The organism is Francisella halioticida (genome assembly GCF_002211785.1).
GTDB lineage: Bacteria > Pseudomonadota > Gammaproteobacteria > Francisellales > Francisellaceae > Francisella > Francisella halioticida.
Genome location: NZ_CP022132.1, coordinates 230,687 through 288,357, shown reverse-complemented (window position 1 = coordinate 288,357; position 57,671 = coordinate 230,687). Strand labels below are relative to the sequence as shown.

Here is a 57,671-nt window from a genome sequence, read left to right as displayed (position 1 = left end):
CTGGATAATCAGTAATAAATGTTGGCTGAATAAGCTTATGCTCCACAGTCTCTTCAAATATCTCATTTATTAAATGGCCAAGCTCATAAAAAGCTTCTACTTTAATTTTCAACCTATTTGCAACTTTCATAGCTGACTCAAAATCACCTAAGTCTTGGTTTGAAATATCATCACTATATTTGACGATTGAATCAACCATTGATATACGTTCATACTTGCCACCAAAGTTGATTTTATATTCGCCGTACTCAAGCTCTTGCGTACCTATAACATCTTGCACAAGCTTAGAGAACATATCTTCTGTCAAATCCATAAGATCGTTATAGTCAGAATACGCCATATAAAACTCAAGCATAGTAAATTCTGGATTATGGCGAGATGATACTCCTTCATTTCTAAAATTACGATTTATTTCATAAACACGCTCAAAACCACCAACAACTAGCCTTTTCAAATAAAGCTCTGGAGCTATACGCAAGTATAAAGTCATATCTAAAGCATTATGATGTGTTTTAAATGGCTTAGCCGCTGCCCCACCTTGTAGAACATGCATCATAGGAGTCTCTACTTCCATAAAGTTCATACTATCAAAGTAATTACGAATAAAACTCACTACTTTTGAGCGAACTTTAAAAACTTCTCGAGCATTATCATTTGTAATAAGATCAACATATCTCTGGCGATATCTAGTTTCTTGATCTGATAAACCATGGAACTTATCAGGAAGAGGTCGAACTGCTTTAGTTAGAATCTCAAAATGATCTGCATGAATAGATAGCTCACCTGTATTTGTTTTAAACATAATTCCAGAAACACCAACTATATCACCTAAATCACATAAGTTTTTAAAAGTATTATATTGACCTTCCGGCAGATCACTTTTCTTCAAATAAATCTGTATTCTACCTGATAAATCTTGAAGAGTAATAAAAGAAGCTTTACCCATCACTCTTCTCAAAACAGCTCTACCAGTTACTTTATAAAACTCTTTTGGCTCTAATTCTTCTAACTCCTGCTTTGTCTTATCCGAATATTTTACTTGTAAGTCTGCAGCAACGATATTTCTTCTAAAGCTGTTTGGATGGCTAATCCCATTATTTTGTTCTGCTAGTGTTTGTAATTTTTCTTTTCTTAAGGCCATTTGTGAGCTTTCTTGCATATCTGTAATATATTTTTTAACAAGATCTGCTACCTTTGTTTTAACTTGATCATTTATCTCACTTATATTTTCAAGAGAGCTACTAATTTGCTCTCTTATTTTTCCCCTAACAGCATCTTTAACTGTTATATCATTAATATCTAAATATTCTTTTATCGACGTTTTTATTAAATCTTTTAATTTGCTACTCATTTTAAATCCTATTATTATATTTATTTGCACTTTAGCGGTTAGCTTTTGCTAATGAAAAGTATCTACAACTGTTTGAACTTAAGCAAGTTTTGTAGATACCATTATCATGCAAATGAGCGATAGTAAGTACTAAGCAGTTTTGCTTACTTTTTCAGCCATGAAAAAAGTGTGTTGCTAAACTTAGGCAGTAAGTAGCAAAACTTTCTTTTTATAAAACTATTTATTATAACCCACTTTTAAGGCTAGCCTCAATAAACTTATCCAAATCACCATCTAATACTGTTTGGGTATTGGTACTTTCCACACCAGTTCTTAAATCTTTGATGCGCGACTGATCAAGAACATATGAACGAATTTGACTACCCCAACCAATATCTGACTTTGAATCTTCTAAAGCATCTTTTGCAGTATTACGTTTCTGAAGTTCTAATTCATATAGTTTTGATTTAAGTTGTTTCATCGCACCATCTTTATTTTTATGTTGTGACCTATCACTTTGACTTTGTACAACAGTGTTAGTCGGTACATGAGTTATACGCACTGCTGAATCCGTTTTATTTACATGTTGCCCACCTGCTCCGCTTGCGCGATAAGTATCTATACGTAAATCTGCTGGATTAATTTCAATGTCAATATTATCATCTACTTCTGGTGATATAAAAACTGATGCAAAAGAAGTATGGCGCTTACTATTTGAATCAAATGGTGATTTTCTTACAAGCCTGTGGATACCTGTTTCTGTACGCAGCCAACCATAAGCATATTCACCTTCTATATTCATTGTACAACCTTTAATACCTGCCACATCACCATCTGATATATTATCAATAGTTACTTTAAACCCATGACTATCTGCCCAACGCATGTACATACGCATTAGCATTTCTGCCCAATCCTGTGCTTCTGTACCACCTGAACCTGATTGAATATCAAGATAGGCATTGTTAGTATCCATCTCCCCAGAGAACATACGACTAAATTCAAGTTTTTCTATTTCACTAGTCACATCTTGAGTATCTCTAGCAATCTCTTGCATAAGCGACTCCTCTTCTTCTGCTAGCTCTAGTAGCTCTGATAAGGTTTCTAATGTTTCTGAAATATGCTCGCAATTATACACTACATTTTCAAGCTCAACTTTTTGTCTGCCTAAATTTTGTGCATATTCGGGATTATCCCATATAGAACCATCTTCAAGTTCCATTAAAATCTCTGTTAATTTTTCTTTTTTAACATCATAGTCAAAGATAGTCCCGTAAAGATTCAATACGGGCTGTTAGATTTTTCAATAAAACTCTATAACTTATAGATTCCATTTGATATTTTTTTGTTAGTTAAATTTTGTATATAAATTTTATATTTTTAGAATAAATATTACAAACAAAGACTGACTAAAGTTATCAAAATAATACCTTATTCTTTTGAAGCAACTCTGCTATCATTTAGTATAAGAATTTTTAAATAAAAATTTGTAAATGTCATATCAAGCATTAGCGAGAAAATATAGACCTCAATCATTTTCAGAGGTTGCTGGTCAACAGCATGCCCTTAATAGTTTAGTGCATGCACTAGAAGCGCAAAAAGTTCACCATGCATACCTTTTTACCGGCACAAGAGGAGTTGGTAAAACAACCTTAGGTAGACTATTGGCAAAATGTTTAAACTGTAAAACAGGTGTAACTGCAGAGCCATGTAATGAATGTGAAAACTGTGTTGCTATTAACAATAATAACTTTATCGATCTAATAGAGATTGATGCTGCATCTCGCACAGGCGTTGAAGAAACAAAAGAGATTCTAGACAACATACAATACATGCCATCACAAGGCCGTTACAAAGTTTATCTAATAGATGAAGTGCATATGCTATCTAAGCAGAGCTTTAACGCATTGCTAAAAACTCTAGAAGAACCTCCTGAATATGTAAAATTTATCTTAGCTACTACAGATTATCATAAAATACCTGTTACTATATTATCCAGATGTATACAACTTCATCTAAAGCACATATCTCAAGCTGATATAAAAGACCAGTTGAAGATGGTTCTTTCTAAGGAAAATATTGAAGTGGATGAGCAATCTCTTGATTATATGGCCTATCATGCAAAAGGTAGCCTTCGGGATGCTCTAAGTCTGCTTGATCAAGCAATTAGCTTTTGTGGTGGCAAGCTTGAGCAATCTCAAATTAAACAAATGCTTGGTATCGTAGATAGTGAAGAAATTTACATCTTAATAGATGCCATTATAAATGATACTCCTAATAAAATATTATCGGCGGTTAAAAACCTAACTCTATCTGAAGATAATGCTGAGGCTGTACTAGATCGAATAGCAGAAGTTTGGTTTAGCTGCTGCCTATATGGTATCACTCAGAGTTTAGATTCTACAAATCAAATAAATGTGGATCTAATAAATACTATTCTAGAAAAGATAGATATTGAGCAAGCTCATTTGCTTTATCAGCTTACTATTTCAGCAAAAAAAGATCTCTCATTAGCTCCAAACTTTGAGACTGGACTAGCAATGGCTATTCTTAGACTAATAGCTTTCAAAAAAAAAAGTTTAAGTAATAACAACAATTTTTCTCAATCTAATACTAACAATATAACTAAACCTAAAAATAAAGATCTATCCAACCTTAAAGAACAATTTATTAAACCTACTACTGATCCTATTAAACCACAAAAAATAGATACTCAGAAGCAAGAAGAGTATAGTGATCTTGATAAACACTGGTTTACTACACTTAATAAAATAAAGCTTAAAGGTTTTACAAAAACACTAGCATTCAACAGCCATCTAATCAAAAATAATATTGATACTTATCAGATCCAACTAAATGATGACGCTAAAAAAATTCTAGAACTTGATCCACAAAGTATTACAAAGCTACAATCTGCTATTTGTGAATTATTAAACAATCCCAGTTTTAGGCTCGATATTAAAAATTTACCTAATAATGCCACGAACAATAACAAATCTCCTGCTGAAATAAAACGTGATAATGCTGTGCAAAAAATCCATGGTGATAAAAGCGTAAAGCTAATAAAAGATAGTTTGGAGTTAGATATCAAAGATGAAAATATAGTTCTAACAGATTGAAGAAACTTGACTTAAATTTTAAATATATTCCCATGCACTTTTATCAGCAAAAATAGCATGTAAAAGCTTGTTATTAAGAGTATGTCCAGATTTAAAACAGTTAAAATGGCCTAGAATATAACCTCCAACATAGAAGTCACCAATAGCATCTAAAAGCTTATGCCTAACAAACTCATCATCATAACGTAAACCATCTTCATTAAGAACACCTTCATTACTAATACCCACGGCATTATCTAAAGATGCTCCCTTGGCAAGATTGTTTTGATGTAAGTAAGCAAGTTGTTCATAAAAGCCAAATGTTCTAGCTTTTGATACCATTTCAATATATTCATCGAGATTATACTCAAATATAATATGATCATTTGTCGCAGCTATTATTGGATGATCCCACTGTATTTTAAATTCATATTTAAGAGTATCACTTGGTAAAGCTTCAGCAAATTTGTCTTCATGCTCAACTCTTACAGGCTTTAAAAGCTTAATTCCTTTTCTGTCAGAAATTTGATCTACTACTCCAACATTTTTTAAAAGCTGAGTAAACTCGTAAGAACTTCCATCCATCACAGGAAGTTCAGGAGCATTAACTTCAACGAGCACATTATCCACTTCAAACATAGCAAATGCTGACATTAAATGTTCTATTGTTGATACTGCTAAATTTTGATCACCTTCTTTTGTTAAAAGAGTACACATAACAGCCTCTTTAATGTTAAAAGGAGTTACTTTAATATCAACTACAGGATTCAAGTCTGCTCTGCTAAATACTATTCCTGTATTAATATCAGCAGGCTTAATTATCATAGAAACATCTACACCAGAATGTAAGCCTATGCCTGTTACAGAAAACTGATTTGCTATTGTTTTTTGTTTCATCATGCTCTCTTAAAGTTTAGTTTTATTATCTTCTTCTCAAGAAACTAGGTATATCTGATTTGTCTGTTGAATCTAAATCAAGCTTCAAGCTATCACTAGAACCGGCAACCTCAACCTCCTTTCTTACAAAAGGGGTGCTTGGCTTACTTGAAAAGCTGGACCCTTGACTAGGAGCAGTTTTTTTCTCAACACCAAAACCTTTTTTCATAGCAACTTTTTCTATACCAGTAACAACAACTGTTACATTCATAGAATCAGACATATCCGGATCAATAACAGTACCAGCTATTACTATCGCTTCATCAGAAATGAAAGATCTAATAACTTCACCAACTTCTTCAAACTCGCCGATAGACATGTCCATGCCTGCTGTAATATTTACGATTACACCTTTAGCACCATCTAAATTGATATCTTCTAAAAGAGGGCTTGAAATAGCAGCTTCTGCAGCTTCTCTTGCTCTGTTTTCACCAGTCGCTTGACCCATACCCATCATCGCTAGACCCATATCAGTCATTACTGCTCTGACATCAGCAAAGTCGACGTTAATTAAACCTGGCTTAGTAATTAGTTCAGAAACACCTTTTACAGCATTTCCTAACACATCATTTGCAGCATTAAAAGCATCTAAAAGAGATGCTCCTTTACCAAGTACACTTAGAAGTTTTTCATTAGGTACTGTAATTATAGAATCAACATGTTGAGTAAGCTCATCAATACCGTATTCAGCAGCTTTCATTCTTCTAGGCCCTTCAAATGGGAAAGGTTTTGTAACTACTGCTACTGTAAGAATCCCCATCTCTTTTGCAACTTCTGCAACAACAGGAGCTCCACCAGTACCTGTACCACCACCCATGCCGGCAGTGATGAAAACCATATCAGCACCTTCTAACAACTGCTCAATCTTAGCTCTATCTTCTGTAGCAGCTCTTTTACCAACGTCAGGGTTTGCGCCAGCACCTAGACCTTTAGTAAGGTTAGTACCAATTTGTAGCACATTTTGAACTTTTGACTTTGATAATGCTTGACCATCAGTATTTAAAGCAAAAAATTCAACGTCAGTAACCTCTTCACACATATGTTGTACAGCATTACCGCCCCCGCCACCAACACCAACAACTTTAATTATGGCACTTGAAACCATTGAATCATTAAAATCAAACATATTGTACACTCCTTTATTTTATTATTTCTAACCCATTTATATCTTAAAAATTATTCGAAAACCATCCTTTTACTGATGATATTATCTTTTTCTTAGATTTATCTGTATCTCCATCAATTTCTATCATATCTTCATCGACACTTTGTTCAGATCCTTCTTGAGCATTCTCTGAAGCATACTTTAATAATCCAACAACGGTTGAGTAAGAAGGATTATGCACTACTTCATTTGCTCCACTAACCTCTATTGGGCCACCAACTCTTACAGGTAACTTAAACATATCTTCAGCTAGCCTTGCAAGACCTTTTAATTTCGCTCCACCACCAGTAAATACTATCCCTGAGGAAATCACCTCAAGTAATCGATTTTGATCTAGCTCTCTATACAAAGACTCAAATATTTCCTCAACTCTAGCTTCTATAACCAACGACAAATCTTGTAGCGATATTCTTTTCTTAGCATTGCCCAAAGAGTTTGGAATATCTATTTTCTCATCTGGATTTTTAAGATATTTGCTTGCGGCATAACCATATTGTAATTTCAGGCTTTCTGCTGCTTCTATAGGAAGCCTAAATACTTTTGATATATCTGAAGAGATACTATTACCGCCTGTTGTAATACTAGATGTGTAGCAAATTCCTCCATCTGAGAATACAGAAAAACTTGTAGAATCAGCTCCAAGATTGACTAAGCAAACTCCCATCTCTTTCTCATTCTCTGTAAGAGTGGCACTACTTGCTGCTAAATGTTCAACTACCAAGCTACTTATTTTATAACCACAATTTGAAATACATTTCCTAACATTTTGTAACAAGCGCGAAGAAGCTACTATGATATGCACATTAGATTCCAATCTCACAGCAAACATACCTATTGGTTCTGTAACACCAGATTGGCCATCAACAATATAATCTCTTTGCAAAACATGGAGCATTTCAGTATCAGCAGACATTGGTACAGCTTTTGCTGTTTTTATTGCCATTGCAAGATCTTCCATGCTAACTTCACCATTATCCACAGCTGCTAATCCATATGAGTTAAAGCCTGCTATACTTGGAGCACTTATACCTAAGGTTACCTCTCTAACATCAACCCCGGCTATACTTTTAGCTTCATCTAATGCCGCATTTAGTGTTTCCATCGCCATCTCAAGGTTAATTACTGAACCTTGCTTTATACCTTTAGATTTTTTCTGGCTGACCCCTAGTATTTTTATACTATTATTTTCCGCAAGCTGGCCAATCGCAACAGCCACCTTGTGAGAACCTAGATCGACCGCACAAAAATTATTATTCCCAAAACTCATTTAATTTAGCCCCAATTTTAAAGACAGATATTTTTTATTCGCATATATACTTATATTACATTATATGCATATAATCATAGAAAACCAATAGAAATAAATATCTTTTCTACCTATACTTCACAGCGAACCCATCACTGTAGCGCATATCAAAATATTCTACTGAATGATAATCTTTTACTTTTTGATATGATTTAAAAAATAATTCTAGTCTTAGACGTAACTTTTTTGAACCAAGAATGACTTTCATATCATTTGCAAACAGTAAACTAAACTGATTACCACTATAGTAGATCTTTATTATCTCTGTACCATTTTGTTTAGCAATACTGTTTAGTTCTTGATAAGTCTCGTAAATATAGTCCTTATTATCATTATCACTACTTTCTATATAAGGTAGCTTCCCATCATAACTGAAAACTTGTGGTGTAATGATATTCATATTATCTAATAAAATTTTATTGTTATTCCAATAAGCAACGGGTTTGTGATCATATAAATATATAACAAGTGTAGATGGCCATACTTTTTTTACTAAAGTGTAATCAACCCCTTTAAATGAGCGAAGGTATTTCTCTATAACCTCTGTATTAACATTGAACCACTCTTTGCTACCAAGCTTATCAACTTTATTTATTAAATCTTGCTTTGATATATAGACTAAACCATCATTAGAAACAACATCAACTTTTGAGATTACCTTATCAGTTTTACTAACAATATATACAACAATACTAAGCAATATAAGTAATATAAGTAATATAAAACCTAATATCAAAGGTTTGCGTGTAGCACTAATCATCTTGCCTGTTCTATTATTAGCTTAACAAAATCATCAAAATCAATACCTTCTACTGCTGCAGATTTTGGTGAAAGGCTATTTGATGTCATTCCTGGAGAGGAGTTTATTTCCATAATATAAAACTCTCCTTGATCATAAATAAAATCAACTCTAGCATGTCCTTTACAGTCGAGCAAGTCATATGCTTTTTTAGCTAGTTGGCGTACTTCTATCTCCTTTTCCTCACATAATCCACTTGGACAGTGGTAGATAGACTCGCCACAGTACTTCGATTCATAATCATAAAATTCATTTTTAGGCTCAATCCAAACTGATGAATAAACATTATTACCAACTATTGCCACGGTAATTTCTTTACCTGAGATCCATTCTTCGACCATTACTTCACCATATTTAGAAGCTTCATCATAAGCAGTTTGTAACTGATCTACTGATTTTACTTTGGATATTGCTATACTTGAACCTCCGCAAATTGGTTTAACAGCAACAGGAAAACTTAAATCTTTTGCTTCTATTAACTTATTCGAAAGAGTTCTCGCTTTTGGTGTAGAAATACCATAACTTTCAAATATTCTCTTACTGAGCATTTTATCCATAGCTATGACACAAGCTTTCATATCACTGCTAGTATTCTTAATATTTAGAATTTCAAGTACTGCAGAAACCCTACCATTCTCACCATCTTCACCATGTAAGGCAATAAAGCATTTAGCGGGATTTAATTCCAAAAGTTTTGATACCAACTCTTTTGAGCTGACATCTAGACCAACAACATCATAGTCTTGACGCACCAATGAGTCTAAGACAGCTTTTCCAGAATTCAAAGATACCTCTCTTTCAGGAGACTCCCCACCATATAAAACAACTATTTTTTCTTTGCTCATAAATTCACTTTCTTCTTTCTTTGAAAAACTTTCTTAAAAGCTCCCCACATTGTTGACTCATCACACCATTAATTATTTGAAATTTATGGTTAAAACTTCTGCTTTGATGAAGCATTCGTATCGATGTAACACCAACACGAGTATCATCACAAGCATAAATCAATTCAGAAACTCTCGCCTGAACTAAAGCACCAAAGCACATTATACATGGCTCTAAAGTAACATACAATTTTGTATCGATTAATCTATAATTATTCAACCGTTTAGCAGCTTTTCTTAAAGAAAGTATCTCAGCATGAGCGGTTGGATCATTTAATGTTATAGTCTGGTTATATGATTGTGCTAAAATTTGATCATTCTGATCAACAACTACAGATCCAATAGGTACCTCTCCCGCATCATAGGCAAGAAGAGCTTGCTCATAAGCCTTTTGCATAAAAAAAACGTGTTTTTCAAAGTTATTTAACATAAAATATTTTATTTTTCTCTTGAAGAAAAGACATCTCTTAGATAATATTACACATTACAAAATTGTTTGCTAGCGCTTTTTAATAAAGCCGGTGGGTGCTTGCAGACCATGTATAACCAACCACACTGGAAATGGAAATAAATAAAATGTCAGAAAATTTCAAAGAACTATTTGAACAATCTCTAAAACAAACTGAGATGAGAATAGGTAAAATCATCGAAGCAACTGTTGTTAGTATAGATAAAGAATTTGCAATGATTGACGCTGGCCTTAAGTCAGAATCTTTCATCCCTGTAGTCTCTTTAAAAAATAACGATGGTGAACTAGAAGTAGCTGTTGGTGATAAAATCAACGTTGTTCTAGAAGCTTTAGATAATAGCTGCGGTGAAACTAGACTATCAAGAGACAAAGCTAAGAAAATTGAGCTTTGGGATAGAATCGAAAATGCTTTTGAGAACAATGAAACTGTTCTTGGTAAAATCACCAATCACGTACGTGGCGGTTACACTATGGATGTAGAAGGTCTTAGAGCTTTCTTACCTGGTTCATTAGTTGATACAAGACCTATCAAAGATGTAGCACACTTAGAAGACAAAGACATCGAATTAAAAGTTGTTAAGATAGATACTAAAAGAAATAACATCGTTGTTTCTAGAAAAGCTGTTATTGAAGAGAACAACTCTGGTGATAGAGATGCTATGCTAGAAAAAATCTCCGAAGGTACTGTTCTTAAAGGTATCGTTAAGAACATCACAGACTTCGGTGCATTTATTGATCTTGGCGGTGTTGATGGCCTACTACATATTACAGATATTTCTTGGAGTAGAATCAGCCACCCTACAGATGTACTATCTATAGGTCAAGAAATAGATGTTAAAATAATTAAGTTTGACAAAGACAAGCAAAGAATATCTCTAGGTATTAAGCAACTTGGTGAAGATCCTTGGCTAAATATTGCTAACGAACTTCCTGTAGGTGCTAAGCTAATGGGTACAGTAACTAACATCACAGACTATGGTTGTTTTGTTAAGCTTAAAGAAGGTATCGAAGGCCTAGTTCATACTTCAGAAATGGATTGGACTAACAAAAATGTTAACCCTCATAAAGCTGTATCAATTGGCCAAGAAGTTGAGGTTATTGTACTTGAACTAGATGCTGGTAAGCATAGAATATCTCTAGGTATCAAGCAATGTAGACCTAACCCTTGGAGCGAATTTGACAAGAACTACAAAACTGGCGATAAAGTTACTGGTAAAATCAGATCAATCACTGAATTTGGTGTATTTATTGGGCTTGAAGGTGGCATAGATGGTCTTGTACACATTTCAGATGTTGCTTGGGACAACCCAGCTAAAGCTATCAAAGAGCTTAAAAAAGGTGATGAAGTAGAAGCTGTATTAGTTTCTGTTAATACAGACCTTGAAAGAATAGCTCTTAGTATGAAGCAACTTTCTGAAGATCCATTCAAGAACTTCATCAACATCCATCCAAAAGGTTCTCTAGTGAAAGGTAAAGTAGCTAAAGTACAAGAAAATGGTGCTGTTGTTATGCTTGATGAAGACAATAATATTGATGGTTTCATTAGAATTGCTGAAGTATCTGTTGATCATACAAAAGATGTTCGTGATGAGCTAAGTGAAGATCAAGAAGTAGAAGTTAGAATAATCAATATTGATGCTAAGAAGAGAAGCATAGCTCTTTCTATCAAAGCTGTTGATGAAGATAACACTTCTGCTGACAAATCTAACTACAAAGTAGAACAAATGACTCCAACTACTCTTGGTGACCTTATTAAAGAACAACTAAGCAAGAAGTAAGTCTAAATACTTTAATACTAAATCTACTCAACCTATAAGTTATTTTAGCTTATAGGTTTTTTTATTTCTAAAATAAATTAAAATTAAACTCACCAAAATATTTTACTACTAAGAATATGCTTACAGATAATATACAAATTATTAATGCCGAGCTAAAAAATAATAAAGTTGTTAGCATACCAACTGACACAGTATATGGTCTTAGCTGCATACTATCTAAAAATGCTATCAATAGAGTTATAAATCTAAAAAAAAGAGACTCTAGTAAAGGGTTTATTATAATATCTCACAATTATAAACACCTATTAAAATATGTTGATACATCAAAACTAACTAAAGAACAAATTGAAAAAATATCCACAAAACAAGATACTCCAACCACATGGATTATTCCTAGTAGAGGCAGCATTCAATGGCTAACGGGAGGTAAACCCACTATTGCTATACGCCTAGTCGATACAGCAATAGTAAAAGAAATATGTTCAAATCTTGATGATGCCATTATATCAACAAGTGCAAATATCTCTAACTATGGCTTTATTAATAGTGCTGCAAATATAAGTAAAACATTTCCTAACATTTATGTCTTAAAAACTCATGCAAAAACATCGCAACCATCTAAAATTATTGATATAATTACGAATCAAAGAGTAAGATAATTACTAATAATTTATAGTTTGATAAATTACTTAAAATGTAATAGCATTACTTTGTTAATCTATTTGAGTTAGAAGTTAAAGGAAAAAAATGAAAAAGATAAGCCACAAAGAAATCCAAGATAAGTTGTGGAACAACGAAGATGAAAACAACTTGTCTAATGAACAATATAATGCTCTTTTAATTGAACAATACAGAATTTACGTTGAGCTAACTGATAGAACTGGTTATAGAAGAATTGTTATTAATCTATTTTTTTTGGTTTTCAACCTTATATTAGTTGGTATCGTTGCTTTAGCTATTAGCAATAATATCAATGTCGAGAACCCTCCATCTTCAATATTAATTACTATTCCTTACTTTGCTGGTTTGGTTTTCTGCTATGCATGGTGGAAAATTATTAGATTTTTCAGACATCATATACAAATTAAAAGTAGTATTGTCCCTTCTTTAGAAAGACGCCTACCTTCAAGAGTATGGTTAACAGAAGAGCATATCGCTGAAGAGAAAGGCTCATTTAAACCTATTAGGGTTTTAGAAATATATATGCCTTTTATTTTTATGGGTATATATTCTGCTTTATTCTTATTCATTCAAATAACTTGGCTGAATCACTAATCTATCTAATAATGCCATCTTCAATAGTTAAAAATTTGACTCATTAAACGATCTCAGGCAGTTATTGATGCTCTGATTTAAATCAATCAAATATACTCCTAACAATGTTAGAAACCTAAACTTTCAATAAATGGACATATACTACCTAAGTCACATAAGTAACACTTGATTATTTATATGACTAAAATAAGAGTCTTTTTATATTTATAATGTCCCCAGAAAAAGCTACTGATTTTAGAAAGATTTTTATTCCTAGATGTTAAACTTAACTAGATAAATTAGGAAATAGATAAATGAGTAAAAAAAGAGTAACGTATACAGCTGATTTTAAAGCTAAAGTAATTATAGAATTGCTAGAAGGCGATATGACAGTTAATGAGATAGCAAGTAAGTATGATTTACTTCCTAAAAACGTGCACAATTGGAAGCAGCAATTTTTATCTAATGCTTGCTTAGCATTTGATAAAAGCTCTGTTGTTAAGGAGTATAAGCAGGAAATAGATGAGCTTAGAAAAGATAAAGATGCAACAAGTAAAAAACTAGTCGAGGTAATAGTAGAGAGGGATTTTTTAATGGGAAAGCTAAAAAGCTTGGTATCATCAAATGATAGAGTAAACTCTGTAGATACTAAGCTAGAATTATCTTTAAATAATCAGCTTAAACTATTATCTGTATCTAAGAGTGTGTACTATTATACACCAATATCAAAATTTAGTAGTAATGATGATATTAAACTATTAAATGCAATAGATTTGATACATACTAAACATCCATATTATGGTACGAGAAGGCTAGTAAAGTTGCTAAATAGATTAGGATTTCTAGTTGGAAGGAAGCTAATCAAAAGTGCTATGGAATTCATGGGTATTAAGGCATTGTATCCTAAAAAAAAGACAACTGTCATTAATAAGCAACACAAGAAATATCCATACTTACTTAATGTATTTAAAAATGAGACGAATCAGGTTGTTATAGATAAAGCTAATAAGGTATGGAGTGCTGATATCACGTATATTAGACTAGAATGTGGGTATGCATATTTAGCAGCCATAATAGATTGGCATAGCAAGAAAATACTAGCTTGGAAGATTTCTAATACTATGGATACACATCTAACAACTAGTGTGTTAAAAGAAGCGTTATTTAAATATGGTAAACCTGATATCTTTAACTCTGATCAAGGAACTCAATATACAGCAAAAGAGCATATTAAAATATTATCTGATAATAAAATAAATATATCTATGGATGCTAAAGGAAGATCTATAGATAATATTGCAATTGAGAGATTTTGGAGAACACTGAAATATGAAAATGTTTATCCGGCATCATATATAACTATGAAAGAGGCTAAAGTAGGTATCAAAGAATATATTGATATTTACAACAATGAAAGACTACATTCTAGTATTGGATATATGACTCCTGATGAAGTATATTCTAGTATTTTAGATGCTGCATAAAAGCAAGGAATAAAAATATTTTATAAAGTGGTATTGAATAACAGGGACAGTTTAGTATATCTAACTAAATATAATGATTTAATTATAACAATGGCGGTATTTATTTTACACAATATCTTTTTATATATCCGTAAGGTTATTAGAACTAATTTAAGTCTCTAGCTGTTGTTTAGAAATGTATTTATCATTTTTTTGCCAGACGTCATTTAACCAGTCTTGAAAACTTTTTTTATCTTTCTCACTATTAAAATAGTCTCCTAACGGAACTTCTGAAATTGGTATAAAATCTACTTTTACCTTTATTTTCTTTGTCTTTCTAACCATAAAATCCCATAAGGTTTGCTCAGGATTATCATAAACAATGGTGGTATTAAGTATCCCAACTATCCTTTCTGATAAACTTTTTAGTATCACCGCTATACCACCAGCTTTAGAGTTAAGCAAATTCTTATAATTACTTTTCTTTGCTTTCTCAAGTGTAAACCTAGTTCCCTCTACAAAATTAATTATCGCTGTAGGTCTTAAAGACAGATTTTTACAATAATCAAAAGTTTTGTTTAGATCTTCTCCTTTTTTCTCAGGATTAGATGCTAAATACTCCTTTGAGTACCTTTTCATTGCTGGAAACTCCAAAGCCCATGCAATCAACCCTAATATAGGAATAAAGAACACCTGAAATTTCATAAAAAATTTAGGAAATGCTATTTTTTTATGAAAAGCTAACATCAGTATAAAAGTATCAAGCCAACTTTTATGATTACATATAATCAAATAAGAGCTATTTCTATCTAAGCTAGCACTTTGTTCAAGCTTAATCTCTGTTGGAGAAAAAATTTTTGTAATTAGAATAGCATAACTAACCCATATACTTACAAAATATTCAACTGCTGAAGTACAGAAATATCTTATACTTTTTACAGGTATAATTAGCTTAACTAATGAAAAGAAGAAAACAGGCAAAAATGCAACTACAGCACTCGATAATAAACAAGTAACCGAGAATAAAGCATAGTAAGTATACTTTAGAATTTTAATCATAATATTTTAATAACTTATTCTTTAGTATATATAGTACCACTTATAAGCACTCTTTTAAAAGATCTTAAATAAATATATCTATTAATAATTTTTTATTAATATTTTTTAAGTTGAGAAGTAACTCTAATTTACTATTTTGATCAACTCTAATTGTTATAGCTCTATTTGCATACGTATCAAAAATTTTTAATTTATCCTTATTTAATCTCTGTAATTCATCTAACCTATCTGAAATATAAATAATATAATCAAGACTATTATTAATAAACTTTGAATACAGCTTTGTCGATGTAACTATAATAGTTGGCGAAACTACTTTATTGTACAAATTAAAAATTCTTTCTTGAGATTTTACAGTTGCATTATCAAATAATAAAAATTCCCTATCTAAATACTTTATATCAACTAAACAAGCAGTTTTATTTGATATAAATTTAATGCGCAAATTACTAAGCGATAAATTATTTTTATAATTGCATTTGATTGCTTCTAATTTATCAATACTTATGTTTGAAATAGTTTTTTCTACAGGAACAATTTGTTTAATACTCTCTCAAGGTAACCAACTGCGTTGGTAACTTAAATCTTAACCAAACTAGGGTTTTTTGATACAATATAAATCAACTTCGTTTGATTTATATTTGACCAATTAGAACACCAACTAAAATCCAAGAGCTACTGCAGTATAAAAATGCTTGGTGGGATTATTATCAAACATATAAAGATATCATCAGAACTGAGGTAGTTGAGACAATAGTTAAGATGCTTAGCTGTGGCATCCGTGCCAGAGGTTTTCATCACTACAGCTGCTCTAACCCCAAATGCTTACACTCCAAGAATGTCACTCATAGTTGCTCATGTAGATATTGTCAAACATGTGGAGTTAAACCAACCAACGATTGGATTAATGAGCAATTAGAAACTTTGCCTAATTGTGACTGGCAACATATAACTCTAACAATGCCTGATACTTTATGGCCATTATTCAAAGATTGGAAACTTCTTAACAAACTTCCAAAGATAGCTGGCGATATTTTCAATGAAATTGCCAAGAAACAAAAAGGTATTCGTATTGGGATGTTTATGGCTATCCATACTTTTGGTAGAGCTCTTAATTGGAATACTCATCTACACATGTCAGTAACTATGGGCGGTATTAATGATAAAAATGTTTGGAAGAAAATTAGGTTTGTAAAAAAGGTGATTATGCCTATGTGGCGATATAGAGTTTTAAACTTACTCAGAGAGCATCTTACACAAACTGAAATTGACGAACAGTTTAATAAACAGTGGGTTATACATTTTGCAGAGCCTACAAATAATCCAAAAAACACAATAGCATATCTTGGTAGATATATCCGAAGACCACCTATATCAATGTCTCGCTTAAAGCATTATGATGGTAAAGAAGTTACATTTAGATATTTAGATCACAAAATATCTAAATTCAAAAATGAAACTCTAGATATGAATGATTTCTTAGATAGATTTACTCAGCATATACCTCCCAAAGGATTTAGACTCATCAGATACTTCGGCTTTCTCGCAAACTGTGTTAGAGGTAAATTGTTGCCGAAGATATATCAGATATTTAAGCAAGATCCTAAAGCTACCACTAAAACCAAATGGGCTGAGCTGTACAAAAAATCTTTTACTGTTGATCCTTTAGAATGCATATTGTGTGGTTCGCAACTACTACTCACAGGTACTGTAATTGGATTGAGCTCAAAAGATTTTATGAATCACCATGAACATCTGGCAAAAAGAAAACGAATTATTTAGCACTACAGGGATTAATTCGTCTGGAATATGGAATTGGTTAAGAATAACTTTATTTTAGTATCAAATAACTATGATAAGTGTATTTTTGTGAGCATATGAGTTTTGTCATTTTTTGATTATCTGAAATTTGGATTTTTCAGCATTTTTTACGCAATATCGAAATCGCTATTCATCAATATCGAAATCGCTATTCATCAAGAAATATTACCTTAACTATATTGATGATATCACTCGCCTCTTTTAGAAGAAAAGTTATCTTTTATAAAAAAGAGATATTTTTACTAAAAGATGCTTATAGTTTTAGCCATATAGAAATTAAAAACTATAAGAGTTAATAATGAAAAAGCTGAGCAATTACACTTTGTAAGAATATCTGTATACAAAATAATACTATTAGAACTATAATTGGTGAAAAATCAAAGCCTGACCTTGGCTTTATAATATTTCTAGCTTTCGCCAATAATGGCTCTGTAATTTGAAATATTATAATAAATATAGGATTTAACCCACCTTGTATAAACCAACTAGCTATAGCTCTTATGACTATCAAATAAACATACATGTTTATGATAGCAAAGATGATATCTACAAAAGGTTTCATGAATATAAACATCAAGTTAAAGCCTAAACCATTCAGTAACCCTAGAAGTAAGTCCTGAATTACAAAAACTATATACACAGCAACAATACACGACCAATCTAAACTTAAGAAGCCTGGCACAATCTTCCTAAATGGAAGAATAATTGCATTAGTAATACGCATAATCATTTGACAAACAGGGTTATAAAAATCTGCTTTTACCCACTGCAAGAAAAATCTAAACAATAATATAAAAGCATACAATCCAAAGACTATACTAACCAAAAAATCAGCAACATTAATTAAACCGTTAAACATTGTTTTACCTATTTATTATTTCTTATATATTCTATACCCGCCACTACTGCCTCTACTTGGGCTAAGATACATTCTTGAGGATTAGTTTTTGGACTATCTGGATATACTTCTGTAGTAGTTGTATACTTAGCATCAGATAAAGACATACAAAGCTTTTCCTTATCTGAATCGCAAACCATAATTCCATCTTTTATAGTGTCATCACCTAAGATATTTATATCTGGATCTGTCGGTGCTAAATGAGTAACTTTAGCCACCGCATCAATTATATATTTTTGAAACTTATAGTGAGGTCTATTATCATTAGCAACTAAGTAAAAACCATCTGGGATACCCCATTTATCTATAAATATACCTTCACGTGCTGCTAATGCTGGTCTAAACTCACTATCATCAGTATCTGTAGTTTCATGTAGATCTATATGCATTATAAAATTTTGATTTAAAGAATATATATATTTCATTGCAGCAACAGACTCTTGGCAACCACTCTCCAAATAAAAAGATCTATTTGTATCTACAGCACTAGGGTTCCAACGATTTATCGTTTCATAACCCCAAGGACTTATACAAGGTAATATAACTATGTTAAAATCTTTGATAAATTCTAAAGCTCTTGTTTGAGCGAAACTAATGGCTCCCTGAACACCGCTTGTCTCATATCCATGAACTCCACCTGTAACTAATATAGATGGCTTAGAAGAATCCCAGTTTTTAGTTTTAATCGCATATAATTTATAACTACCAACGGAGTACTCTAACTCATGATATATCTCAATATCAAAGTTTGTAGCCAAAGCTAATATTTTCTGCTCAGCCTCTTCACTATAAAACCTTTTCTTATTTTGTTGACTAAGCCATTGTTGTTTCTCATGTAACCCCCATTTTTTACCAGGTGTTCCAATATGATAATTTTCAGACATATTTTAAGTTTTGTTAATACAACGTTAGCTAACCATTATATATATTTTTAAACTAAAAGTCAGCGGATGAAATAGTTTTAAATCTTAGGGAATTTTAGTGGCTGGGCTAGCAGGATTCGAACCTGCGCATGACGGGATCAAAACCCGTTGCCTTACCGCTTGGCGATAGCCCAACTAAAAGAACTAACCTCAAAAGTTAGTAGGCATATTCTAATGTCTTGACTACCCATTTGTCAAGAGATTTATCAATTTTTCTTGCAAGTTGTTGTAGTTTATCCTCATCTTGAGAAAGTAAGTAAAAACAGGATCCTGTTCCAGTCATTCTAAAATTAGAATCTAAATTTTTAAGATATTGACTAAATTCAGGATATTTTGTAAAAAAGACACTTTCAAAATCATTATGCATAAGCTTTTTATCAAAACCTAAATCTTTCGACAAGTAGTTTACTGTTTTAACTAGATTATCACTCTCAAAAAATTCTTTTGTACTTATATGAATATTTGGCTTAACTAATAACACATATTGCTCTTCAAAATTCTTATGATATAACTTATCACCTATTCCTTCTGCCCATGCTGATTTACCATATAAAAATATTGCTACATCAGCACCAAGTTTAGTAGCCAATGGCATCATATCCTGATTAGATAACTCTGGCATATAAAAATCTCTCATAGCCATAAGAGTTGTTGCAGCATTGGAACTTCCTCCTCCAAGACCTGCTCCCATAGGTATTTTTTTTGACAACTCAACATCAACACCTACATCAGCAACATTAAAAGCTCTCTGAAATTCCCTTATAGCTTTATATATTAAGTTATCAGTTTTTGATGAAATAGCTATATTACTTGAGATATTAATTTGTGAAGAATTATTAAAACCAAATTTCAAATCATCTTTTAAGTCTAAAAATGTAAACCATGTCTGTAGATTATGGTAACCATCATCTCGCTTATTTAATATATGTAAAAAAAGATTAATCTTTGCAAAACTCTTATATGCTTTATATTTTAGATCTGCCATGATTTTATAACTATTTTTATTATTAAATTATTTCTAGACATTCTTATTCTTGATGGCAAAGGGTATTTAAAATCAACAAGCTTATAATTCTTATAAGATATATCCCAATTATTTTGCTCCAAGGTTTTTATAAGGTTATTTTGATTTAGCTTAGACTTATATTTAATATTAGGAATAGCTACTGCTTTTACCCAGTATTTTAAACCATTTACAGGCACATACCAGCCTAATTGCTCTATCATCAGCGATTTAGCATTTTTTGCCTCAATTTTCTGACCTTTACTATTCTCTAATGTTACTTTATCAGAATCACCTTTTATCTGAATACTACCTATACCTAAAGGGCCATATAGCTTAATACTGAACTTATCACCATCTTGAGAATATATATAGTTCGCAGTCTCTGCTTTATCATTATAAATGATACCTAAAACACCTTTTATCTTCCAACTATCCAATTTAAGAAGCTGTGGTTTAATTTTAGCTTGCTCAAAATTTCTTTGTGAAGATATTGGAGCCATTTTTGCTTCCATAGAGGTACAAGAAGCAATTACACAAGCAAATAAAAAAACTAATAGAAGTTTAGATGTTTGCTTTATACCTATTTTTAACTTTAACATAATGTTTAGCATTCTCTTCTATAATTTCTCTTTCTTTATCATTTATTGGTCTAATTTTTTTTACTGGTGATCCTAAATACATATGTCCAGATTCAAGAATTTTTCCTGGGGGTACTAAACTACCAGCCCCCAAAAAAACCCAAGGTTCAATAATTGCCCCATCTAAAATTATAGACCCCATACCTATTAGGCAATTATTTTTGATTTCACAGCCATGCAATATAGCACCATGACCAACTGTAACATCATCTCCAATAGTTAAAGCAAAACCTTTACCTGTATCTTTAGGATATTCTGTAGTATGCAAGGTACTGCAATCTTGAATATTAGTGCCTTGTCCAATAGTTATTGTTAGTAGATCTCCCCTAACACTAACTTGAGGCCAAATAGATGCATCATCTTTAAGAATAACATCACCTATTACAGCTGCTGATTCATCGATATATACAGATTCAGCAATATCTGGACTCTTACCATTAAAGCTTCTTATACATCTAGACATAATTTATCCTTATTTTTTTTATTAATGTTATCTCTTAAAGATATCAGACTAAAGTTTTCAAGTTTAACTCTCTTATTTTTACTAAAAGGTTGTGCGTATCCATAACTATCAATTATAAACAACGGTATAGCACCCGAATTATCCATAAAAAAGTTATCCAAAGTATAGTTTGGTGTAATATTTGTACTTCTTATACTTGCTCCTTGATTTAGCCTATCTATTAAAATATTAAAGTCAACGCTTTCATCAAAAAGTAACGTTGCAAGATTTGTCTCTATGGCTCCAATACCCTTATAACTTTCTTTCTGAGATGTCCTTAGAACATAAGTATTCTTAGATCCAAATTCATGCTTATATTTAATAGCTGATACTGCATTTATATATTCACTAGTTGACAAGCCTAACATCGAACCAATACCAACTAAACTTATACTCCAATCAGCATGGATAGAAACTGGGCTTCCGTAATATGTATTTAAGCCAAGTTGACGACACTTTTGAACATTTGCCCAAGATGAGTCTGTAATAATAACCTCAATATCATTTTTAACAAAAATTTCTGCTAGCTCACGAGCAAATCTATTACCTCCGGTAATTAAAAAGCCTTTACCCTCTGGCTCCGTAACACCTAATATCTTTGATATAGATGGCGCGAAAATACTTTGAAAAACAACCGTAAACACAATTATCATAAACACAAAAAATACTAAAATATTTGCTTGAGAAGTAAATTCTGGATGTGATTTTATAATTTTAACGGCAACTAATGCAGCAACAGAAGCTGCAACAATACCTCGTGGATAAATCATACCCATAATAACCTTCTCTGCTAAAGTTATTTTTGAGCCTATTGAACATAAAAAAACTACTGCAGGTCGCAAGATAAATTGTAAAAATAGAAATATTTCAATTAAGGCTATCCAGTAATCTTTAAATAAACTAAAATCGATATCTGCGCCTAACACTATAAAAACAATTGAGATAATTACAATACTAAGGTTTTCCTTAAATGAAATAATATCTGACATCCGAATATCTTTCATATTTGCCATAACAAGACCAGCAACTGTAACCATTAACAATCCTGATCCATGCATTAGAGCATCTGTAATTATAAAACCAACAACAATAACAGCTAATACAAAAAAGCTTTTAAGATATTCTGGAATATAGTGATTTCTAAAACTTAAACCAATTAAATATCCAAAAATAAATCCAATAGTAATACCTAAAATGCAAACAAATATTATATAAGCAATGAATATACTGACCCCATTTTGTTCACCAACAAAAGAGCTTTCTAAAACAAACCAAGAAAGCATAAATACAACAACAAGAGCTCCAATAGGATCAACCAATATAGACTCCCATTTTAGAATATTTGCAACATGTCTTTTGGGTCGTACTGTTTGCATTAATGGTGGTACAACAGTTGGCCCACTAACACAAGTTATCCCTCCTATTAGCATCGATAAACGAAGATTTAAGCCAATAACATAATGACAAAAAATTGCAGTAAATATTACAGTTAAAGCTAATCCAATCGTTGTAAGTAATATAACAACAACACTTACATTCTTAATTTTACTAAAATTTAAGGATAATCCACCTTCAAAAAGAATTATGGCAACACATATTGATATAAAGGGCGACAGTGCTTCACCAAATATAATATTACCATCAACTAGTTTAACCCCTCCATCCAAAAACTGTGCAGAAATTGGTCCTAATATAATACCACTTAAGATTAAAAATAATATCGATGGTAGCTTTAATCGCCAAGATAAAAACTGCGAGACAATTGCTGAGAATAATATCAATCCAGAGGCTAATAGAATATAGTTTGAAGAATGTAAAAATTGTTCCATACTATTACTCAAAATTAATGCCTCGAAAAATGTTTTTTAACATGAAATTAAAATATTATCTTATATTTATTTTTTTATCAATCTACAGCCAAAATACTAATAGGTCTATATCCAGCTTAACATCTTAAATATATACAGATAAATCTAAAGTCAATGTATTCATATATTGATTATTATACAAACGCTGATAAGAGTACTCAGGGCCCAGTAATACATTATTATCAAAATATGCTCTCTGTGCTGAAATAATCCATTGTTTTTTTATCCCTGAACTAGAAAGTCCAAAACCTGGATCTGCTATTGATAAGGGCATGGGAATATTTCCAGCATTGTATGATTGACCATAACTAAAGTTGACGTTTGCACTTCTACCATACAACTTAATCCCATAAGCTAAGCTAATATACCAGGCTCCTACATTAACATTAGTCCCATCCTCATTAAAATCTTCTTTATTTATTGTCGTAGCCCAGCCACTTTGAATTTGTAAAGTACCTTTTAGTACGGAATATGCTAATGTTCCATCAATATTTATTACCCCAAGATTATCATTACTCTTTTCAACACTATCAAGAAAATCTCTCATACTGTTATCTCCAGCCCCTGCAATATTAAATATATACCCAAAATTAAAACCGTATGATAAGTACGTAGTTAATTTATTAGCATAAAATACAGCCGCAGAGAAGTCAGGATGATTTTTTCGTGTGCCAAAAACCGCTATATTAGCATTTATAATATTAGTTTTATAGTTAAATGATACATCTGACACTGAATCCGGAGCTAAGAAATCAGCAGTGATCCCATTACTCCAAGGACCTCCTCCTCCATATGTTCCAAAAGATAACCTTCTATGATGTCCAATGGTCACAAAGAAAGGAGAAACATCTAAATTCCCTAAAATAACAAAATCATTTCTAAGCCCAAAATCATTATTATCATCAGTAACAAAATCAAATACTGCAGTTACATACCTCCCTACATTAGCTAGAAAATATAAGTCTAACGTTGTCAGATGGATATTTTGTCCAGTCGATGGAAAGTCAGGCATTCCTCCTATCCTACTTAATTTGGCTACCAAACCATGTTTGAGCATCAGCCTCAAGATATCCCCCGAAAAACATAGAATATTCACCAAACTTATCTTTTTGTCCAATTATTGTTGAGGAGAATAGGTTCCTTGATATCTGTCCAATAGGTATAGTATTATTTCCAGAATACAATCCTAAATATGTTATCTGCCCTTGTGTTGTAACAGCTGGTTCTCCACCAACATCAATAGAGCCATTAGAAAAAAAGGCTCCTTCTTTTTTTTGTGGCTCATGTAAATCTTTATCTAGATAATCATTACTACTAACTTTTGTTACTATATATTTAGTTTCATAATCAACAGATACGGGCTTTAGAATTGGAGTTGGAGTACTAAGAATCTTTGAGCTATAAGTAGCAAAGTCTGATTTTGAGGTAATATTCTCTGCTGTACTTTGAGACTTCTTAACCTGATTTATTTGTTGCTTTAATGAAAAAATCTCTTGTTGTAAAACTAATATATTATTAATATTAGATTCTCCTTTATGAACTTGCTTATTAGTAGAGTCTCCAACTGTAAATAAAGAACAAAATAATAGGAAATTTATCAAAATTTTTAAGATAAATCTCATGGCGCTGTTGCAACAGAACCTAGATATTAATAGATGAGACCCTATCTTCCATAATTCTTTTTTTAAGGCAGCTAGTTTTCATATTTTGTTTAAATGTGAAAGTTACATTATTCATACTCATAATACGTTGAGTAGCTGTTGCATATGTAAAAGATAAAACCAACATTACTGAAATTATTAATATACTTTTCATTACATATATCTCCCTATTAATTTATTATAAATATTTCTATTAGAACTATTTCTTCTCCATCAGTATTGATAAGATCTATATATAGAAGAACAGTTTTTCTTATTTTTATATACTACCCCAATAAATTAAACAATATTTTCAATTGAGTTTTCACCAATATATAAATTTCTAGGTAGTACAATAGGCTTCATCGAATTTTATTCCCTTTTAAAAAAACTTTAAGAGTCAGTTATATCATAATAATAAATAATACTATCGTTCAAAAATTAACAAATATAATTAAAATTTAATATAAGAATAAAGCAATTTAAGATAAGTAATTATACTTAGCCTAGGACATCAAACAAAAAAATTTTATAGATCCATTAACTTCTCTATTTTCTAATTTAGCAAAGAGAAAGATCCTAAAAAGGACATTACTATATAGTCATTATTTATAGCAACTTGTATGCCTACCATTCCATTACTGCCTAACACTGTAATACTCTTTACATTTTTAGTAATATTTCCAGATACATACACTTCTACTTTATCAATAACATTTTTCAATATTTGCACTACTTTAGCCACACGATATGCTAAATCTATCAGTTCAGTACACCTCTGGGCTGACAGTATTTCTCTTTGAAGTAGATCAAATAATTAATTTTCTACTCATAATATTTGTTCACTTTATATAAATCTACCACTCTACTCCATTCAAAGTACTTACCAGGATCTGTCTTTCTACCAGGAGCTATATTTTCATGTCCAGAAATATTCTTAAATGTTGGATATGCTTTTTTAAAATCAGTTAATAAAATATTTAACTGCTTATATTGTTTATCCGTATAAAAATCTTTATCAGACCCTTGCATTTCTATGCCAATAGAAAAATCATTACAATTTTGTCTTCCTTGAAAATTACTCAATCCTGCATGCCATGCTCTATTATCTACAGATACAAACTGAATAATTTCACCATTTCTTTTAATATAAAAATGAGCTGAAACTTTTACTCCTTTTAAATCATGAAAACTCTTATGAATCTTACAATCTAAGCTATTAGTAAACAGCTTCTCAACATTATAGTTATCATATTTACCTTCTGGTAAACTTACACAATGAATCACTACTAAACTAACATCAACATTATCAGGTCTCTGATTAAAATTTTCACTTACTATATGGTTTGCTTTTCTATACCAACCTTGTTTGAACATTTTTGTTTTCAAAAGTAGTTATGATAATATTATACTGTATCAACTAACTTAATGGTTTTAAATAATTTAATTATGAAGTGTTATACTACCCCAATAAATTAAACAATATTTTCAATTATTTAGTTCCCATCTAAGCCGCCCGTTTTTCCAATAAGTTATCGTAATAAAATTCCATAGGTTTTTTATAATTGATAGACTCATGAAATCTTCTATTATTATAAAAATCTATATAATCATCCACATCGTTTCTTAGTTCAACAATGCCAGGATATTGATTTAAATAAAATCTCTCACATTTAGCACTTCTCCAAAATCTTTCGATGCAAATGTTATCAGTTGCTCTACCTTTACCATCCATAGATATAGTAATTTTTTTATCCAATAATGTTTGGATATGAATGTTAGATGTGTACTGGCTACCTTGATCAGTGTTAAATATTTCTGGTACTCCATATTTATACAGAGCTTCATTTAAAACTTTCATAACTAAACTACTATCCATAGTGTTGGATATCTCCCAACTTAGTACAGCCTTAGAGTACCAATCAATAATAGCTGCCATATAAACTGTGCCAGCATCAGTCTTAATATATGTAATATCTGTAGACCAAACTTGATTAGGTCTCAATATGCTTAAACCTTTTAGTTTGTAACTATAAATAGCATGCTCTTTGTTAGGTTCAGATAAGTTTAAGTTTGGTTTTTTCACCGCCAATATAGCTTTGATGCCTAACTCTTTACGATACTTTTGTACTGTGTTCTCACAGATGCTAAACCCATCTTCTATTAATTGCTTATGAGCTTTTATATAGCCGTAGCAGGGAATCTCCTCATGTATCTGTATAAGCTTTGCTTTTACTTCTTCTTTATGTTCGTTAACCACAGGCTTGTAATATAAACCAGCTCTAGAAACTTCTAATAAGAAACTTTGTTTTACAACAGATAATTTATGCTTAGGATCAATCATCGCTTTTCTATCAGATAATCCCAAGCTTACGAGCTTTCCCTCAAGAAATTCCTTCTCAATTGTTAGTTGTCCAACCTTCTTAGAATACTGATCTATCTTGGTTTGAAGCTTTGCATTGTCTTTTTTATATTGTGATACTGATTTGGATGGATCCATTGCCAACTCAGCATTTTCTAAAAAGGCTGTTTTTCAATTATTTATGTTTTTGGGCGTAATATTATATTTTACTGATAACTGTGTGATTGTTTGATCTTTCCCCAATACTTCCAAGACAACTTTAGTCTTAAATTCAACGGTATATATTTTTCTCTTATTACTCATTTACATTTATCCTAAATTGCTCATTTATAGTTTAGCTACTTTAGGATCAAAATTGTTGTTAAAATTTCATGGGGTATTATAATCTTATGACCAAAGTCAACAACCTGAACTCCGTTTAAAGGAAGCTTATTTAAATATGGTAAACCTGATATCTTTAACTCTGATCAAGGAACTCAATATACAGCAAAAGAGCATATTAAAATATTATCTGATAATAAAATAAATATATCTATGGATGCTAAAGGAAGATCTATAGATAATATTGCAATTGAGAGATTTTGGAGAACACTGAAATATGAAAATGTTTATCCGGCATCATATATAACTATGAAAGAGGCTAAAGTAGGTATCAAAGAATATATTGATATTTACAACAATGAAAGACTACATTCTAGTATTGGATATATGACTCCTGATGAAGTATATTCTGGTATTTTAGATGCTGCATAAAAGCAAGGAATAAAAATATTTTATAAAGTGGTATTGAATAACAGGGACAGTTTAATGGAATGTATTCATAGAGTTTACTCAGAACATAATAATACATTATTGTTAAGCAGGCTTAACTCTGTTAGAAATTTATCTTTTCAAGATCATAGTGATAATAAGCTCAAAAAATATGGTGAGTCTTTTAAATTAAATGATGAATCAACATGGACTACAGCTCCATCTGATTCTGAACAATGTGAAATAGTTACCACACGAGGAAAAGTATATACTGTAAAATTGACTCGTTGGAATAATTTAATTATTCATGGAAAAAGGAACATGCCAATGCATGAGAATTGTTTTGATATTGTTAAAGTTCAAGTTTTTAAAGACAATGGAGATCCAGTATACTACAAAAATATGTGGTTGATGTTAGCTGGCAAAGATAGAGGAAAGCTGACTAGTTTTGAAATATTTTCTAGATATTCAAGTAGATTTAATATTGAGCATTTCTTTAGGTTTTCTAAGCAACATTTACTTTTAGGTAAATATGAAACTCCAGATACTCCAACACTAGATATTTGGAATCAAGTTAGTGTACTTGCCTACATAAATTCACTTGCATGTGCAAGTTTATTGGATACGGATTTATTACATCCTTGGCAAAAACAAATGCGTAAAAACAATAGTATTTCCACGCCTTATCAAGTGCAAAGGAATCTATCAACCATATTACAAGAGATTGGTTCACCAGCAAAGCATTGTGTATATAAATCTCATGGATATGGACGAGCTCCAGGTACTGTTTTAAATAAAAGAGCTTCTTATCAGCCTTATAAAAAATCAGAAAATAGTGAGTATGGTAAAAAACAAAAAATACCAGACTCTAAGATAGTTTTGAAAAAGTCTAAAAATGAAATAATTGGTGTTCTAGAACTAACAAATCATCAAACTAATTTGTTAAATTCCTATATAAATTAGGCAGATTTTAGAAAATTATATAGTATTTGAGATTCCGCTGATAGGTGGAAGAGATTACTACACATCAAAAGTCCTATATAAAGCACTACCAAAAAAAAAAGATGTGTGGTATCATTCATCCGTAATTTAAAAGGTTTCAAACTATCCGCATAACGCGGATTCAATTTAAAAAGAGATAAAAGGTTTTAAATGAATAATAAGAAAGAGGTCTATAAAATAGATCAAGTAATAGAAAAAGAAGGTAGTATTGTCTGGAAAAGTGTTTTTGGATTGCTAGTTATACCTTTGTTTGCTGCGATAGTGATACCATGGTATGGTATGACGTACGGCTTTGTAACATCAGATTATGTTTGTCTAGCTATATTTTATGCTTTTACTGGTATTAGTATTACGATGGGTTACCATAGACTTTGGTCACATAAAACATATAAAGCTAATAAGTTTGTAAGTTATTTCTTACTAGTTTTTGGTACAGCTGCGCTACAAAATAGTGTAATTCAATGGTCTTCAGATCATAGAAAACACCATAAAGATGTTGATGATCCTGTAAAAGATCCATATGCTGCTACAAGAGGCTTTTGGTTTTCTCATTTTGGATGGTTACTTAAACATAGTAGTCCTGACGTGCAAGAAATCCGTGGTGTAAATGATCTTTTGAAAGACAAAGCGATAGTATTCCAACACAAACACTATACTATTTTAGCAATATTATCATGTTTCGGTTTACCAGCTTTATTTGGCGTGTTTACTGGTCATATAATAGGTTGTTTACTTTTAGGTGGTTTCTTAAGAGTGGTGCTCGTACATCATGCTACTTTCTGTATTAACTCTTTAGCTCATACTATTGGTAAGAGACCTTATTCAAGAAAAAATACAGCTAGAGATAGTTGGATTACTGCAATTGTGACAGGTGGGGAAGGTTATCATAACTATCATCATGCTTTTGCTGGTGACTATAGAAATGGTATTAGATGGTTTGATTTAGATCCTTCTAAATGGTTGATTGCTGGCTGTGCTAAGATTGGTTGGTGTTATGATCTTAAAACGACGCCTAAGCATTTGGTAGAGATTGCAAAAGCTAAAGTTAAGTTAGACGAAGCTTTAACTAAAAGAAATAAAACTTTCCATCTTGGTATAGAAGAAAAATATACTAAGCTAGTTGCTAATGTTAAGAATATGTATAATGCCAAGCAAGAATATCTTAAAGCTAAGAAAGAGAATGTACTATCTAAAGCAGATATTAAAGCTATTAAATCAAAATATAAAGATTTAAAAATAGAGTTTGTTGAGGCTAAGAAAAATTATAAAGCAATCACTCTGGCCTAATTAAAATATCTTATTTAGTTCTTCTGTTTTTCTGAGCTATTGCTCTAAGGTCTATATATCAATAGCCTTAAATATCTCTCCTTCTTTAATAATTAATAGGTATGCTATTTGGTTTGTTAAAACAACTTTCTAACAGATTTGATCTAACGGGAATAATATCTGCATAAAAAATTTCTTTAATTTTACCTATTTTATTTTCCATATTTAATAATTCAGCATTTACTGATGTAACAGAGCATATAAGTTCAAATGTTCGTATTGCTATTTCAGTAGAGCATATTATTACTAAGGATATTTATATATGAGATTTATTCAGCTTTTGGATTTACAAAAAATGATACACCCATATATTTGAAATATATTGCTAAAACTTTTTTTAATCAAAATAGGAAAATAAAAAATTGAATCTATGTCTTATCCTATTACTGGAGATATAGCACAAATAAATATATTAACAAACCTATAGTTGAGTCTATACTAAACGTTTGTTTATAATATGCCTTAAAAATATTCATGAACCTAGGGCCATAACTCCAATGTCACACTAGATTTTATGGTAAAAGAGAAGGCAGGTTAGCAATAGTATTTCTCTATGATGCTATAGGAAAAAAAGTTCTATTCTGAGGTATGTAGATTCATAAAAGTTTAGATATTAGTTAAAGACTTAAGCGTATCTGCTTTGTCAATTTTTTCCCAACTAAATTCAGGAAGCTCACGTCCAAAATGACCATAGTTAGAAGTTTTTCTATAAATTGGATTTAGTAGATCTAGATTCTCAATAATCTTACCAACTCTAAGGTCAAAAACTTCTGTAACAAGCTTTTCAATAGTGCTATCTGCTATTTTACTTGTTCCAAAAGTATTTACCATTAGAGATACAGGTTTTGCTACACCAATAGCGTATGCAACTTGAACTTCACATTTGTCTGCTAAACCAGCTGCGACTATGTTTTTAGCTATGTACCTTCCCATATATGCACCAGAGCGGTCTACTTTTGATGGATCTTTACCTGAGAAAGCACCTCCACCGTGATGGGCAGCGCCACCATAAGTATCAACGATAATTTTTCTACCTGTTAGGCCACAGTCACCTTGAGGGCCACCGATTAGAAATACACCCGTTGGATTAATGTGATATTTTGTATTTTTTGTGAATAGATTAGAGGGTATAACCTCTTTGACAATTTCTTCGATTACAGCATCGTGAAGTTCTTTTTGAGATATTGATTCGTCATGTTGAGTTGATAAAACAATTGTATCAATAAACTTAGGTTTGTTGTTTTCATAAGCAAGTGTAACTTGAGCCTTTGCATCTGGTCTTAACCAACTAAGCTTACCTGATTTTCTAAGTTCTGCTTGTTTTCTCATTAGCAAATGAGAGTAATAAATAGCTGAAGGCATGAGTGTAGGGGTCTCATTAGTTGCAAAGCCAAACATTAGGCCTTGGTCACCAGCGCCAAGATCTTCTAAAGATCCACGATCTACACCTTGAGCAATATCACCAGATTGCTTGCCGATGGCATTGATAACAGAGCATGTTCTACCATCAATACCTTTGTTAGCATTATCATATCCTGTTTCTGTGATAACATTTCTAACTAACTCTTCAATATCTACCCATGCAAAAGTTGAAATCTCACCAGCAACTAGTGCCATACCTGTTTTGACAAGGGTTTCGCATGCTACTCGGGCATTTTTATCTTGTTTTAGAATTTCATCTAATATCGCGTCTGATATTTGATCGGCTAGTTTATCTGGATGTCCTTCAGATACTGACTCAGAAGTAAATAAATAATTTTTTGACATATTGATTATTCCCTTTTAGCTTATTATTTAATGTCGCAAGCAAGTTGTTTGTTAAATACAGCGACTTCGTGTATTATATATTTATGTTTATATCAAGTCAACTATTGACTTTTTAGTTAATAGACTTTAAAGTATTGCTATTAAATTTTTGCATAATTTTGCTAAGTTTATGGTTGCTAGGCTTAGCTAGTAAAATTAAATATTTGAAAAAATTAAAAATATAAAACCGGAGAATAATTAAATGGTAGTAATTCGTATGGCTCGTGGTGGAGCTAAAAAGCGTCCTTTTTATAGAATCGTAGTTGCTGATAAAAGAAGTCCAAGAGATGGTAAATTTATTGAAAGACTAGGTTTCTTTAATCCATTAGCAAAAGGTGGCGAAGAAAGATTGAAGCTTGATTTAGCTAAAGCTGAAGCATGGCTTGAAAAGGGTGCTCAACCTTCAGATAGAGTGGCTAGCTTAATTAAAGAAGCTAAAAAAGCTGCTTAATAAACTCTCACGATAAAATTTATCTTTTATGTCACAGGATTTTGTAGAAATAGCTAAAATTGGCTCTACTTATAAGCTTGATGGTGAGCTTAACCTATATCCTTTGGCAAATTCAATAGAAACTCTTCTAAGTTATGGTGATTGGTATATCCAGTTGCCAGCTAATGATATTTGGCAATTACTTAAAGATGAGAATGTCTTAAGAAGGGCTGGTAAGCTTTATATTAGGCTAGCTAATATTGACGACGCAGAAATAGCAAAAAAATATGTTAACGCTTTGATTGGAATACCTAAAGAAGCACTACCAGAGCTAAGTAATGGTGAAACATATTTTAAAGATCTCATAGGTTGTAGTGTTGTAAATACTAATAATGACTCATTTGGTGAGATTATAGATATCATTGAAACTGGTGCTAATGAGGTATTGGTTTGCAAAAAAGAATCTTCCGAATACCTAATTCCTTATGTTAATCAATATATAATAAATGAAGATCTTAGCTCTAAAAAAATAGTCGTTGATTGGCAATACGATTATTAAACCTTCACTCAAACTAAATGAGATCTCAAAAGATGATATACTCTTCTCAAGAGTAGATGATGATTTACAGATTAACTTCCAAGATCAACTATCATAAATAATTGTAGATGATTACTTTGAATCTCAGTATAATAATGATTCTCTTATTATAGATGCTAATGATGAATTTCAGATATTATTAGCAGCTAATGCAAATAAGATGGCTGAGATCATAAGCAGCAAATACATTAAGTGAAGATACTGATGGTGGTAGTGTAGATGGTAGTAACCAAATTACTACACAAGTAGATGCATCACAATTAGCTGACCTATGGATACCTAAGGATAAAACAGGTAGTTAGAATGAAATTTGGAATAATATCTATATTTCCAGAAATGTTTAGAGCAATAAATAATTTTGGGATTACAGCTAGGGCTGTAAAAGATGCGAAAGTATCTATGAATTGTTTTAACCCTCGTGATTATACAACAGATAGGCATGCCACAGTAGATGATACTAGTTTTGGTGGAGCTGCTGGTATGGTTATGAAATATGAGCCCTTGTCACAAGCAATTAAAGATGCAAAAAGTACTTTAGGTTGTGATACAAAAGTAGTATACTTGTCACCTCAAGGTGGTGTGTTTGATCATGGTAAGGCTTTAGAGCTTTTACAAAATGATTCATTAATACTGCTTTGTGGTAGATATGAAGGGGTTGATGAGCGCTTGATACAAGATCATGTTGATGAGGAAATCTCTGTAGGTGATTATGTCTTAAGTGGTGGTGAGCTCCCTGCTATGCTTGTTATGGATAGTCTGATTAGATTATTACCAGAGGTGTTGAGCAATAAAGACTCTGCTATTGAAGATTCTTTTTACGATGGTCTGTTGGACTACCCACATTATACAAAACCGGCTATTTTACTAGATGGTAATGCAGTACCTAGTGTCTTGTTATCTGGTAATCATAAGGAAATAGCAAAATGGAGACGTAAACAGAAGTTAATAAGAACTTATGAGCGTCGTAAAGATTTAATACAGTGCCTATGCCTATCTGAAGAAGATAAGCAAATTATAAATGATTATAAAAGAGATAAGGTAAGCACAAAAGGAGAATAATAATGAAAAATAAATTTGTTGAATTAGTAGAAAAATCACAAATCAGAACCGATCTTCCAGAATTTAATCCAGGTGATTCAATCACCGTTAACTTATGGATTAGAGAAGGTGATAAGCAAAGAGTCCAGGCTTTCAAAGGTTTTGTTCTTAGAAAAAGAAACAGAGGTCTTCACTCTGCTTTTACAGTAAGAAAGATGTCTTCAGGTATGGGTGTTGAGAGAACTTTCCAAACTCATTCTCCATTGATCGATAGCATCAAAGTAGAAAAGAAAGCAGATGTACGTAGAGCTAAGCTATACTACATGAGAGGTCTTACTGGTAAAGCTGCTAGAATTAAAGAAAAAGTATAATTATAGGAAGGTCAAAAAGTGTCTACAGTCGTTGATGCTTTTCTTGATAATCTTTGGCTTGAACACGGTTTGAGTCAAAATACGATTTCGTCGTATCGTACAGATCTTAAATTTCTTCAAAATTATTTTTCGAAAGTTGATTTAGTCAGCTTAGATTTTGAACAGTTGTATGCGTTTATTTCATATCGTTCTAAAAATGGCTATAGTAGTCGTTCTAATGCTAGAATGATATCTACTTTGCGTAAGTTTTACGCCTGGTTAGTTAGAACAGGCCATACTCAGAATAACCCTACGGCTAAGCTAATTATGCCAAAGTTAGCAAAGAGCTTACCCAAAGATATGACAGAGTCAGATATTGAAACACTATTACAAGCACCTGATTTGACTCAAGATATTGGTATTCGTGATAGAGCGATGCTTGAGCTAATGTATGCAACAGGGTTACGTGTTAGTGAATTAGTGGGACTAGATGTTGAAAGTGTTGATGTTAATATTGGAGTGATTCAAGTATTAGGTAAAGGTTCAAAGGAAAGAATTGTTCCTATGGGCGAATATGCGTTAGAATTTTTGCAAAAATATCTTACTGAATCCCGATCTAATTTAGCTAAAAGCTTCAAAGAAAAAGCTATCTTTATTAGTCAACACTCTAAAAGGATGACACGACAATCATTTTGGCATCGCATAAAAAATTATGCTCTTACTGCTGGCATAAGTACTGAGATATCTCCGCATACTTTAAGGCATGCTTTTGCAACTCATCTACTTAATCATGGCGCTGACTTACGGTCTGTACAGTTACTTCTTGGTCATAGTAGTGTTTCAACAACAACTATATATACGCATATATCACAAAATCGTTTACAAGAGATATATCAAAAGCACCACCCTCGCGGATAAAGTATATTTAATATCGGCTTAGCGATTTTAAGTCAGTGGTACTTCAATAAGAAATTACTGTGTATAAGTAGTTATATGATTTGATTTACATAATGAATATTATATTCTATAATTTTTCTTAGAAAATTAACAAAATGTTTTGTATGCTTTATGTTAATATTGAGGCTTAGTAAAGATTTAATGCTATGTTGAATCGATATTTTTGAGTAAAGTATAGGTAGAAGCTTTAGATGAGTTATTTAAAGTAAATCCAATTTATAAAAACTAGAAAATAGTAAGGGATAGTTTATGAAAAATAAAATAGCATCAATAATTCTTGCAACATCACTATTAGCTCCAGTGAGTATATTTGCAGCGACTACACTTACCGTTAAGAATGAAGTTAAAGGGACATCGATAGGTACAGTAAGTAGTGTTGATGGTAATTGCGCACTAAATAGTAATAATGGCCAAAGTGCTGTAGTGACTTGTGATACCAACTTCTTTTCAAATAACATAACATTTCCATTAAAAGATAATAGAGGTGATCATGTTGCATTTATTAGTGCTTCAAATCCTCTATTTGGATCTGCTAGACTAGATTTAAGAGATCCAAAGAACAATCAAGTTCTTTCTACTTGTTACTCTGATGGCGAGTGTAAAATAACTAAAGCTATCGATGCCCAACATACTTCGGGAGATTATTTGATAAGTAAGAAAATTGGCAGTAACAAGATTATATTAATAAAAAACATAGATCACTAGATAAAAAATATAAATAGCGTATAAAGACTATTTTTTTTAACTCATCTTGATTTGTTAAGTTGCTCAAAATACTTTAATAGACCTTAGAGAATAGGCTGAGTATTCTTAATGTTTTATTTACCTTAGAGATATTTATATAACAAAGGAACTATAAAGTTCACAGCCTCATTTTTTACTAATGTAACTGTTTCTTTACTTGCAAATTAATGCAACATAAAGTAATTATTGATATAATAAAGGATGTATTTTAATGTCTTTTCCCTAAAATATCAGGAGCAGAAAATGAATATCCGTAGTGTTGACTATTATGCAGATAATGCATCTGAAGAATTTACAAAATCTTTAAAAGAAACTGGCTTTGCAGTCCTTAAAACTCATCCGATTGATTGGAGTCTTATTCAAACAGTTTATAAAGAGTGGCAAAAATTTTTGAAATCAGGTGATGCTGATAAATATATTTTTGATGTTGAGAATCAAGATGGTTATTTTCCAAAAGATGTTTCTGAGGTTGCAAAAGGTGAAACTGTAAAAGATATTAAACATTTTTATCATTTATATTTCCCTAATGGTCGATATCCAACAGAAGTAAGTAGTGCTGCAAAAGAGATGTTTGAGAAAATGATGAAACTTGGAGAAACGCTGTTACAGTGGATAGATGATCACATGGATCCTAAAGTAGCAAATAAGTTACCACAAAGATTAAGAGATACTGCTTCTTACGAAAACACATTGCTTAGAATCTTGCATTATCCAGCAATGCAAGGGGATGAAGAGCCTGGAGCTGTTAGAGCTGCTGCACATGAGGATATTAATCTAATTACTTTATTACCTATTGCTTCTTCTCCAGGATTACAAGTTTTATCACCTGTGACTGATGAGTGGTTTGATGTGCCATGTGATAGTGAATCACTAGTTATAAATATTGGTGATATGCTTCAAGAAATGACACATGGCGAATATATTGCAACTAAGCATAGAGTTGTGAAGCCAGAAGGAGAAGTAGAAAACTTAGATAGAATCTCAACCCCTTGCTTTATCCATCCAAAATCAGAAGTCTATTTGTCAGATAAATATCCACAGGCTGGAATATTTTTAGATGAAAGGTTAAAAGAGTTAGGTCTAAAATAGATTATCTAAAATGACGAAACAAAATATTATTTCTTATTATGAAAGTGTTGCCCATGAAAATGAAGTAAGAAAGATTCTTGATGAGGCAAAAAAAGTAATTGACGCACAAGAAACTTTACAAAATCAAGCAATAGTATTAGATATTGATGAGACATCGCTAAATCATTATCTGTCACTAAAAGAAGCTGGCTTTCCTCAAGAAGAAAATCATAAAATTTGGGATGAATTAATTGCAAAAACGGATGCTAAACCAATAAGATCCACTTTAGATTTTTATCTATACTGTATTAATGGAATTAAAGTATTTTTTATTAGTGCAAGATTTGCAAGCTATTTAGATGCTACAAAACAAGCATTACAAGATGCTGGATATATTGGTTTTGAAGATGTTTTTGTTCTTCCTGAAGATATTTCACTATACTCTTCTGAGGATTTTAAAAAATTTAAGGCTGAAAGACGAGCATATATTGAGTCTTTAGGTTATAAGATACTTATTTCAATAGGAGATCAGTCTTCTGATTTAATAGGAGGTTATGCTTTAAATACTTTCCAACTGCCAAACTATCTATATGGTGAAAATTCTGTATTTTAATAAACAGATTTTGATTTGAAAATTAAAATAGCACAAATTATCATGATAACTATATTAATATTCTGATCAAATAGTAAAAATGCAAATAGTGGACCCCAAATAATATAAGTAATATTTAGTGACATTGCTAATGTAACATTAGAATGTTTAAAAGCTTGCATATATGATAAATCAGCAATATAACCGATAATTCCAATAGCAAGTATTAGAAGTAAGATGTAGATATTGACAGTATCTATTATTAACCATGTGAAAGGTAAAAATATAAAAATTGTTGAAATCTTGCGTAAGAAAAGTAGGGTATTAACCTCAACATTAGCATTAAGAACTAATTTATAGATAACACCTTCTAATCCCAAAAATATTGCAGATAAGATTGCAAATAATAGACCTGTTAAGCCATTGATCTACCCCGTCAATTTGGGACAGTTTACTACTTCATTTTCCATTATATATTCAAATTGATATGGAGTCATATAATTTATTGTAGAATGTCTCCTTTTTGTATTATAGTAAGCTTCAATATATTCAAATATTGATAGTTTAGCTTCTTCTCTAGTTTTATAGCTTTCATCATGTACTAACTCTACTTTTAAAGTTCCAAAGAAACTTTCACAAGCAGCATTATCGTAACAGCATCCTTTAGAGCTCATACTTGATAGTAGCCAGTGTTCTTTAATAATGTCTTGATATTGTTTGCTACAAGTACTGTGACCCTTTATCAGAGTGTATAATCACACCACTAGGAAAATTTCTTCTAAAGAATGCCATATTTAAAGCATTACAAACTAAATCCGCTTTCATCCTAGAATCCATTGCCCAACCAATAACTGATCTTGAGAATAAATCTATAATCACACAAAGATACAGCCACCCCTCTTGTGTAGGTACATAAGTTATATCTGTAACCCACCTATGATTTACAGATAAAGCAGTGAAGTTTTGTTCTAATAAATTATCAGAAACATGTTTGTTGTGGTTAGAATCTGTAGTTTTCTTATGCTTACGAGCCGCTTTAGCATGTAAACCAAGTAATTTCATACGTTTAGATACTCTAGGTTGAGTAACTTTCCAACCCATATCTTTAAGCTCTTTGTATATCCTAACACTTCCATATCTAGATTTATGTTCATTAAAATAGCATCATCTAGTTCAGCATTGCCTTTTACCTATAGGTTTATGAATCCATCTGTAATATGAAGATGTGCTCACATTCAAAGATTTACATAGTGTTGTTACTGGCATAACTTTATAATGCTCCTTAATAAAGGCGTACCTTACAGATTTTGCTTTGCAAAGTACGCTGTGCCTTTTTTAGTATTTTACGCTCTGTTTCTGCCTGTTTGAGTTTTTTCTTCAAATCAGTATTTTCAAAAGATAGTTGCTGGTACTGCGTTTTATAATCTATCTTTATTTCTTTCTGAGGGTTTGACATGGCTTTGGATATCCAACTGCAAATGGTTTTATATTTAACCCCTAAATTATCTGCTATTTCTCGTCTATTTGCATCTGGTTGTAAACATAATTTAACAGCTTCATCTTTAAACTCTTTTGTATATCTCATCTTGTCTCCTTTTCTTAACACCTAAGTGTCCCAAATAGGAGGGTATGATCAATTTCAAAATCATTATTAGTGATTCGAATAATAATAAATTATTTATGATGTGATGTATATCTTAGAGGGTAAATTCAGCCTATAGAATATTAGAAAAGCTATTAGAGTATTCTTAATTAATCTTGAGATTTTAAATTAGCCTTTAATTATTCGAACTAGAAAAGTAACAAACTATAAAAAATTAGTTTAAAATAAATATTAGGTAGAAAAAATATTTCTTTAAGTAATGATAGATAAAAGTGGGTATAGAGCAAATGTTGCTATAGTTTTACTTAATAGACAAAATAGGGTTTTTTGGGGGCAGAGAAAGAATAGGGCTTCGTGGCAATTTCCTCAAGGAGGTGTGTCTGTAGGAGAGACTCCTTTGCAAGCTATGTATCGTGAACTTCATGAAGAAGTCGGTTTGAGACCTCAGGATGTTGAAGTTCTAGCTTCAACTAGAGATTGGTATAGGTATGATATTCCAAGCACATTGCTTAGAAGTAAGGAGCCTGTATGTGTCGGCCAAAAGCAAAAATGGTTTTTATTAAGATTAAAAGGTTCAGAAAATAATATTGACCTAGAAGCAAATGACTCACCAGAATTTGATAATTGGCGTTGGGTTAGCTACTGGTATCCGATAAATCATGTAGTTTATTTTAAACAAGATGTATACCGAAAAGCTTTGACTTGTTTTAAGGAGTTTATTTAGTAGTTTGTCTATCTTCGACGAAAGCTTTTGCCCATAAATAACAGAATGATCCTATATATGCTGATAATACAACATCAGAAACATAATGATCTAGAACTATAACTCTACTTGCAGCAACAATGAGAGCTAAGATTACTGCAATTATAGTGATATATTTTTTTCAAAAAAGTTAGCTATGGCAAGTAAATCAGCAAATGATAAAGTAGTATGTCCAGATGGCATAGAGTTGTAAGCTTTCTTGAAAGAGAAAAAATGAAAACCATATTAGTTCTTAAATAAAAGCATTTCAAGTCTATATCTAGCAAGTAAAATTTTTAAAATACCAGCAATTAGAATAGCTAGTATTAAAGATAGCGACATTGTATATAATTTATTAGAGCTTTTGCTACGTAAGTACCTAATAACACATATGACAGTGACTATTAAAGTTATCACTGCTCAAACTTTTGATGATGCTATTTGCGATATTAAAGAAGCTAAAGTGCTTATTTTAGTACCAAAATAATCGCTTGAGTGGATTGCTGTAGTTACTTTAATATCTAAATAGTTATAGCTAAGTACTACAACTATTAAAGTAATAACCCCATATATAATAGTATTTTTAGCAAGTTTAGAGTCTAGACATATAATACCCCATGAAATTTTAACAACAATTTTGAGAATTTAGTTCCTAAAGTAGCTAAACTATAAATGAGCAATTTAGGATAAATGTAAATGAGTAATAAGAGAAAAATATATACCGTTGAATTTAAGACTAAAGTTGTCTTGGAAGTATTGGGGAAAGATCAAACAATCACACAGTTATCAGTAAAATATAATATTACGCCCAAAAACATAAATAATTGAAAAACAGCCTTTTTAGAAAATGCTGAGTTGGCAATGGATCCATCCAAATCAGTATCACAATATAAAAAAGACAATGCAAAGCTTCAAACCAAGATAGATCAGTATTCTAAGAAGGTTGGACAACTAACAATTGAGAAGGAATTTCTTGAGGGAAAGCTCGTAAGCTTGGGATTATCTGATAGAAAAGCGATGATTGATCCTAAGCATAAATTATCTGTTGTAAAACAAAGTTGCTTATTAGAAGTTTCTAGAGCTGGTTTATATTACAAGCCTGTGGTTAACGAACATAAAGAAGAAGTAAAAGCAAAAGCTTATACAGATACATGAGGAGATTCCCTGCTACGGCTATATAAAAGCTCATAAGCAATTAATAGAAGATGGGTTTAGCATCTGTGAGAACACAGTACAAAAGTATCGTAAAGAGTTAGGCATCAAAGCTATATTGGCGGTGAAAAAACCAAACTTAAACTTATCTGAACCTAACAAAGAGCATGCTATTTATAGTTACAAACTAAAAGGTTTAAGCATATTGAGACCTAATCAAGTTTGGTCTACAGATATTACATATATTAAGACTGATGCTGGCACAGTTTATATGGCAGCTATTATTGATTGGTACTCTAAGGCTGTACTAAGTTGGGAGATATCCAACACTATGGATAGTAGTTTAGTTATGAAAGTTTTAAATGAAGCTCTGTATAAATATGGAGTACCAGAAATATTTAACACTGATCAAGGTAGCCAGTACACATCTAACATTCATATCCAAACATTATTGGATAAAAAAATTACTATATCTATGGATGGTAAAGGTAGAGCAACTGATAACATTTGCATCGAAAGATTTTGGAGAAGTGCTAAATGTGAGAGATTTTATTTAAATCAATATCCTGGCATTGTTGAACTAAGAAACGATGTGGATGATTATATAGATTTTTATAATAATAGAAGATTTCATGAGTCTATCAATTATAAAAAACCTATGGAATTTTATTACGATAACTTATTGGAAAAACGGGCGGCTTAGATGGGAATTAAATAATTGAAAATATTGTTTAATTTATTGGGGTAGTATACTTGTTGCATCTTTATCTTTTCTAAGCTCATCTATTTCCTGCTTATACTCCTTAACAACAGAGCTTTTATCAAATGCTAAGCAAGCATTAGATAAAAATTGCTGCTTCCAATTATGCACGTTTTTAGGAAGTAAATCATACTTACTTGCTATCTCATTAACTGTCATATCGCCTTTTAGCAATTCTATAATTACTTTAGCTTTAAAATCAGTAGCTTTTTCTGGGGACATTATACATTGAACTGTATTTTGAGTCACCAATCAGAACATTAATATCTCCTGAATTCTCTTGATTAGATATGTATTTATGGAATTGATCTAAGCTTACACTAATACCAGAATCAGCAGCAGTCACTCGCTGCAAATTAACAGGTACCACCCATTGCCCCATCTCCTGCCTAAGTATACTAAATAAGAGTATGAATGACCTATGCCAACTTTACCCGTACCATTAGTCAATCCATAAACAAATCTTCTTCTATCCATGCTTTTTGAGTTAGGCTTTAAGATTGATGTTTCATCTAGAGCATAAAAATGTATGTTGGATGAATTGTTTAATTTTATTTCATTAATCAATTTTGTTCCCACTTTACCCAATATCGATGATTGTGATTCTATCTTTAGTATCTGAGATATGCTGCTATATTGTCGAGTAAAAAATGGGGATAAAGATAGCTCAACAGCAGTTTTAGCATTTGATGATGATAAAGCATCTATTAATTCAAATGTGGTATCAGCATAAGTTTCAAAGCTATCATATAACTCTTCTCTAAATGAATTTGTATAGGCAAAATTACCAAAAGGAAAGGACATATAATGATCTATTTCAAAATTATTTACATGGAGATTATTATAATTTATTCAATGCCCAGACATCAAAAGTCCCATTTATAAATATCTAAATTGATGACCTAGCCTTGACATCAATTTCCAAACTAGAATCCTTAGAGCCATGACTATACCTATAAGCGCCTGCAAGAGCAATCATAGCACCATTATCTGTGCAATATTTCATTGGTGGAAAAAATATTTGATAGCCATTATCTTTTGATAATTCCTCTAATCTTTGACGCAGTAACTTATTTGCGCTAACTCCACCAGAGATTACTAATCTTTTATTTTTTGTTTGTTTCAAAGCCTTATTACACTTTGATACCAAAACATCTATAGCTGCATCTTGAAAGGCGTAACAAAGATTTGCTTTATTTTCTTGAGACTGATCTTGTTCTGAATACCACGTATTTAATACTGCTGTTTTTAAACCACTAAAACTAAAATCAAGATTAGGTTTATTTTTCATTGGTCTTGGGAGTAAATATTTTTTCTTATCTGTTACTTTATCTGCTAAGTTAGCAACTTCAATTCCTCCTGGATAAGCCATACCCAAAAGCTTAGCTGTTTTATCAAACGCTTCTCCTGCAGCATCATCTATTGATTCTCCGAGTAAGTTATACTGCCCAAAACTTCTAACTTCAAATAATTGAGTATGGCCACCGGAAACTAACAATGCCACAAAAGGATATTTAATTTTGCTTTTCACATCTAAAAGAGGTGAAAGTAAGTGTCCTTCAAGATGATGGATTGCAACCATATCAATATCATGAATAAACCCTAAAGTTTTAGCAAATGTTGCACCAACCATAAGTGCGCCAATTAACCCTGGAGTAGCTGTATAAGCTATACAATCGATATCTGCAAAACCTAGACCTGACTCTTTAAATATTTGTTTCACCAAGATATTTAATTTTACAATATGCTCACGCGAAGCTAATTCTGGTACAACTCCACCATATCTTTTATGTAAATCTATTTGACTATATAATGCATCTGCAACTATTTTTCTAGAATCAAAATCATAAATAGCAAGACCTGTCTCATCACAGGAGCTTTCGATACCTAAAACAAGCATTACTTCTTAGAGCCACCGCTTGTTTTAGTTATTTGAATAAATTTCGTAATAAATGAACCTAATATAAGCCCCAAAACAAAAGCTATAGACATTAAAACAATCAGAGGCAATGTTGTAGTTCCAAAGATATAATCAAAACTCACTCTATCAGTATTCAATATAGATAGCATTACTATGAGGATTATAACTATTCCAAAAAATATCTGCCAGAAAAGTTTTGTTAACATACTAAACATTTACCATAAGTATTAATAAGTACAATATGGTTATATTATAATTTAAAATGCTTAAATAATAAAATTTTATTTTAGATAGAAAGTAATATAGAAAAAATTTAGAAATCTAGTGATTCAAGAGCATTTCTCAAAGATTCTTCAATATCTTCATTTATATCTTTTTCACTTTCTTGAGGTTTGATATTTTCAGGAGAAGTTTCTTCGACGTTGAAGGCTGCAGCAGCATCAGTAAATGCTATACCATCTTTAACACCTAGCTCCTCTCTTATTTTATCAATCTTCTTAGATTCTTTTCTTACTGCTAAACCTGTACCTGTTGGTATTAGTCGACCAATTAGAACGTTCTCTTTAAGACCTATTAGTTGATCTACTTGAGAATGTATCGAAGCTTCAGTAAGCACTCTTGTTGTCTCTTGGAAAGATGCCGCTGACAAGAATGATTCCGTAGATAAAGAAGATCTTGTTATACCCATAAGTACAGGCTCAAACTCAACTTCTTTCTTCTCTTGCTCACGCAAGCTATCATTCTTTTCCAATATTCTAACAAGTTCGACATTCTCATTCTTAACAAACTTACTATCACCTTCATTAGTTACAACAGCTTTTCTTAGCATTTGTCTAACAATTGTTTCAATATGCTTATCATTAATTACAACACCTTGCATACGATACACAGACTGAGCTTCAATCATTATATAATCAGCAAAAGCTTCTAAGCCCTTATATTGAAGTAGATCATGCGGATCAGTAGGTCCATCTGCTAAAATATCACCCTTGACAACATTTTCACCATCAAAGACAACTAAATGACGAGATTTAGGTAATAGAATTTCTTCAACAATATGACCATTCCTATCTAGAATTTCAATTCTTTGTTTTTCTTTAGTATCTCTATTACCGAGTCTAACCATACCATCACATGGAGAAAGTACAGCTGCTTCCTTAGGACGTCTTGCTTCAAATAGTTCAGCAACACGTGGAAGACCACCTGTAATATCTTTGTTCTTAGACCCTTCTAGAGGAATTTTAGCTACAACATCACCTACCTCTAACTGAGTATCATCAGAAACACTTAGTACTGCACCTACAGCTAGTGATACTGACTTAAGTTCACTACCTTCTTCATCAACAATTTTAACGACAGGCTTTAAGTTCTTAGATGTTGTTCTTTGAGATATAGAAGTTATCTCAATAGTTTGCTGACCTGTTAAATCATCATAAGTATGCTTAGATGTTATACCATCTATTACATCTTCAAGAACAACCTTACCAGCCACATCTGTAATTAATGGCTGAGCATGCGGATCCCAAGTAGCAATTATATCACCAATTTCTACTGCTTTGCTACTAGCTAGAGGAACATTTGCACCCATAGGGATCTTATGTTGCTCTCTAACTCTACCCATAGTATCAGAAACAATAATTTCACCAGCTCGAGAAATTACGATCTCTTGGCCTTCTTTATTAGTTACCGTTCTAATGTTCTTGAACTTGATCTTACCTGCTGTTTTAACTTTGATATCAGAAACAGTTACGCCTAGAGATGCCGCACCACCTGTATGGAACGTTCTCATTGTCAGCTGAGTACCTGGTTCACCAATTGATTGTGCTGCGATTACACCGACAGACTCACCTACGTTAACCTGTCTCTCACGAGCCAGATCTCTACCATAACATTTAGCACATAGACCTCTACGAGTTTTACATGTAATTGGAGATCTAAGCTTGATCATATCGATACCATTATCATCAAGTATCTCAATTAGATTTTCATCCAACAAAGTACCTTCTTCTAATAGAACAATACCTTTCTCAGTTACAACATCTGCAGCTAGTGTTCTACCAAGAGCTCTCTCTATTAGAGGAACCTTAACTTCTCCATCTTCAACAATAGCTGAGAACATTAAACCATCATCTGTACCACAGTCTTCTTCAATTACAACCAAATCTTGAGCAACATCAACTAATCTACGAGTCAAATAACCTGCGTTTGCTGTTTTAAGGGCTGTATCTGCTAAACCTTTACGAGCACCATGAGTAGATGTAAAGTACTGCAATACTGATAAACCTTCTCTAAAGTTTTCCGTAATCGCTGTTTCAATCATCGTACCATCTGGTTTTGCCATTAGACCACGCATACCAGCAAGCTGTCTCATCTGGTTATAAGAGCCCCTAGCACCAGATTTAGCCATCATATAAACTGAATTGAATGATTCTGTATCTTTTGTCTCACCATTTATAGTAATTGTATCCTTAGATATAACATCCATCATTGAAGCCCCAACCTCATCAGAAGTTTTACTCCAAATATTAATGATATTATTATATCTTTCATTATCTGTAATTAATGAAGACTGATATTGTTCTGTAATATGCTTAATTTCTTTTTCAGCTTCTTCCACTTTAGCTTCTTTATCATCAGGGATAGTCATATCATCAACACCTACAGAAATACCTGATAGAGTTGAATATTTAAAACCTGCATACATTAATTTATCAGCTAAAACTACAGTAGCTTTACCACCTAACACTCTAAATGCCTGGTTAATAATTTTAGAAATTTCTTTCTTAACTAAAACTTTATTCAGTAAAGAGAAGGATAAGCCTTCTGGTAATATATTAAGAAGCAGAGCTCTACCAACAGTAGTGTTTACAACTCCTTTCTCATTATAAGTATTACCTTTAGTATCAAAAACTTGTCTATCTACTCTTAACTTTATTTTAGCGTGAATATCAATAGTCCCTGAATTATAAGCTCTGCTTATATCTTCATAACTAGCAAATAGCTTACCTTCGCCTCTAGCACCATCTTTTTCTCTAGTGATATAATATAGACCTAATACAATATCCTGAGTAGGAGTAATAATTGGGTGTCCAGATGCTGGTGATAATATGTTATTTGTTGACATCATTAACACTCTAGACTCTAACTGAGACTCAACCGTTAAAGGTACATGAACAGCCATTTGATCACCATCAAAATCAGCGTTAAATGCTGCGCAAACCAAAGGGTGCAATTGTATTGCTTTACCTTCGATAAGCTTAGGTTCAAATGCTTGGATACCTAATCTATGAAGTGTTGGAGCACGGTTTAAAAGCACCGGATGCTCATTAATAACAATCTCTAAAATATCCCATACTGCAGCTTCTTCAAGCTCAACCATTCTCTTAGCTTGCTTAATTGTAGTAGCATGGCCACCTAGTCTTAGCTTTGAGTATACAAATGGCTTAAATAGCTCTAAGGCCATTTTTTTCGGAAGACCGCATTCATGTAATCTTAAAGATGGACCTACTGTAATTACAGAACGCCCAGAGTAGTCAACACGCTTACCAAGTAGATTTTGACGGAAACGGCCTTGTTTACCTTTAATCATATCTGCTAATGATTTAAGAGGTCTCTTGTTAGAGCCAGTAACAGCTCTACCACGCCTACCATTATCTAATAATGCATCAACAGACTCTTGAAGCATTCTTTTTTCATTTCTAACAATAATATCTGGAGCATTAAGATCTAATAATTTTTTAAGTCTATTATTTCTATTAATTACTCTACGGTATAAGTCATTAAGATCAGATGTTGCAAATCTACCACCTTCGATAGGTACAAGAGGTCTTAGGTCTGGTGGAAGAACTGGCAATACCGTCATTACCATCCACTCAGGCTTATTACCAGATGCTTGAAAAGTCTCAAGAAGTCTTAATCTCTTGATAGCTTTTTCTTTCTTAGCTGTAGATTTACTTTGTGCATACTCTTCTCGTAATGTTTCTATCTCAGATTCAATATCTGTATCTGACAATAGATTCCTAATAGCTTCAGCACCCATAGATGCCTCAAACTCATAACCATAATTCTCTAGAGCTTCAGCATACTCATCATCTGTAAGAAGTTGTTTTTTTTCTAGAGGTGTAATTCCAGGATCAGTAACAATATATGATTCAAAATATAGAACTTTCTCTACATTTTTAAGAGGCATATCTAAGAAAAGACCAATTCTTGAAGGAAGAGACTTTAGGTACCAAATATGTACAACAGGACAAACAAGATCAATGTGTCCCATTCTTTCTCTTCTTACTTTAGTTTGTTCAACCTCAACACCACAACGTTCACAAACCACGCCGCGATGTTTTAAACGCTTATACTTACCGCATAAACACTCATAGTCTTTAACCGGACCAAAAATCTTAGCACAAAACAAACCATCTCTTTCTGGCTTAAATGTTCTATAATTAATAGTTTCTGGTTTTTTAACTTCACCATGAGACCATGAACGAACAATTTCTGGAGATGCTAAAGATATTTTAATAATATCAAACTTTTTACTATTGTAATTTTGATGTAGGATACCGTTATTCACAGGTAACTCTCCTATACTTTTATTTTAATAACAAAAAATAAGTAGCTTTTTAAGATGCTTATTCTTCCTCAGATGAATAGTCAAAATCCATATCTATACCCAATGCTCTAACTTCATTTCTTAAAACATTAAACGATTCTGGAACATCAACATTCATAGTCAACTTACCATCAACTATATTCTTATACATTTTAGATCTACCAGCTATATCATCTGATTTAACTGTTAACATTTCTCTTAACGTATAAGCAGCACCGTATGCTTGTAATGCCCAAACTTCCATCTCACCGAATCTTTGACCACCAAACTGTGCTTTACCACCTAGAGGTTGCTGCGTAACTAAACTATAAGACCCTGTTGATCTAGCATGCATCTTATCATCTACTAAGTGATCAAGTTTCAACATATACATATAACCAACTGTCACATGTCTATCAAATGACTGGCCAGTACGACCATCAAAAAGTTTCATCTGACCATTACTTGCAAAACCACCTATTTTCAGTAAAGATTTAATATCTTCTTCTTTAGCACCATCAAACACAGGAGTCGCAATTGGTACACCATCCTTTAAGTTTTCACAAAGAGTTAATACTTCTTCATCACTTAAAGATTCTAGGTCAACTTTTTTATTACCAACACTATTATAAACTTCTTCTAAGGTTTTTCTTAGTTCAGCTACTTTTTTAGTCTGCTCTAGAGTTTCTTCAATTCGTTTACCCAGACCATAAGATGCTAAGCCTAAATGTGCTTCAAGAATCTGACCAATATTCATACGAGATGGAATACCTAGAGGGTTTAGACAAACATCTACAGGAGTACCATCTTCCATATATGGCATATCTTCAACAGGTAGTACACGAGATACTACACCTTTGTTACCATGTCTACCAGCCATTTTATCACCTGGCTGAATACGTTTTTTGATAGCAACAAAAACTTTAACTGTTTTAATCACACCAGGAGACAGTTCATTACTTTGAGTAATAGATTTCTTCTTAACTTCAAATTTAGCATCTACCGCTATTTTTGCTTCATCGTAATACTCTTTAGCTTTTTCTACTCTATCATTAAGCTTTTTATCTTCAAAAGATATCTCTAGCCATTTAGCAAACGGAAGTTTTTCTAGGAATTCTTTAGTTAGAACAGCTCCTTTCTTAAGACCTTTAGCTTTTTGAAGCTTAGCACCAACAATATCATTTTCTACTGAAGATCTAACTACCGATTCAATTACAGCAAACTCTTCATCAAAATCCTTACGAGCTTTATCTATTAACTCTTTTTCAATTTGGAGTGCTCTTAAGCTTTTACCACCTTTATCATTTTCAAAAACCTGAACATTAATAACTGTACCAGAAGTACCACTTGGCATTCTTAATGAACTATCAGCAACATTTGAAGCTTTCTCATTAAAAATAGCTCTTAAAAGTCTTTCTTCTGGAGTCAACTGTTGCTCAGCTTTTGGTGTAATTTTAGCCACAAGAATATCACCTGCTTCAACATTAGCACCAATATGTACAATTCCTGACTCATCAAGCTTTGCCAAACCTAATTCACTTACGTTAGGAATATCTGAAGTTATCTCCTCAGGACCAAGCTTAGTATCACGAGCAACACAAGTAAACTCTTCAATATGTATACTTGTATATTTATCATCTTTTACGATCCTTTCTGACAGTAAAATTGAATCCTCAAAGTTATAACCGTTCCATGGCATAAAAGCGACCATTAGGTTATGACCAAGAGATAGCTCACCAAAATCTGTAGCAAAACCATCTGCCAAGATATCGCCAGCCTCAACTTTATCACCAACATTAACTATTGGACGTTGGTTAATACAAGTATTTTTATTTGAACGCTTGAATTTAGTTAAGCTATAAATATCCACTAACTTGTTGTCTTTAGACTTGCTAGTATCTACTTTAATTACGATCCTATTTGAATCTACTTCAGCAATCTGGCCAGCATTTTTTGCAATGATACAGTTACCAGAATCTCTAGCAACAATTTTCTCCATACCAGTTCCAACTAAAGGCTTATCTGCTTTAAGAGTTGGTACAGCTTGGCGTTGCATGTTTGCACCCATTAATACCCTGTTAGCATCATCATGCTCTAGGAAAGGTATTAATGCTGCAGCTGCTGAAACCATCTGCTTAGCAGAAACATCCATGTATTGAACTCTGCTAGATTCAGTAAATATTGCTTCACCACCTGAACGACACTGAATAAGATCTTCAACAAAATGATTATCTTTATCAAGCTCTGTTGATGCCTGAGCAATTACATAATTATCTTCATCAATAGCTGATAAGTATTCAATCTCATCAGTGACTCTACCAGCAACAACTTTTCTATATGGCGCTTCTAAGAAACCAAAGTCATTTACTCTAGAATAACTTGCCAACGAATTGATAAGACCAATGTTTGGACCCTCTGGAGTTTCAATTGGGCATAATCTACCATAGTGAGTTGCATGTACATCACGAACCTCAAAACCCGCTCTATCGCGTGATAGACCACCTGGGCCTAACGCAGAGATTCTACGTTTATGTGTAACCTCTGATAATGGATTATCTTGATCCATAAACTGTGATAAAGCACCAGATGTAAAGAACTCTTTAATAGCAGCTGTAATTGGTTTAGAATTTACAATATCTTTAGGCATAAGTTTATCTTTATGTACTAAAGACATACTTTCACGGATACCCTTCTCTACACGGTAAAGACCTATTCTAAATTGGTTTTCAACCATCTCACCAACAGAACGTACACGTCTGTTACCTAAGTGATCAATATCATCAACTTTACCTTTACCATCACGAATATTAATTAGCTCTTCTAATACACCCACAATATCACTATTTTCTAAGGTATAAATATCTTTAGAAACCTTATCTGAATCTAATCTTGCATTTAGTTTCATTCTACCAATATCAGATAAACTATATCTGCTTTCGATAAAAAACAAACCTTCAAATAACGCTTTAACTGATGCTGCTGCCGGAGGATCTCCAGGTCTTAAGACCTTATAGATTTCAACCAAAGCTTCATCAGTATTTTTTGTAAGATCATACTTTAAAGTATCAGAGATATACCTACCTTTCTCAGTGGTTATAAAATCGATAACTTCTAACTCAAGCATGCCAACACTAACACATGCATCTAATAAATTCTCAGTAACATCGTCATTTGCACAAGCAATAACTTCACCAGTAGCTTCGTTAACAATATCTTTAGCAACTCTAAGAGTGCTTACTAAATCAAAGTCTATAGCAACTGAGTCAATTTTTGCATCTTTAATTTTTTTAATATCTCTAGACGTAAGTTTTTTATTTTTCTTAACTATTGTTTTACCTTGATCTCCTACAATATCAAACTTAAGTAACTCTCCCTTCATACTTGGAAGGTCATCTAACTTAAGGGCAAAACCTTTATTATCAAACGTAATAGTTTTACTATCAGAGAAATTCTCTAATATTTCCTCTTGTGTATATCTAAGAGCTTTTAAAATGACTGTTGCACAGAATTTTCTTTTTCTATCAATTCTAGCCCATACAATGCCTTTTGCATCAAACTCAAAGTCAAGCCAAGATCCTCTATATGGAATAATACGTGCTGAAAATACACCCTCTTCTGAATCATCTTTACTAAAAAAGACTCCTGGTGATCTATGTAACTGGGATACAACAACTCTTTCTGTACCATTAATAATAAACGTACCATTTGTTGTCATTAATGGGATATCGCCCATATACACATACTCTTCCCTAATATCTTCTACTATTTTCTCACTTGGAAGAGCTTCTTTATTATATACAACTAACCTTAATTTTACATTTAACGGAGCATCATAAGTCGCACCACGCACTTGACACTCTGTTTCATCAAAACTAGGCTCACCTATTTGGTAATCAACATAATGAAGTTCATATTGACCATTTTTACTTTCTACCGGAAAAGATTGCTTAAGCACCAATTCAAGACCAGAGTGAAGCCTACCTTTAGCTTCGGCAGCATTTAAAAACTTTTTATAAGACTCTGTCTGAATCGAAAGTAAATATGGTACATCTAAGATATGAGGAAGATCCCCAAACTCTTTACGAATTCTTTTTTTCTCAGCGTATGAGTAAGACATCAAAAACATCCCTAAGATTTTGTTTACACAAAACAAAAAGCAAATATGAGTATATTTGCGCCAATATCCACGTATCTTTCAATACTAGAAAGACTAGAGGCCAAAATTGACCACTAGTCTTAAATTTCTAAAAATTATTTTTTAGAATTTTATTATTTAAGCTCAACTTTAGCGCCAGCTTCTTCAAGTTGTTTTTTAAGCTCTTCAGCTTCTTCTTTAGCAGCAGCCTCTTTAACTGTGAAAGGCGTACCTTCTACAGCAGCTTTTGCTTCTTTAAGACCTAAACCAGTCACAGCTCTTACTGCTTTAATAGCAGCAATTTTGTTTGAACCTGCTTCAGTTAAAACCACATCAAAATCAGTTTTCTCTTCTACAGCAGCCTCTTGACCACCAGCAGCAGGACCTGCAACAGAAACAGCTGCAGCTGCAGAAACACCGAATTTTTCTTCCATTAACTTAACTAGATCACATACATCCATTACGCTCATATCAGCAACAGCATTTAGGATATCTTCTTTTGTTATATACATTTTTATAACTCCTATTTATTTAACAATTAATTCTTTTTTAGCTTTTTCTTAAAGCCAGTGCAATTATTTACTATCTCCAACAGCAGCAAATACTCGTACCGCTTGTGACGGAACCTCATTAAGAGTACGAACAAACTTAGTAACTGGTGCTTGCATAACATTAAGTAATGTAGCAAGTGCCTCTTCCCTTGTAGGAAGCTTAGCAAAGTCATCTAACTTTTCAGGACCAAACAGTTCACCAGACATAGCTAAATTTTTAACTTCAAAAGCACTATTGTCTTTTTGAAAGCTTTTAAATAGCTTGGCTGCTGCACCTGGCTCATCCTTAGAAAGAGCAAGAACAAGAGGACCAACAAGAGCATCTCCAAGACACTCAAAATCAGTTCCTTTAATTGCTAAACGTGCTAAGTTGTTACGAACAACTCTTAAATAAACTCCAGACTCACGGGCTTGTTTTCTTAATGAAGTCATTTCATTAACAGTCAAACCACGGTAGTCTGCTACTGCTGCAGACAATGCTGAGGACACATGTTCAGCAACTTCAGCAACAATTGCTTTTTTATCCTCTATTCTAAGTGCCATATCGACTCCTTATTTTATTGTCCACACTTTATTTAATTAACACGATATTTATACCAAAAAAGGTTGTCAACATCGTCTGCGTAGGATAAATATTAAGCCAGATAACCTAGCTCCTACGGTCTTTGATCGTTGTATTTTCATACAACCCAAAGAAATTGCAAAGTAGTATTCTATATATTTAAATCTGAAAAGTCAACACCAATTCCTGGACCCATAGTGCTAGATACAGAAACTTTTTTCAGATATATACCTTTTGATACTGCAGGTTTAGCTTTTTTAAGATCAGTTAGTAACTGTTCTAAGTTCTGCCTTAATGCATCTATATCAAAACTAACCTTGCCAATAGTAGTATGTATAATACCAGCCTTATCAACTCTATATCTAACTTGACCTGCTTTAGCATCTGTTACAGCTTTAGCAACATCCATAGTTACAGTACCAACCTTAGGGTTTGGCATAAGACCTTTAGGACCTAAAATTTGACCTAACTGACCTACAACTCTCATAGAATCAGGAGAGGCTACCACAACATCAAAGTCCATATTGCCTTTCTTAACTTCATCAGCTAAATCTTCCATACCTACAATATCAGCACCAGCCTCTTTAGCTGCCTCAGCAGCTGGGCCTTTAGCAAAAACTGCAACTCTAACAGTCTTACCAGTACCATTAGGAAGTACCGAAGCGCCTCTTACAACTTGATCAGATTTACGAGGATCAACACCAAGAGTAACCGAAACATCTACAGACTCTACAAACTTAACAGATGATACTTCTTTTAGAATCCCAAAAGCCTCTGTTACAGGGTATTTCTTCTCTGCATCTACTTTAGCAGCAATATTTTTCATTCTTTTTGAAATTTTAGCCATTACTCAACCCCTTCTACTTTTACACCCATACTACGAGCTGAACCAGCAATAATTCTTACAGCAGCATCTAAATCTGCAGCTGTTAAATCAGGATCTTTCACCTTAGCAATTTCTTCTAACTGCTCACGAGCAATAGTTCCAACAAAATCTTTTGAAGGATTTGATGAACCTGACTTAACTTTTATTGCCTTTTTAATCAAAAAAGAAGCCGGTGGCGTTTTCATTTCAAACGTAAAGCTACGATCGCTATATACAGATATTTCAACAGGAATTGGCATACCTGGCTCCATTCCCTGTGTTTTAGCATTAAACTCTTTACAGAAACCCATAATATTTACACCATGCTGACCTAACGCAGGGCCAATTGGTGGACTCGGGTTTGCTTTACCTGCTGCAACTTGCAACTTAATAATAGCTTCTATTTTTTTCTTAGCCATTTTTTTCTCCAATTTAGGTTAATAACACTCATAAATAAATTATAAGCTCCCTATATTCCTAAGAATAATACTTAAGACTCTTTCTCAACTTGTGAAAACTCAAGTTCAACAGGCGTAGATCTACCAAATATAGATACCGCAACTCTCAATCTTGATTTCTCATAGTTAACTTCTTCCACCACTCCAGTAAAGTCATTAAATGGCCCCTCAAGAACCCTAACAACTTCACCAACCTGGTATGATTTTCTTAATCTAGGTTCAATAGCAGCATCACCATCTTCCATAAATCCTAAAATTCTCTCAATTTCAGGCTTACTTAAAGGAATTGGCTTTCCTCTTGAACCAACTACAGTCAACACTCTAGGGACTGCTTTAATAACATCCCAAGCCTCTGTAGTTAAATCAACCTCAATCAAAACGTAACTAGGGAAATATTTTCTCTCACTCTTACGCTTTTGACCGCCTCGCATCTCAACGACATTTTCTGTAGGAACTAAAATCCTACCAAAACTTTTCTGTAGACCCACTATTTCAATATTTTCTTCAAGCTGAGTCTTTACTCTTTTTTCATAACCAGAGTGCACTTGCACAACATACCAAAGCATACTTATACCTTTTTTTATTAACCTAGAAAATATTGAATGAAATTTTCAAATATAACACCAAATAAAGATATTATTAGTGCAAAAACTATAACAACTGCAATAACCATAGCTGTAATTGTCATAGTTTCTTTACGAGTTGGCCAAACAACTTTTGCTAACTCAAGCTTAGATGCCTGGAAAAATGCCCAAAAATGGCTTCCTTGATTCGTAAACCTTGCAACAATTAATGCAAGCAAAACTACAACAACAACCAATGATGTATTGAAAGTACTATATGCAACACCCAAGATATCTGAATACATAGTAATCACAACACCAAAAACTATTATTGCAATAGCCACAATCCATAGAAGAGCATTCTTAAATTTAGAAACCTTCTCTACTTCAGCAGTTTTTGTTGCCCCACTAATCCAAACTTTATTATTAAAATTTTGATTCTTTTTCACAAAAATAATCCTTTAAAAAGAGTAACTTAAACATAGGGAATTTATAAACGTAGCATATAAGGTAACATACAGAGAATATAATATCAAGAAATAAAAAAGGCGATGTTGCAAAACTTACAACACCGCCTTTTTTATGTGTGGCAGGCCAGGAGGGACTCGAACCCCCAACTTGCGGTTTTGGAGACCGCTGCTCTACCAATTGAACTACTGACCTAAATTAAAATCACCTATTACTCGACAATTTTAGCAACAACACCAGCGCCTACAGTTCTACCACCTTCACGGATAGCAAAGCGCAGACCTTCTTCCATAGCGATAGAAGCAATTAATGTAACATCCATTTTGATATTATCGCCAGGCATAACCATCTCTACACCTTCCGGTAATTCAACAGCACCAGTTACATCTGTAGTACGGAAGTAGAATTGAGGTCTATAACCTTTAAAGAAAGGAGTATGTCTACCACCCTCTTCCTTTGAAAGAACATATACTTCAGCTTCAAACTTAGTATGAGGATTAATTGAACCAGGCTTACATAATACTTGACCACGTTCAACATCATCTCTCTTAAGACCACGAACTAGAACACCAACGTTATCCCCTGCTTCTCCTCTATCTAGAAGCTTACGGAACATTTCAACACCAGTTACAGTAGTTTTTTGAGTAGGACGAATACCAACAACCTCAACCTCATCACCAACATTTACAACACCACGCTCAACACGTCCTGTTACAACTGTACCACGACCTGAAATTGAAAAAACATCTTCAATCGGAAGGATGAATGGCTTTTCAGTATCACGCTCAGGAGCAGGGAAATAATCATCCATAGCTTGAACTAATTCAACAATTTTCTCAACGTACTGTTCTTCACCTTCTAAGGCCTTAAGAGCAGAACCAGTAACAATTGGAGTATCATCACCAGGGAACTCATATTGATCAAGAAGCTCACGAACTTCCATTTCAACCAATTCTAATAGCTCTTCATCATCAACCATATCTTGCTTATTCAAGAAAACAACAATATATGGTACACCAACCTGACGAGAAAGTAGGATATGCTCACGAGTTTGTGGCATAGGACCGTCAGCTGCAGAACATACCAAGATAGCGCCATCCATTTGAGCAGCACCAGTAATCATATTTTTAACGTAGTCCGCGTGACCTGGACAGTCAACGTGAGCATAGTGTCTATTTGGAGACTCATACTCTACGTGTGAAGTATTAATAGTAATACCACGCGCCTTTTCTTCAGGTGCGTTATCAATCTCATCAAAGTTTCTTACTTCCGAACCATTCTTCTCTGCCATAACCTTAGTAATAGCAGCAGTAAGAGTAGTTTTACCATGATCCACGTGACCAATTGTACCTACGTTTACGTGCGGCTTCAAACGTTCAAATTTTTCTTTAGCCATTATTTAACTCCATTTTTTCAACAAAAAATAAAAAACCATAATTATGG

62 protein-coding genes, 3 tRNA genes and 2 pseudogenes (2 of these 67 running past the window's edge) are annotated in these 57,671 nt (G+C 32.6%); 21 read left to right on the top strand and 46 right to left on the bottom strand.

Annotated features, from left to right (window positions below; genetic code table 11):
• Both lysS and prfB read right to left on the bottom strand, forming a co-directional pair.
• On the bottom strand, positions 1-1,351 hold the 5' portion of the coding sequence (lysS, locus tag CDV26_RS01580) for a lysine--tRNA ligase (protein ID WP_088771802.1). It extends 332 nt beyond the left edge of the window; only the first 1,351 of its 1,683 coding nucleotides appear in the window; the start codon lies at positions 1,349-1,351; the stop codon falls past the left edge of the window.
• A gap of 223 nt (positions 1,352-1,574) precedes the next feature.
• A protein-coding gene (prfB, locus tag CDV26_RS01575; protein ID WP_211276375.1) for a peptide chain release factor 2 occupies positions 1,575-2,664 on the bottom strand; the annotation gives its coding sequence in 2 pieces (ribosomal slippage) (positions 1,575-2,591 and positions 2,593-2,664; 1,089 coding nt in all).
• A gap of 159 nt (positions 2,665-2,823) precedes the next feature.
• Between prfB and dnaX the strand changes: the two genes are divergently transcribed.
• The gene (gene dnaX / locus CDV26_RS01570) at positions 2,824-4,449 is read left to right on the top strand and encodes a DNA polymerase III subunit gamma/tau (RefSeq protein WP_088771801.1); all 1,626 of its coding nucleotides are present in this window, start codon (positions 2,824-2,826) and stop codon (positions 4,447-4,449) included.
• 18 nt (positions 4,450-4,467) lie between these two features.
• Here dnaX and lpxC read toward each other — a convergent pair whose 3' ends face one another.
• From lpxC to tadA, 6 genes are all read right to left on the bottom strand, one after another.
• The gene (lpxC, locus tag CDV26_RS01565) at positions 4,468-5,328 is read right to left on the bottom strand and encodes a UDP-3-O-acyl-N-acetylglucosamine deacetylase (RefSeq protein ID WP_088771800.1); all 861 of its coding nucleotides are present in this window, start codon (positions 5,326-5,328) and stop codon (positions 4,468-4,470) included.
• A gap of 22 nt (positions 5,329-5,350) precedes the next feature.
• Positions 5,351-6,490 (bottom strand): cell division protein FtsZ, encoded by a 1,140-nt coding sequence (gene ftsZ / locus CDV26_RS01560; RefSeq protein WP_088771799.1) that lies wholly within the window; start codon positions 6,488-6,490, stop codon positions 5,351-5,353.
• Between the two features lie 43 nt (positions 6,491-6,533).
• A complete protein-coding gene (ftsA, locus tag CDV26_RS01555) occupies positions 6,534-7,796 on the bottom strand; it encodes a cell division protein FtsA (RefSeq protein WP_088771798.1) in 1,263 nt (420 codons plus the stop codon).
• A gap of 106 nt (positions 7,797-7,902) precedes the next feature.
• A complete protein-coding gene (locus CDV26_RS01550) occupies positions 7,903-8,595 on the bottom strand; it encodes a cell division protein FtsQ/DivIB (RefSeq protein WP_088771797.1) in 693 nt (230 codons plus the stop codon).
• Positions 8,592-9,479 carry a D-alanine--D-alanine ligase gene (locus tag CDV26_RS01545; protein ID WP_088771796.1) on the bottom strand — a complete coding sequence of 296 codons (888 nt, stop codon included), beginning with the start codon at positions 9,477-9,479 and terminating at the stop codon, positions 8,592-8,594. Before CDV26_RS01545 ends, CDV26_RS01550 begins: the two co-directional genes overlap by 4 nt.
• 4 nt (positions 9,480-9,483) lie before the next feature.
• Positions 9,484-9,948, bottom strand: coding sequence for a tRNA adenosine(34) deaminase TadA (gene tadA / locus CDV26_RS01540; protein ID WP_088771795.1), 465 nt, complete (start codon positions 9,946-9,948; stop codon positions 9,484-9,486).
• A 146-nt stretch (positions 9,949-10,094) separates the two neighbouring features.
• Here tadA and rpsA point away from each other — a divergent pair, with 146 nt between their 5' ends.
• The 4 genes from rpsA to CDV26_RS01520 all read left to right on the top strand — a co-directional run bounded on the left by rpsA (position 10,095) and on the right by CDV26_RS01520 (position 14,503).
• Positions 10,095-11,765 (top strand): 30S ribosomal protein S1, encoded by a 1,671-nt coding sequence (gene rpsA / locus CDV26_RS01535; RefSeq protein WP_088771794.1) that lies wholly within the window; start codon positions 10,095-10,097, stop codon positions 11,763-11,765.
• A gap of 116 nt (positions 11,766-11,881) precedes the next feature.
• Complete coding sequence (locus tag CDV26_RS01530) at positions 11,882-12,424, top strand: Sua5/YciO/YrdC/YwlC family protein (protein WP_088771793.1); 543 nt, start codon at positions 11,882-11,884, stop codon at positions 12,422-12,424.
• 88 nt (positions 12,425-12,512) lie between these two features.
• Entirely contained in the window at positions 12,513-13,040 is a 528-nt protein-coding gene (locus tag CDV26_RS01525; RefSeq protein WP_088771792.1) for an intracellular proliferation membrane protein RipA, read from the top strand.
• Between the two features lie 293 nt (positions 13,041-13,333).
• Complete coding sequence (locus CDV26_RS01520) at positions 13,334-14,503, top strand: IS3 family transposase (protein ID WP_088771791.1); 1,170 nt, start codon at positions 13,334-13,336, stop codon at positions 14,501-14,503.
• Between the two features lie 150 nt (positions 14,504-14,653).
• Here CDV26_RS01520 and CDV26_RS01515 read toward each other — a convergent pair whose 3' ends face one another.
• Positions 14,654-15,541, bottom strand: coding sequence for an acyltransferase (locus CDV26_RS01515; RefSeq protein ID WP_088771790.1), 888 nt, complete (start codon positions 15,539-15,541; stop codon positions 14,654-14,656).
• Positions 15,542-15,605: 64 nt separating this feature from the next.
• Positions 15,606-15,986, bottom strand: a complete 381-nt coding sequence (locus CDV26_RS01510) for a hypothetical protein (RefSeq protein ID WP_088771789.1) — start codon at positions 15,984-15,986, stop codon at positions 15,606-15,608.
• 203 nt (positions 15,987-16,189) lie between these two features.
• Here CDV26_RS01510 and CDV26_RS01505 point away from each other — a divergent pair, with 203 nt between their 5' ends.
• A complete protein-coding gene (locus tag CDV26_RS01505) occupies positions 16,190-17,323 on the top strand; it encodes an IS91 family transposase (RefSeq protein WP_157671630.1) in 1,134 nt (377 codons plus the stop codon).
• Between the two features lie 331 nt (positions 17,324-17,654).
• Here the strand turns inward: CDV26_RS01505 and CDV26_RS01500 are convergent, their stop codons facing one another.
• From CDV26_RS01500 to CDV26_RS13455, 14 genes are all read right to left on the bottom strand, one after another.
• The gene (locus CDV26_RS01500) at positions 17,655-18,221 is read right to left on the bottom strand and encodes a YggT family protein (protein ID WP_088771788.1); all 567 of its coding nucleotides are present in this window, start codon (positions 18,219-18,221) and stop codon (positions 17,655-17,657) included.
• Between the two features lie 8 nt (positions 18,222-18,229).
• On the bottom strand, positions 18,230-19,144 hold the full coding sequence (locus tag CDV26_RS01495) for a M14 family metallopeptidase (protein ID WP_088771787.1): 915 nt from the start codon (positions 19,142-19,144) through the stop codon (positions 18,230-18,232).
• Between the two features lie 98 nt (positions 19,145-19,242).
• Positions 19,243-19,317, bottom strand: a tRNA-Gln gene (locus CDV26_RS01490).
• A gap of 23 nt (positions 19,318-19,340) precedes the next feature.
• A complete protein-coding gene (gene ispE / locus CDV26_RS01485; RefSeq protein WP_088771786.1) occupies positions 19,341-20,168 on the bottom strand; it encodes a 4-(cytidine 5'-diphospho)-2-C-methyl-D-erythritol kinase in 828 nt (275 codons plus the stop codon).
• On the bottom strand, positions 20,156-20,788 hold the full coding sequence (lolB, locus tag CDV26_RS01480; RefSeq protein ID WP_245806476.1) for a lipoprotein insertase outer membrane protein LolB: 633 nt from the start codon (positions 20,786-20,788) through the stop codon (positions 20,156-20,158). The genes ispE and lolB overlap by 13 nt, the downstream gene beginning before the upstream one ends.
• Positions 20,751-21,290, bottom strand: a complete 540-nt coding sequence (locus CDV26_RS01475; RefSeq protein WP_088771784.1) for a gamma carbonic anhydrase family protein — start codon at positions 21,288-21,290, stop codon at positions 20,751-20,753. The genes lolB and CDV26_RS01475 overlap by 38 nt, the downstream gene beginning before the upstream one ends.
• A complete protein-coding gene (locus tag CDV26_RS01470; RefSeq protein ID WP_088771783.1) occupies positions 21,275-23,170 on the bottom strand; it encodes a cation:proton antiporter in 1,896 nt (631 codons plus the stop codon). The genes CDV26_RS01475 and CDV26_RS01470 overlap by 16 nt, the downstream gene beginning before the upstream one ends.
• Before the next feature lie 112 nt (positions 23,171-23,282).
• On the bottom strand, positions 23,283-24,254 hold the full coding sequence (locus CDV26_RS13465; RefSeq protein WP_255321848.1) for a DUF3573 domain-containing protein: 972 nt from the start codon (positions 24,252-24,254) through the stop codon (positions 23,283-23,285).
• The gene (locus CDV26_RS13460) at positions 24,220-24,798 is read right to left on the bottom strand and encodes a DUF3573 domain-containing protein (protein WP_276328724.1); all 579 of its coding nucleotides are present in this window, start codon (positions 24,796-24,798) and stop codon (positions 24,220-24,222) included. Before CDV26_RS13460 ends, CDV26_RS13465 begins: the two co-directional genes overlap by 35 nt.
• A gap of 40 nt (positions 24,799-24,838) precedes the next feature.
• Positions 24,839-25,012 (bottom strand): hypothetical protein, encoded by a 174-nt coding sequence (locus CDV26_RS11820; RefSeq protein WP_157671338.1) that lies wholly within the window; start codon positions 25,010-25,012, stop codon positions 24,839-24,841.
• A gap of 381 nt (positions 25,013-25,393) precedes the next feature.
• Positions 25,394-25,582 (bottom strand): hypothetical protein, encoded by a 189-nt coding sequence (locus tag CDV26_RS01460; protein WP_088771782.1) that lies wholly within the window; start codon positions 25,580-25,582, stop codon positions 25,394-25,396.
• 80 nt (positions 25,583-25,662) lie between these two features.
• Positions 25,663-26,214: a 1,6-anhydro-N-acetylmuramyl-L-alanine amidase AmpD gene (gene ampD / locus CDV26_RS01455; protein ID WP_088771781.1), complete on the bottom strand. Its 552-nt coding sequence runs from the start codon at positions 26,212-26,214 to the stop codon at positions 25,663-25,665.
• 130 nt (positions 26,215-26,344) lie between these two features.
• A complete protein-coding gene (locus CDV26_RS01450; RefSeq protein ID WP_088771586.1) occupies positions 26,345-27,337 on the bottom strand; it encodes an IS3 family transposase in 993 nt (330 codons plus the stop codon).
• A 33-nt stretch (positions 27,338-27,370) separates the two neighbouring features.
• Positions 27,371-27,502: a transposase gene (locus CDV26_RS13455; protein ID WP_169709695.1), complete on the bottom strand. Its 132-nt coding sequence runs from the start codon at positions 27,500-27,502 to the stop codon at positions 27,371-27,373.
• A gap of 231 nt (positions 27,503-27,733) precedes the next feature.
• Here CDV26_RS13455 and CDV26_RS01445 point away from each other — a divergent pair, with 231 nt between their 5' ends.
• From CDV26_RS01445 to CDV26_RS01435, 3 genes are all read left to right on the top strand, one after another.
• On the top strand, positions 27,734-27,952 hold the full coding sequence (locus CDV26_RS01445) for an integrase core domain-containing protein (RefSeq protein ID WP_157671336.1): 219 nt from the start codon (positions 27,734-27,736) through the stop codon (positions 27,950-27,952).
• 54 nt (positions 27,953-28,006) lie between these two features.
• Positions 28,007-28,912: a hypothetical protein gene (locus CDV26_RS01440; protein WP_088771779.1), complete on the top strand. Its 906-nt coding sequence runs from the start codon at positions 28,007-28,009 to the stop codon at positions 28,910-28,912.
• A 189-nt stretch (positions 28,913-29,101) separates the two neighbouring features.
• Positions 29,102-30,238, top strand: a complete 1,137-nt coding sequence (locus CDV26_RS01435; RefSeq protein ID WP_088771778.1) for an acyl-CoA desaturase — start codon at positions 29,102-29,104, stop codon at positions 30,236-30,238.
• Between the two features lie 645 nt (positions 30,239-30,883).
• Here the strand turns inward: CDV26_RS01435 and metK are convergent.
• Positions 30,884-32,044, bottom strand: a complete 1,161-nt coding sequence (gene metK / locus CDV26_RS01430; RefSeq protein WP_088771777.1) for a methionine adenosyltransferase — start codon at positions 32,042-32,044, stop codon at positions 30,884-30,886.
• A 241-nt stretch (positions 32,045-32,285) separates the two neighbouring features.
• Here metK and rpsP point away from each other — a divergent pair, with 241 nt between their 5' ends.
• The 8 genes from rpsP (at position 32,286) to CDV26_RS01390 (ending at position 37,881) form a co-directional block, all read left to right on the top strand.
• Entirely contained in the window at positions 32,286-32,534 is a 249-nt protein-coding gene (gene rpsP, locus CDV26_RS01425; protein WP_088771776.1) for a 30S ribosomal protein S16, read from the top strand.
• 28 nt (positions 32,535-32,562) lie between these two features.
• Entirely contained in the window at positions 32,563-33,072 is a 510-nt protein-coding gene (gene rimM / locus CDV26_RS01420) for a ribosome maturation factor RimM (protein WP_088771775.1), read from the top strand.
• 342 nt (positions 33,073-33,414) lie between these two features.
• Positions 33,415-34,170 (top strand): tRNA (guanosine(37)-N1)-methyltransferase TrmD, encoded by a 756-nt coding sequence (trmD, locus tag CDV26_RS01415; RefSeq protein WP_088771774.1) that lies wholly within the window; start codon positions 33,415-33,417, stop codon positions 34,168-34,170.
• 2 nt (positions 34,171-34,172) lie between these two features.
• On the top strand, positions 34,173-34,520 hold the full coding sequence (gene rplS / locus CDV26_RS01410) for a 50S ribosomal protein L19 (RefSeq protein WP_088771773.1): 348 nt from the start codon (positions 34,173-34,175) through the stop codon (positions 34,518-34,520).
• 18 nt (positions 34,521-34,538) lie between these two features.
• Positions 34,539-35,417, top strand: coding sequence for a site-specific tyrosine recombinase XerD (xerD, locus tag CDV26_RS01405; protein WP_088771772.1), 879 nt, complete (start codon positions 34,539-34,541; stop codon positions 35,415-35,417).
• A gap of 288 nt (positions 35,418-35,705) precedes the next feature.
• Positions 35,706-36,161, top strand: a complete 456-nt coding sequence (locus CDV26_RS01400; protein WP_088771771.1) for a hypothetical protein — start codon at positions 35,706-35,708, stop codon at positions 36,159-36,161.
• A gap of 282 nt (positions 36,162-36,443) precedes the next feature.
• Positions 36,444-37,289, top strand: a complete 846-nt coding sequence (locus CDV26_RS01395) for a 2OG-Fe(II) oxygenase family protein (RefSeq protein WP_088771770.1) — start codon at positions 36,444-36,446, stop codon at positions 37,287-37,289.
• A 10-nt stretch (positions 37,290-37,299) separates the two neighbouring features.
• The gene (locus CDV26_RS01390) at positions 37,300-37,881 is read left to right on the top strand and encodes an HAD family acid phosphatase (RefSeq protein WP_088771769.1); all 582 of its coding nucleotides are present in this window, start codon (positions 37,300-37,302) and stop codon (positions 37,879-37,881) included.
• Here the strand turns inward: CDV26_RS01390 and CDV26_RS01385 are convergent.
• From CDV26_RS01385 to CDV26_RS01370, 4 genes and pseudogenes are all read right to left on the bottom strand, one after another.
• Positions 37,878-38,285: pseudogene (locus CDV26_RS01385) on the bottom strand (EamA family transporter); the annotation flags it as partial. The gene CDV26_RS01390 and the pseudogene CDV26_RS01385 sit on opposite strands and share 4 nt — an antisense overlap.
• A 3-nt stretch (positions 38,286-38,288) precedes the next feature.
• A complete protein-coding gene (locus tag CDV26_RS01380; protein WP_088771625.1) occupies positions 38,289-38,534 on the bottom strand; it encodes an IS3 family transposase in 246 nt (81 codons plus the stop codon).
• A gap of 46 nt (positions 38,535-38,580) precedes the next feature.
• Complete coding sequence (locus CDV26_RS01375) at positions 38,581-38,961, bottom strand: DDE-type integrase/transposase/recombinase (RefSeq protein WP_088773421.1); 381 nt, start codon at positions 38,959-38,961, stop codon at positions 38,581-38,583.
• A 181-nt stretch (positions 38,962-39,142) separates the two neighbouring features.
• Positions 39,143-39,466, bottom strand: coding sequence for a transposase (locus CDV26_RS01370; RefSeq protein ID WP_157671333.1), 324 nt, complete (start codon positions 39,464-39,466; stop codon positions 39,143-39,145).
• A gap of 256 nt (positions 39,467-39,722) precedes the next feature.
• On the opposite strand from CDV26_RS01370, the gene CDV26_RS01365 reads away from it, so the two are divergent.
• Complete coding sequence (locus CDV26_RS01365; RefSeq protein ID WP_088771767.1) at positions 39,723-40,187, top strand: RNA pyrophosphohydrolase; 465 nt, start codon at positions 39,723-39,725, stop codon at positions 40,185-40,187.
• Here the strand turns inward: CDV26_RS01365 and CDV26_RS13770 are convergent.
• A pseudogene (locus tag CDV26_RS13770) lies at positions 40,180-40,817 on the bottom strand (phosphatase PAP2 family protein). The gene CDV26_RS01365 and the pseudogene CDV26_RS13770 overlap by 8 nt on opposite strands.
• An 84-nt stretch (positions 40,818-40,901) precedes the next feature.
• On the opposite strand from CDV26_RS13770, the gene CDV26_RS13450 reads away from it, so the two are divergent.
• From CDV26_RS13450 to CDV26_RS01350, 3 genes are read left to right on the top strand one after another with little or no spacing between them, the layout of a single operon-like run.
• On the top strand, positions 40,902-41,033 hold the full coding sequence (locus tag CDV26_RS13450) for a transposase (protein ID WP_169709695.1): 132 nt from the start codon (positions 40,902-40,904) through the stop codon (positions 41,031-41,033).
• A gap of 33 nt (positions 41,034-41,066) precedes the next feature.
• On the top strand, positions 41,067-41,360 hold the full coding sequence (locus CDV26_RS01355; RefSeq protein WP_088771766.1) for a hypothetical protein: 294 nt from the start codon (positions 41,067-41,069) through the stop codon (positions 41,358-41,360).
• Positions 41,347-42,060 (top strand): IS3 family transposase, encoded by a 714-nt coding sequence (locus CDV26_RS01350; RefSeq protein WP_088771765.1) that lies wholly within the window; start codon positions 41,347-41,349, stop codon positions 42,058-42,060. Before CDV26_RS01355 ends, CDV26_RS01350 begins: the two co-directional genes overlap by 14 nt.
• Positions 42,061-42,093: 33 nt before the next feature.
• Here the strand turns inward: CDV26_RS01350 and CDV26_RS01345 are convergent, their stop codons facing one another.
• The 16 genes from CDV26_RS01345 to CDV26_RS01275 form a co-directional block, all read right to left on the bottom strand.
• Positions 42,094-42,339, bottom strand: coding sequence for a transposase (locus CDV26_RS01345; protein ID WP_088771764.1), 246 nt, complete (start codon positions 42,337-42,339; stop codon positions 42,094-42,096).
• A complete protein-coding gene (locus CDV26_RS11815) occupies positions 42,317-42,499 on the bottom strand; it encodes a hypothetical protein (protein WP_157671331.1) in 183 nt (60 codons plus the stop codon). Before CDV26_RS11815 ends, CDV26_RS01345 begins: the two co-directional genes overlap by 23 nt.
• On the bottom strand, positions 42,460-42,921 hold the full coding sequence (locus CDV26_RS01340) for a hypothetical protein (RefSeq protein WP_088771607.1): 462 nt from the start codon (positions 42,919-42,921) through the stop codon (positions 42,460-42,462). The genes CDV26_RS11815 and CDV26_RS01340 overlap by 40 nt, the downstream gene beginning before the upstream one ends.
• A gap of 85 nt (positions 42,922-43,006) precedes the next feature.
• Positions 43,007-44,017, bottom strand: a complete 1,011-nt coding sequence (gene tsaD / locus CDV26_RS01335) for a tRNA (adenosine(37)-N6)-threonylcarbamoyltransferase complex transferase subunit TsaD (protein WP_088771763.1) — start codon at positions 44,015-44,017, stop codon at positions 43,007-43,009.
• Complete coding sequence (locus CDV26_RS01330) at positions 44,017-44,253, bottom strand: lipopolysaccharide assembly protein LapA domain-containing protein (protein ID WP_088771762.1); 237 nt, start codon at positions 44,251-44,253, stop codon at positions 44,017-44,019. Before CDV26_RS01330 ends, tsaD begins: the two co-directional genes overlap by 1 nt.
• A 98-nt stretch (positions 44,254-44,351) precedes the next feature.
• Positions 44,352-48,608, bottom strand: a complete 4,257-nt coding sequence (rpoC, locus tag CDV26_RS01325; protein WP_088771761.1) for a DNA-directed RNA polymerase subunit beta' — start codon at positions 48,606-48,608, stop codon at positions 44,352-44,354.
• 58 nt (positions 48,609-48,666) lie between these two features.
• The gene (gene rpoB, locus CDV26_RS01320) at positions 48,667-52,743 is read right to left on the bottom strand and encodes a DNA-directed RNA polymerase subunit beta (RefSeq protein ID WP_088771760.1); all 4,077 of its coding nucleotides are present in this window, start codon (positions 52,741-52,743) and stop codon (positions 48,667-48,669) included.
• 152 nt (positions 52,744-52,895) lie between these two features.
• Positions 52,896-53,273, bottom strand: a complete 378-nt coding sequence (rplL, locus tag CDV26_RS01315; protein ID WP_088771759.1) for a 50S ribosomal protein L7/L12 — start codon at positions 53,271-53,273, stop codon at positions 52,896-52,898.
• 63 nt (positions 53,274-53,336) lie between these two features.
• On the bottom strand, positions 53,337-53,855 hold the full coding sequence (gene rplJ, locus CDV26_RS01310; RefSeq protein ID WP_088771758.1) for a 50S ribosomal protein L10: 519 nt from the start codon (positions 53,853-53,855) through the stop codon (positions 53,337-53,339).
• Between the two features lie 170 nt (positions 53,856-54,025).
• Complete coding sequence (gene rplA / locus CDV26_RS01305) at positions 54,026-54,721, bottom strand: 50S ribosomal protein L1 (RefSeq protein WP_088771757.1); 696 nt, start codon at positions 54,719-54,721, stop codon at positions 54,026-54,028.
• Entirely contained in the window at positions 54,721-55,158 is a 438-nt protein-coding gene (gene rplK / locus CDV26_RS01300; protein WP_088771756.1) for a 50S ribosomal protein L11, read from the bottom strand. Before rplK ends, rplA begins: the two co-directional genes overlap by 1 nt.
• 71 nt (positions 55,159-55,229) lie before the next feature.
• Positions 55,230-55,763, bottom strand: a complete 534-nt coding sequence (gene nusG, locus CDV26_RS01295; RefSeq protein WP_088771755.1) for a transcription termination/antitermination protein NusG — start codon at positions 55,761-55,763, stop codon at positions 55,230-55,232.
• 17 nt (positions 55,764-55,780) lie between these two features.
• A complete protein-coding gene (secE, locus tag CDV26_RS01290; RefSeq protein WP_088771754.1) occupies positions 55,781-56,209 on the bottom strand; it encodes a preprotein translocase subunit SecE in 429 nt (142 codons plus the stop codon).
• Positions 56,210-56,347: 138 nt separating this feature from the next.
• A tRNA-Trp gene (locus CDV26_RS01285) sits at positions 56,348-56,423 on the bottom strand.
• Positions 56,424-56,439: 16 nt separating this feature from the next.
• Positions 56,440-57,624, bottom strand: a complete 1,185-nt coding sequence (gene tuf / locus CDV26_RS01280; RefSeq protein WP_088771753.1) for an elongation factor Tu — start codon at positions 57,622-57,624, stop codon at positions 56,440-56,442.
• 44 nt (positions 57,625-57,668) lie between these two features.
• Positions 57,669-57,671 (bottom strand) — tRNA-Thr (locus CDV26_RS01275); it runs 73 nt beyond the window's last position.

Excerpts from the sequence above, each read along its gene's own strand:
- dnaX (WP_088771801.1), top strand. The coding sequence starts at position 2,824 with ATGTCATATCAAGCATTAGCGAGAAAATATAGACCTCAATCATTTTCA.
- lpxC (WP_088771800.1), bottom strand. The coding sequence starts at position 5,328 with ATGATGAAACAAAAAACAATAGCAAATCAGTTTTCTGTAACAGGCATA.
- ftsZ (WP_088771799.1), bottom strand. The coding sequence starts at position 6,490 with ATGTTTGATTTTAATGATTCAATGGTTTCAAGTGCCATAATTAAAGTT.
- ftsA (WP_088771798.1), bottom strand. The coding sequence starts at position 7,796 with ATGAGTTTTGGGAATAATAATTTTTGTGCGGTCGATCTAGGTTCTCAC.
- CDV26_RS01550 (WP_088771797.1), bottom strand. The coding sequence starts at position 8,595 with ATGATTAGTGCTACACGCAAACCTTTGATATTAGGTTTTATATTACTT.
- CDV26_RS01545 (WP_088771796.1), bottom strand. The coding sequence starts at position 9,479 with ATGAGCAAAGAAAAAATAGTTGTTTTATATGGTGGGGAGTCTCCTGAA.
- tadA (WP_088771795.1), bottom strand. The coding sequence starts at position 9,948 with ATGTTAAATAACTTTGAAAAACACGTTTTTTTTATGCAAAAGGCTTAT.
- rpsA (WP_088771794.1), top strand. The coding sequence starts at position 10,095 with ATGTCAGAAAATTTCAAAGAACTATTTGAACAATCTCTAAAACAAACT.
- CDV26_RS01530 (WP_088771793.1), top strand. The coding sequence starts at position 11,882 with ATGCTTACAGATAATATACAAATTATTAATGCCGAGCTAAAAAATAAT.
- CDV26_RS01525 (WP_088771792.1), top strand. The coding sequence starts at position 12,513 with ATGAAAAAGATAAGCCACAAAGAAATCCAAGATAAGTTGTGGAACAAC.
- CDV26_RS01520 (WP_088771791.1), top strand. The coding sequence starts at position 13,334 with ATGAGTAAAAAAAGAGTAACGTATACAGCTGATTTTAAAGCTAAAGTA.
- CDV26_RS01515 (WP_088771790.1), bottom strand. The coding sequence starts at position 15,541 with ATGATTAAAATTCTAAAGTATACTTACTATGCTTTATTCTCGGTTACT.
- CDV26_RS01500 (WP_088771788.1), bottom strand. The coding sequence starts at position 18,221 with ATGTTTAACGGTTTAATTAATGTTGCTGATTTTTTGGTTAGTATAGTC.
- CDV26_RS01495 (WP_088771787.1), bottom strand. The coding sequence starts at position 19,144 with ATGTCTGAAAATTATCATATTGGAACACCTGGTAAAAAATGGGGGTTA.
- ispE (WP_088771786.1), bottom strand. The coding sequence starts at position 20,168 with ATGGCAGATCTAAAATATAAAGCATATAAGAGTTTTGCAAAGATTAAT.
- lolB (WP_245806476.1), bottom strand. The coding sequence starts at position 20,788 with ATGTTAAAGTTAAAAATAGGTATAAAGCAAACATCTAAACTTCTATTA.
- CDV26_RS01475 (WP_088771784.1), bottom strand. The coding sequence starts at position 21,290 with ATGTCTAGATGTATAAGAAGCTTTAATGGTAAGAGTCCAGATATTGCT.
- CDV26_RS13465 (WP_255321848.1), bottom strand. The coding sequence starts at position 24,254 with ATGCTCAAACATGGTTTGGTAGCCAAATTAAGTAGGATAGGAGGAATG.
- CDV26_RS11820 (WP_157671338.1), bottom strand. The coding sequence starts at position 25,012 with ATGAAAAGTATATTAATAATTTCAGTAATGTTGGTTTTATCTTTTACA.
- ampD (WP_088771781.1), bottom strand. The coding sequence starts at position 26,214 with ATGTTCAAACAAGGTTGGTATAGAAAAGCAAACCATATAGTAAGTGAA.
- CDV26_RS01450 (WP_088771586.1), bottom strand. The coding sequence starts at position 27,337 with ATGGATCCATCCAAATCAGTATCACAATATAAAAAAGACAATGCAAAG.
- CDV26_RS13455 (WP_169709695.1), bottom strand. The coding sequence starts at position 27,502 with ATGAGTAATAAGAGAAAAATATATACCGTTGAATTTAAGACTAAAGTT.
- CDV26_RS01445 (WP_157671336.1), top strand. The coding sequence starts at position 27,734 with ATGGATGCTAAAGGAAGATCTATAGATAATATTGCAATTGAGAGATTT.
- CDV26_RS01440 (WP_088771779.1), top strand. The coding sequence starts at position 28,007 with ATGGAATGTATTCATAGAGTTTACTCAGAACATAATAATACATTATTG.
- CDV26_RS01435 (WP_088771778.1), top strand. The coding sequence starts at position 29,102 with ATGAATAATAAGAAAGAGGTCTATAAAATAGATCAAGTAATAGAAAAA.
- metK (WP_088771777.1), bottom strand. The coding sequence starts at position 32,044 with ATGTCAAAAAATTATTTATTTACTTCTGAGTCAGTATCTGAAGGACAT.
- rpsP (WP_088771776.1), top strand. The coding sequence starts at position 32,286 with ATGGTAGTAATTCGTATGGCTCGTGGTGGAGCTAAAAAGCGTCCTTTT.
- rimM (WP_088771775.1), top strand. The coding sequence starts at position 32,563 with ATGTCACAGGATTTTGTAGAAATAGCTAAAATTGGCTCTACTTATAAG.
- trmD (WP_088771774.1), top strand. The coding sequence starts at position 33,415 with ATGAAATTTGGAATAATATCTATATTTCCAGAAATGTTTAGAGCAATA.
- rplS (WP_088771773.1), top strand. The coding sequence starts at position 34,173 with ATGAAAAATAAATTTGTTGAATTAGTAGAAAAATCACAAATCAGAACC.
- CDV26_RS01400 (WP_088771771.1), top strand. The coding sequence starts at position 35,706 with ATGAAAAATAAAATAGCATCAATAATTCTTGCAACATCACTATTAGCT.
- CDV26_RS01395 (WP_088771770.1), top strand. The coding sequence starts at position 36,444 with ATGAATATCCGTAGTGTTGACTATTATGCAGATAATGCATCTGAAGAA.
- CDV26_RS01390 (WP_088771769.1), top strand. The coding sequence starts at position 37,300 with ATGACGAAACAAAATATTATTTCTTATTATGAAAGTGTTGCCCATGAA.
- CDV26_RS01380 (WP_088771625.1), bottom strand. The coding sequence starts at position 38,534 with ATGAGCTCTAAAGGATGCTGTTACGATAATGCTGCTTGTGAAAGTTTC.
- CDV26_RS01375 (WP_088773421.1), bottom strand. The coding sequence starts at position 38,961 with ATGGGTTGGAAAGTTACTCAACCTAGAGTATCTAAACGTATGAAATTA.
- CDV26_RS01365 (WP_088771767.1), top strand. The coding sequence starts at position 39,723 with ATGATAGATAAAAGTGGGTATAGAGCAAATGTTGCTATAGTTTTACTT.
- CDV26_RS13450 (WP_169709695.1), top strand. The coding sequence starts at position 40,902 with ATGAGTAATAAGAGAAAAATATATACCGTTGAATTTAAGACTAAAGTT.
- CDV26_RS01355 (WP_088771766.1), top strand. The coding sequence starts at position 41,067 with ATGGATCCATCCAAATCAGTATCACAATATAAAAAAGACAATGCAAAG.
- CDV26_RS01345 (WP_088771764.1), bottom strand. The coding sequence starts at position 42,339 with ATGTCCCCAGAAAAAGCTACTGATTTTAAAGCTAAAGTAATTATAGAA.
- CDV26_RS11815 (WP_157671331.1), bottom strand. The coding sequence starts at position 42,499 with ATGGGGCAATGGGTGGTACCTGTTAATTTGCAGCGAGTGACTGCTGCT.
- CDV26_RS01340 (WP_088771607.1), bottom strand. The coding sequence starts at position 42,921 with ATGTCCTTTCCTTTTGGTAATTTTGCCTATACAAATTCATTTAGAGAA.
- tsaD (WP_088771763.1), bottom strand. The coding sequence starts at position 44,017 with ATGCTTGTTTTAGGTATCGAAAGCTCCTGTGATGAGACAGGTCTTGCT.
- CDV26_RS01330 (WP_088771762.1), bottom strand. The coding sequence starts at position 44,253 with ATGTTTAGTATGTTAACAAAACTTTTCTGGCAGATATTTTTTGGAATA.
- rpoB (WP_088771760.1), bottom strand. The coding sequence starts at position 52,743 with ATGTCTTACTCATACGCTGAGAAAAAAAGAATTCGTAAAGAGTTTGGG.
- rplL (WP_088771759.1), bottom strand. The coding sequence starts at position 53,273 with ATGTATATAACAAAAGAAGATATCCTAAATGCTGTTGCTGATATGAGC.
- rplJ (WP_088771758.1), bottom strand. The coding sequence starts at position 53,855 with ATGGCACTTAGAATAGAGGATAAAAAAGCAATTGTTGCTGAAGTTGCT.
- rplA (WP_088771757.1), bottom strand. The coding sequence starts at position 54,721 with ATGGCTAAAATTTCAAAAAGAATGAAAAATATTGCTGCTAAAGTAGAT.
- rplK (WP_088771756.1), bottom strand. The coding sequence starts at position 55,158 with ATGGCTAAGAAAAAAATAGAAGCTATTATTAAGTTGCAAGTTGCAGCA.
- nusG (WP_088771755.1), bottom strand. The coding sequence starts at position 55,763 with ATGCTTTGGTATGTTGTGCAAGTGCACTCTGGTTATGAAAAAAGAGTA.
- tuf (WP_088771753.1), bottom strand. The coding sequence starts at position 57,624 with ATGGCTAAAGAAAAATTTGAACGTTTGAAGCCGCACGTAAACGTAGGT.